This window comes from Arthrobacter sp. D3-16, from assembly GCF_054408515.1.
In genome coordinates this window covers 3,300,814-3,358,484 of record NZ_CP096437.1, presented here as the reverse complement: position 1 = coordinate 3,358,484, position 57,671 = coordinate 3,300,814, and the positions used below count along the sequence as shown (strand labels likewise).

The 57,671-nt window shown below is 63.9% G+C and carries 47 protein-coding genes, 2 tRNA genes and 3 rRNA genes (2 of these 52 only partly in view); 33 read left to right on the top strand and 19 right to left on the bottom strand.

Annotation, left to right across the window (positions count from 1 at the left end; all coding sequences use genetic code 11):
* A protein-coding gene (locus tag M1D32_RS15665) for a transglycosylase domain-containing protein (RefSeq protein ID WP_458779538.1) crosses the window boundary here: on the bottom strand, positions 1–460 show its 5' end (the start). It extends 1,871 nt beyond the left edge of the window; the window shows 460 of its 2,331 coding nt (coding positions 1–460); the start codon lies at positions 458–460; the stop codon falls past the left edge of the window.
* Between the two features lie 37 nt (positions 461–497).
* On the opposite strand from M1D32_RS15665, the gene M1D32_RS15660 reads away from it, so the two are divergent.
* Genes M1D32_RS15660 through M1D32_RS15650 form a run of 3 tightly spaced genes read left to right on the top strand, consistent with a single transcriptional unit; the run spans position 498 to position 2,115 of the window.
* Positions 498–653, top strand: coding sequence for a DUF4177 domain-containing protein (locus M1D32_RS15660; protein WP_003797879.1), 156 nt, complete (start codon positions 498–500; stop codon positions 651–653).
* Position 654: 1 nt separating this feature from the next.
* Complete coding sequence (locus tag M1D32_RS15655; protein WP_458779537.1) at positions 655–1,188, top strand: RidA family protein; 534 nt, start codon at positions 655–657, stop codon at positions 1,186–1,188.
* 15 nt (positions 1,189–1,203) lie between these two features.
* Positions 1,204–2,115, top strand: coding sequence for an NUDIX hydrolase (locus M1D32_RS15650; protein WP_458779536.1), 912 nt, complete (start codon positions 1,204–1,206; stop codon positions 2,113–2,115).
* On the opposite strand, the gene M1D32_RS15645 is transcribed toward M1D32_RS15650, so the two are convergent.
* Positions 2,112–2,294, bottom strand: a complete 183-nt coding sequence (locus M1D32_RS15645; protein WP_458779535.1) for a hypothetical protein — start codon at positions 2,292–2,294, stop codon at positions 2,112–2,114. The genes M1D32_RS15650 and M1D32_RS15645 overlap by 4 nt on opposite strands.
* Positions 2,295–2,743: 449 nt before the next feature.
* On the opposite strand from M1D32_RS15645, the gene M1D32_RS15640 reads away from it, so the two are divergent.
* Positions 2,744–3,067: a helix-turn-helix domain-containing protein gene (locus M1D32_RS15640; protein WP_458778638.1), complete on the top strand. Its 324-nt coding sequence runs from the start codon at positions 2,744–2,746 to the stop codon at positions 3,065–3,067.
* Positions 3,068–3,108: 41 nt separating this feature from the next.
* On the top strand, positions 3,109–3,918 hold the full coding sequence (locus M1D32_RS15635; RefSeq protein WP_458782209.1) for an IS3 family transposase: 810 nt from the start codon (positions 3,109–3,111) through the stop codon (positions 3,916–3,918).
* A gap of 124 nt (positions 3,919–4,042) precedes the next feature.
* Here the strand turns inward: M1D32_RS15635 and M1D32_RS15630 are convergent, their stop codons facing one another.
* Together M1D32_RS15630 and M1D32_RS15625 are read right to left on the bottom strand one after the other, a co-directional pair.
* Positions 4,043–8,602, bottom strand: a complete 4,560-nt coding sequence (locus M1D32_RS15630; protein ID WP_458779534.1) for an ExeM/NucH family extracellular endonuclease — start codon at positions 8,600–8,602, stop codon at positions 4,043–4,045.
* Between the two features lie 538 nt (positions 8,603–9,140).
* Positions 9,141–9,228: transfer RNA gene (locus M1D32_RS15625), tRNA-Ser, on the bottom strand.
* 107 nt (positions 9,229–9,335) lie between these two features.
* Between M1D32_RS15625 and M1D32_RS15620 the strand changes: the two genes are divergently transcribed.
* From M1D32_RS15620 to M1D32_RS15585, 8 genes are all read left to right on the top strand, one after another.
* The gene (locus tag M1D32_RS15620; protein ID WP_458779533.1) at positions 9,336–10,319 is read left to right on the top strand and encodes an NAD(P)H-quinone oxidoreductase; all 984 of its coding nucleotides are present in this window, start codon (positions 9,336–9,338) and stop codon (positions 10,317–10,319) included.
* A gap of 120 nt (positions 10,320–10,439) precedes the next feature.
* Positions 10,440–11,042 (top strand): PadR family transcriptional regulator, encoded by a 603-nt coding sequence (locus tag M1D32_RS15615; protein WP_458779532.1) that lies wholly within the window; start codon positions 10,440–10,442, stop codon positions 11,040–11,042.
* 162 nt (positions 11,043–11,204) lie between these two features.
* Positions 11,205–11,489, top strand: coding sequence for a DUF1540 domain-containing protein (locus M1D32_RS15610; protein ID WP_066273802.1), 285 nt, complete (start codon positions 11,205–11,207; stop codon positions 11,487–11,489).
* 241 nt (positions 11,490–11,730) lie between these two features.
* The gene (locus M1D32_RS15605; protein WP_458779531.1) at positions 11,731–14,028 is read left to right on the top strand and encodes a carbon starvation CstA family protein; all 2,298 of its coding nucleotides are present in this window, start codon (positions 11,731–11,733) and stop codon (positions 14,026–14,028) included.
* Positions 14,028–14,231: a YbdD/YjiX family protein gene (locus M1D32_RS15600; RefSeq protein WP_458779530.1), complete on the top strand. Its 204-nt coding sequence runs from the start codon at positions 14,028–14,030 to the stop codon at positions 14,229–14,231. Before M1D32_RS15605 ends, M1D32_RS15600 begins: the two co-directional genes overlap by 1 nt.
* A gap of 79 nt (positions 14,232–14,310) precedes the next feature.
* Positions 14,311–14,937, top strand: a complete 627-nt coding sequence (locus tag M1D32_RS15595) for a bacterial proteasome activator family protein (RefSeq protein ID WP_458779529.1) — start codon at positions 14,311–14,313, stop codon at positions 14,935–14,937.
* Between the two features lie 5 nt (positions 14,938–14,942).
* Positions 14,943–15,419 carry a hypothetical protein gene (locus M1D32_RS15590; protein ID WP_458779528.1) on the top strand — a complete coding sequence of 159 codons (477 nt, stop codon included), beginning with the start codon at positions 14,943–14,945 and terminating at the stop codon, positions 15,417–15,419.
* A gap of 63 nt (positions 15,420–15,482) precedes the next feature.
* Positions 15,483–16,328, top strand: coding sequence for an aldo/keto reductase (locus M1D32_RS15585; protein ID WP_458779527.1), 846 nt, complete (start codon positions 15,483–15,485; stop codon positions 16,326–16,328).
* Between the two features lie 113 nt (positions 16,329–16,441).
* Here the strand turns inward: M1D32_RS15585 and M1D32_RS15580 are convergent, their stop codons facing one another.
* From M1D32_RS15580 to tmk, 9 genes are all read right to left on the bottom strand, one after another.
* Positions 16,442–16,627, bottom strand: coding sequence for a hypothetical protein (locus M1D32_RS15580; protein ID WP_458779526.1), 186 nt, complete (start codon positions 16,625–16,627; stop codon positions 16,442–16,444).
* Between the two features lie 39 nt (positions 16,628–16,666).
* Positions 16,667–17,653 (bottom strand): hypothetical protein, encoded by a 987-nt coding sequence (locus M1D32_RS15575; protein WP_458779525.1) that lies wholly within the window; start codon positions 17,651–17,653, stop codon positions 16,667–16,669.
* Positions 17,654–17,715: 62 nt separating this feature from the next.
* On the bottom strand, positions 17,716–18,402 hold the full coding sequence (locus M1D32_RS15570) for a DNA alkylation repair protein (RefSeq protein WP_458779524.1): 687 nt from the start codon (positions 18,400–18,402) through the stop codon (positions 17,716–17,718).
* A 94-nt stretch (positions 18,403–18,496) separates the two neighbouring features.
* Positions 18,497–18,772, bottom strand: coding sequence for a hypothetical protein (locus M1D32_RS15565; RefSeq protein ID WP_458779523.1), 276 nt, complete (start codon positions 18,770–18,772; stop codon positions 18,497–18,499).
* 207 nt (positions 18,773–18,979) lie between these two features.
* Positions 18,980–19,855 (bottom strand): DNA/RNA non-specific endonuclease, encoded by an 876-nt coding sequence (locus M1D32_RS15560; protein WP_458779522.1) that lies wholly within the window; start codon positions 19,853–19,855, stop codon positions 18,980–18,982.
* 295 nt (positions 19,856–20,150) lie between these two features.
* Positions 20,151–20,223, bottom strand: a tRNA-Thr gene (locus tag M1D32_RS15555).
* 104 nt (positions 20,224–20,327) lie between these two features.
* Complete coding sequence (locus M1D32_RS15550) at positions 20,328–21,893, bottom strand: alpha/beta hydrolase (protein WP_458779521.1); 1,566 nt, start codon at positions 21,891–21,893, stop codon at positions 20,328–20,330.
* Positions 21,894–21,912: 19 nt separating this feature from the next.
* The gene (locus M1D32_RS15545; RefSeq protein WP_458779520.1) at positions 21,913–23,055 is read right to left on the bottom strand and encodes a DNA polymerase III subunit delta'; all 1,143 of its coding nucleotides are present in this window, start codon (positions 23,053–23,055) and stop codon (positions 21,913–21,915) included.
* Complete coding sequence (gene tmk, locus M1D32_RS15540) at positions 23,052–23,708, bottom strand: dTMP kinase (RefSeq protein ID WP_458779519.1); 657 nt, start codon at positions 23,706–23,708, stop codon at positions 23,052–23,054. The genes M1D32_RS15545 and tmk overlap by 4 nt, the downstream gene beginning before the upstream one ends.
* Before the next feature lie 120 nt (positions 23,709–23,828).
* On the opposite strand from tmk, the gene M1D32_RS15535 reads away from it, so the two are divergent.
* Together M1D32_RS15535 and M1D32_RS15530 are read left to right on the top strand one after the other, a co-directional pair.
* On the top strand, positions 23,829–25,019 hold the full coding sequence (locus M1D32_RS15535; protein WP_458779518.1) for a trans-sulfuration enzyme family protein: 1,191 nt from the start codon (positions 23,829–23,831) through the stop codon (positions 25,017–25,019).
* Positions 25,020–25,028: 9 nt separating this feature from the next.
* On the top strand, positions 25,029–25,382 hold the full coding sequence (locus M1D32_RS15530; protein ID WP_163167969.1) for a DUF2516 family protein: 354 nt from the start codon (positions 25,029–25,031) through the stop codon (positions 25,380–25,382).
* A 59-nt stretch (positions 25,383–25,441) separates the two neighbouring features.
* On the opposite strand, the gene M1D32_RS15525 is transcribed toward M1D32_RS15530, so the two are convergent.
* The gene (locus M1D32_RS15525; protein ID WP_458779517.1) at positions 25,442–26,287 is read right to left on the bottom strand and encodes a class I SAM-dependent methyltransferase; all 846 of its coding nucleotides are present in this window, start codon (positions 26,285–26,287) and stop codon (positions 25,442–25,444) included.
* 102 nt (positions 26,288–26,389) lie between these two features.
* On the opposite strand from M1D32_RS15525, the gene M1D32_RS15520 reads away from it, so the two are divergent.
* Positions 26,390–27,136 carry a phosphoglyceromutase gene (locus M1D32_RS15520; RefSeq protein WP_458779516.1) on the top strand — a complete coding sequence of 249 codons (747 nt, stop codon included), beginning with the start codon at positions 26,390–26,392 and terminating at the stop codon, positions 27,134–27,136.
* Positions 27,137–27,212: 76 nt separating this feature from the next.
* On the opposite strand, the gene phoU is transcribed toward M1D32_RS15520, so the two are convergent.
* Positions 27,213–27,875, bottom strand: a complete 663-nt coding sequence (gene phoU, locus M1D32_RS15515; protein WP_458779515.1) for a phosphate signaling complex protein PhoU — start codon at positions 27,873–27,875, stop codon at positions 27,213–27,215.
* Positions 27,876–28,081: 206 nt separating this feature from the next.
* Between phoU and M1D32_RS15510 the strand changes: the two genes are divergently transcribed.
* Together M1D32_RS15510 and M1D32_RS15505 are read left to right on the top strand one after the other, a co-directional pair.
* Positions 28,082–29,323, top strand: a complete 1,242-nt coding sequence (locus M1D32_RS15510) for a sensor histidine kinase (protein ID WP_458782208.1) — start codon at positions 28,082–28,084, stop codon at positions 29,321–29,323.
* Entirely contained in the window at positions 29,320–30,000 is a 681-nt protein-coding gene (locus M1D32_RS15505) for a response regulator transcription factor (RefSeq protein ID WP_104043086.1), read from the top strand. Before M1D32_RS15510 ends, M1D32_RS15505 begins: the two co-directional genes overlap by 4 nt.
* A 92-nt stretch (positions 30,001–30,092) precedes the next feature.
* Here the strand turns inward: M1D32_RS15505 and M1D32_RS15500 are convergent, their stop codons facing one another.
* Positions 30,093–30,647, bottom strand: a complete 555-nt coding sequence (locus M1D32_RS15500; RefSeq protein WP_458779514.1) for a hypothetical protein — start codon at positions 30,645–30,647, stop codon at positions 30,093–30,095.
* Between the two features lie 258 nt (positions 30,648–30,905).
* Here M1D32_RS15500 and M1D32_RS15495 point away from each other — a divergent pair, with 258 nt between their 5' ends.
* The 8 genes from M1D32_RS15495 to M1D32_RS15460 all read left to right on the top strand — a co-directional run bounded on the left by M1D32_RS15495 (position 30,906) and on the right by M1D32_RS15460 (position 38,481).
* Positions 30,906–31,388: a CarD family transcriptional regulator gene (locus M1D32_RS15495; RefSeq protein WP_011690592.1), complete on the top strand. Its 483-nt coding sequence runs from the start codon at positions 30,906–30,908 to the stop codon at positions 31,386–31,388.
* Between the two features lie 97 nt (positions 31,389–31,485).
* Positions 31,486–32,268: a 2-C-methyl-D-erythritol 4-phosphate cytidylyltransferase gene (gene ispD, locus M1D32_RS15490; RefSeq protein ID WP_458779513.1), complete on the top strand. Its 783-nt coding sequence runs from the start codon at positions 31,486–31,488 to the stop codon at positions 32,266–32,268.
* A 2-nt stretch (positions 32,269–32,270) separates the two neighbouring features.
* Entirely contained in the window at positions 32,271–32,786 is a 516-nt protein-coding gene (ispF, locus tag M1D32_RS15485) for a 2-C-methyl-D-erythritol 2,4-cyclodiphosphate synthase (RefSeq protein WP_458779512.1), read from the top strand.
* A 9-nt stretch (positions 32,787–32,795) separates the two neighbouring features.
* On the top strand, positions 32,796–34,262 hold the full coding sequence (cysS, locus tag M1D32_RS15480; protein ID WP_458779511.1) for a cysteine--tRNA ligase: 1,467 nt from the start codon (positions 32,796–32,798) through the stop codon (positions 34,260–34,262).
* Positions 34,263–34,364: 102 nt separating this feature from the next.
* Entirely contained in the window at positions 34,365–35,354 is a 990-nt protein-coding gene (rlmB, locus tag M1D32_RS15475) for a 23S rRNA (guanosine(2251)-2'-O)-methyltransferase RlmB (protein WP_458779510.1), read from the top strand.
* Between the two features lie 96 nt (positions 35,355–35,450).
* The gene (glgX, locus tag M1D32_RS15470; protein WP_458779509.1) at positions 35,451–37,577 is read left to right on the top strand and encodes a glycogen debranching protein GlgX; all 2,127 of its coding nucleotides are present in this window, start codon (positions 35,451–35,453) and stop codon (positions 37,575–37,577) included.
* Between the two features lie 19 nt (positions 37,578–37,596).
* The gene (locus M1D32_RS15465; protein ID WP_458779508.1) at positions 37,597–38,118 is read left to right on the top strand and encodes a guanyl-specific ribonuclease; all 522 of its coding nucleotides are present in this window, start codon (positions 37,597–37,599) and stop codon (positions 38,116–38,118) included.
* 6 nt (positions 38,119–38,124) lie between these two features.
* Positions 38,125–38,481 carry a barstar family protein gene (locus tag M1D32_RS15460; RefSeq protein ID WP_458779507.1) on the top strand — a complete coding sequence of 119 codons (357 nt, stop codon included), beginning with the start codon at positions 38,125–38,127 and terminating at the stop codon, positions 38,479–38,481.
* Here the strand turns inward: M1D32_RS15460 and M1D32_RS15455 are convergent.
* The gene (locus tag M1D32_RS15455; protein WP_458779506.1) at positions 38,478–40,259 is read right to left on the bottom strand and encodes a thiamine pyrophosphate-requiring protein; all 1,782 of its coding nucleotides are present in this window, start codon (positions 40,257–40,259) and stop codon (positions 38,478–38,480) included. The two genes, M1D32_RS15460 and M1D32_RS15455, sit on opposite strands and share 4 nt — an antisense overlap.
* Positions 40,260–40,293: 34 nt before the next feature.
* Positions 40,294–42,912, bottom strand: coding sequence for an alpha-glucan family phosphorylase (gene glgP, locus M1D32_RS15450; protein ID WP_458779505.1), 2,619 nt, complete (start codon positions 42,910–42,912; stop codon positions 40,294–40,296).
* A gap of 153 nt (positions 42,913–43,065) precedes the next feature.
* Here glgP and M1D32_RS15445 point away from each other — a divergent pair, with 153 nt between their 5' ends.
* The 7 genes from M1D32_RS15445 to M1D32_RS15415 all read left to right on the top strand — a co-directional run bounded on the left by M1D32_RS15445 (position 43,066) and on the right by M1D32_RS15415 (position 57,486).
* On the top strand, positions 43,066–45,147 hold the full coding sequence (locus M1D32_RS15445; protein ID WP_458779504.1) for an alpha-1,4-glucan--maltose-1-phosphate maltosyltransferase: 2,082 nt from the start codon (positions 43,066–43,068) through the stop codon (positions 45,145–45,147).
* Positions 45,144–46,940, top strand: a complete 1,797-nt coding sequence (treS, locus tag M1D32_RS15440) for a maltose alpha-D-glucosyltransferase (RefSeq protein ID WP_458779503.1) — start codon at positions 45,144–45,146, stop codon at positions 46,938–46,940. Before M1D32_RS15445 ends, treS begins: the two co-directional genes overlap by 4 nt.
* Before the next feature lies 1 nt (position 46,941).
* Positions 46,942–50,640 (top strand): 1,4-alpha-glucan branching enzyme, encoded by a 3,699-nt coding sequence (locus M1D32_RS15435; RefSeq protein ID WP_458779502.1) that lies wholly within the window; start codon positions 46,942–46,944, stop codon positions 50,638–50,640.
* A 473-nt stretch (positions 50,641–51,113) separates the two neighbouring features.
* Positions 51,114–52,638 (top strand): 16S ribosomal RNA (locus tag M1D32_RS15430).
* Between the two features lie 535 nt (positions 52,639–53,173).
* Positions 53,174–56,299: ribosomal RNA gene (locus M1D32_RS15425) — 23S ribosomal RNA — on the top strand.
* A gap of 239 nt (positions 56,300–56,538) precedes the next feature.
* A 5S ribosomal RNA gene (gene rrf / locus M1D32_RS15420) occupies positions 56,539–56,655 on the top strand.
* The 16S, 23S and 5S rRNA genes sit together here, the layout of an rRNA operon.
* Before the next feature lie 324 nt (positions 56,656–56,979).
* Positions 56,980–57,486 carry an SRPBCC family protein gene (locus M1D32_RS15415; RefSeq protein WP_458779501.1) on the top strand — a complete coding sequence of 169 codons (507 nt, stop codon included), beginning with the start codon at positions 56,980–56,982 and terminating at the stop codon, positions 57,484–57,486.
* Between the two features lie 61 nt (positions 57,487–57,547).
* On the opposite strand, the gene M1D32_RS15410 is transcribed toward M1D32_RS15415, so the two are convergent.
* A protein-coding gene (locus tag M1D32_RS15410; RefSeq protein WP_458779500.1) for a LacI family DNA-binding transcriptional regulator crosses the window boundary here: on the bottom strand, positions 57,548–57,671 show its final stretch. It continues 908 nt past the right edge of the window; the window shows 124 of its 1,032 coding nt (coding positions 909–1,032); its start codon lies beyond the right edge, outside the window; its stop codon occupies positions 57,548–57,550.

Here is a 57,671-nt window from a genome sequence, read left to right as displayed (position 1 = left end):
GATTGGAGTTGAGGACGTTGTTCACGTACTGCTGGGTGATGGTGGAGGCGCCCTGCCGGTTCCCGCGTGCAGTGCTGACCACTGCCCGCAGGATGCCCGTGGTGTCCACACCGCCGTGCTCATAAAAACGGCTGTCCTCGACGGCGATGACAGCTTCCTTCACGAACGGCGAAATCTGGTCCAAGGCAACCTTGGTCCGGTTCTCCTTGTAGACGCTGGCGATCTCGCTGCCGTCCGCTGCGAGGATCCGGGTGGTCTGGTTGGGCGGGTCAACCTTCAGCTCTGCCGGAAGGGTGTCGAAGAACTCGATCGAACCGCTGGCTGCGCTGCCTGAGACAGCTGCCGCAGGGACCAGCAGGCCTGCTACCAGGACACCGCAAATTGCACTCACGCCAAGGAAGACTAGGATCTTTCCGAGGGTGGTGGCAGTGTCGAATAATGGGTTCTTACGAGTCGCCATGTTTTCCACTTTACCGGCAAGGACTAGTCTTTCTCTCATGACCAAATGGGAGTACGCCACGATTCCGCTCATTATTCACGCCACAAAGCAGATTTTGGACCAGTGGGGAGACGACGGCTGGGAGCTCGTCCAGGTGGTCCCCGGACCCGACGGAAACGGTCTGGTTGCCTACCTGAAGCGGGAGAAGCAGTAGTATGAGCGCCTCCGCAGAAGCCCAGTCGGGCACCGCTGCCGCGCCGATGTCAGCTGTTGAGCAGCGGCTTGCCGAGTTGGGAATCTCACTTCCCGAGGTTGCCGCGCCGGTCGCCTCCTACGTTCCGGCAGTGATTTCCGGCAGCCACGTGTACACCTCCGGACAGCTGCCCTTCGTCAACGGCAAACTCGAAGCCACCGGCAAGGTTTCTGCCGGCACCGGAGGGTTTGCGGACGAGCCCACCGTTTCCCCCGAGGATGCACAGCGGTTCGCCGCAATCTGCGCCGTCAACGCCCTGGCCGCCGTCAAGAGCGTCATCGGGGACCTGGACCGCATCACCCGCATCGTCAAGGTTGTGGGATTCGTCTCATCCGACCCCTCCTTTACAGGACAGCCTGGCGTTATCAACGGTGCGTCGGAACTGCTGGGCCGCGTCCTTGGTGAGGCAGGCCAGCACGCACGTTCCGCCGTCGGCGTTTCTGTCCTTCCGCTCGACTCTCCGGTAGAGGTCGAACTGATCGCCGAATTCAGCTAGGACCGGTCGTTTCCTTTGCCTCAGCTCGCCCGACGCCTCTTTGCACTTCCCCAGGATCTTGAAGGGGCAGCGCAGAGCTGGCTCGAACACGGCGAACGGACCCCGCGGGCCGCGCGCCTCGCTTCATCCGTTGTCCTGCTGCGTGATTCTCCCACCGGCCTGGAAACGTGGTTGGCCTACCGGCCCGGTTCCTCGCCGCTGGGGGTCCTCGCGTTTCCCGGGGGGTCCCTGGACGCTGCCGACGACGACCCCGTCGGCTGGCTGGGCCCCTCGCCCCAGCATTGGGCTGAGCAGATGGGAACGGACGACGTCGGGCTGGCGCGACGCCACGTGCTGGGCGCCATCCGGGAACTCTTTGAGGAAACCGGCCTACTGCTTGCCGGCGCCGACATGGCGAGCACCGTCGAGGCCACGTCCACGCCGGAATTCATGCGCGCCCGCCTGGCCGTTGCCGAGCAGGAAAAGACCTTTCCGGAGGTCCTGGCCAAGCGCGGGCTGTCCGTCCGGACCGACCTGCTGAAGTCGCTCGTGAACTGGCGCAGCCCCGACTTCGCACACCGCAGGTTCGACACCCGCTACTTCGCAGCCACCGTGCCCCTGAACCAGCAGCCCACACTGCTGGAAGGCAGGGGGGTGTGGGGCAGGTGGGTGAACGCCGCCGATGTCATCGCCGCTCGTGACACCACAGCCCTCGGCGACGAGGTGGGCCAGGAAAACACCGTGGGCCGCACCCTCGGCGAACTCCTGGTACCGGGGTCCGAGATCATGCTCGAAAAGATGGCCGCTGCCAACGGCTGTATCGCCTACCTCAGCTACAAACGCAAGGCGCATGTGTACCAGCCGCACCTCGTGGAAGAAGACGGCAAGCTGCTGCTCGAAGTGGAAGCTGCGAAAACCGTCGCGGGGGACCCCCAGCGCGAACGCTAGATGCGGCGGAGCGTGGAATACGGGCGGCTTGGAAGGTTCCCTGCCGTCCACGGCCGAACGGACGGTTCCAGCGGAATCTGCCCCCGGCCGTCCTTGATCACCAGGACCACCGTGCCGATTACCGCGGCAAGGGAAGCCAGGCCCAACAGGATCAAAACAACAGCCATCGCCACGGTCATCGCTATGCACCTCTAGGCCTCATTTTACCGCTGTTCACCTGCGAGGAGCCGTGGTGAAGCCTGCTCTACGGTGCCCCACCACCCAGCCCGACGCCCCATCACTTTCCGTAGGTTCGGACGGACGCCCCATCACCTTCCGCCCGCCCCGAACCCTCTCTCACTTGATGTGCCTTTACCCCGAACCCTCTCTCACTCGATGTGCCTTAAAACCCAACGCTCTCCCACCCGTGAACTGCTCTCCGGAAGTTGGACTGAGAAATTCAGTTCCGACTTCCGGGGAGCAGTTTTATGGGTGCAAGTAGTTCATTATCTGAGGCGCAGCGTGAGGCGGCTGTAGCGTTGTTTGAGAGGGTATCGGGTATCGGGCGGTGGCTCGGTTGCTGGATGCGCCTTGGGTGCCGGTCAGGGCACTGTATGGGCGGTGGAGGATTCATGGGCAAGGAGTGCTGGTGAGCAGGCCGGTGAAGTCATACTCTTTCGAGTTCAAGCTGGCCTTGGTGCAGCGGTTCCTCGCGGGCAAGCCCGGTCCGGATCTGGCAGTGGAGGCTGGTTTGGCCTCCCGTGAGCTGCTGCAAAAGTGGGTCCGGGCGTATCGTCTGGAGGGTGAGGACGGGTTGCGGCCAAAGCCCAAAGGCAGACCGCGGAAACCTGATGCCCTGCCGCCTGCGGAACTGCCGGAGCTTGAGCGGTTGCGGCGGGAGAACGAGCGGCTGCGCGCCCAGGTGGCGTACCTGGGAAAACTGCGGGCCTTGAGGGAACAGGGACGACGGTAAGGTTCAGGCCGTCGTTGCCCTCAAGGTTGACTATCCGCTTGGTGTCCTGTTTGGACGTCGCCGGGCTGGCGAGATCCACGTTCTTCTATCACCAGCTCCGGCTCCATGGGCCCGATCCGAAAGAGAAGCTCAAAGCGGCGGTCACGGAGATCTTCGAAATGAACCATGGCCGGTACGGGCATCGGCGGGTCCATACGGAGCTACTCAAGCAAGGGTGGACGGTCGCGAAGAAGACCGTGCTGAAGCTGATGCAGGCACTCGGGTTGGCCTGCAAGGTCCGGCGCAGGAAGCGCTACAACTCCTACCAGGGCGACCAGGGCGCGGTAGCGCCCAACGTGCTGAACCGGGAATTCGAGGCTGATGCACCGAACCAGAAGTGGGTAACCGACGTGACGGAGTTTCGCGTCGGTGACCGGAAGCTTTACCTCTCACCGGTCATGGACCTCTTCGACCGGCAGATCATTTCTTACTCGCTGGGCTTGTCCCCGAACCTGGCGCTCACCAACGATTCACTGCGTGAGGCCCTGACCTGCCTGCAGCCGGGTCAGCAGCCGCTGGTGCACTCGGACCAAGGTTTCCAATACCGCCATGCCTCCTGGCGCACCCTCATCGAGAACGCCGGCGGGGTCCAATCCATGTCCCGCAAGGGCAATTGCTACGACAACGCCGTCATGGAGAACTTCTTCGGCCACCTGAAGGAAGAACTCTTCCACCGCGTCCGATTCCTCAACACCGACGCACTGGCAGCTGCAATAGAGGAATACATCCACTGGTACAACAACAAAAGAATCTCCACAAAGCTCAAGGGCCTGAGCCCGGCGCAATACCGGGCCCAGACCCTTGCAGCCTAGAATCCCATTTAGCCAGTCCAACTAACGGGGACCAGTTCACCCGGTTCACCCGGGTGGGAGAGCGTTGGGGGAAAGACCGCATTAAGTGAGAGAGCGTTGGCGACCGGCCGCCGGAACCAGCTCCTTAACCCCGCAGGCAGGCCCGGTAGGCGGCCATGGCCTGGCCGTAGCTGCCCTGCGCCGCCACGTCTGCAGGCCGCGCGGGTTTGACTGGCTTTGTGCACACCGGCCGGGCAGGATCCACTGCTGCCACCGTCACATCAACAGTGACCACAGTGCCCGATTCAGCTGCGGTGAGGACCAGGGCCCCGACACCTGCAGCGGCACCCGAGGGAACGGGCACGTTGACGTTTGCCGCGCCGGCTTCCACCGACACGGATCCGAGCTGGGTTACGGTGCCGGCAGAGTCTGTAAACACCGCTGTTAGTGCCTTGTTGACCGGGCTGCCGAGCGACGTCAGGTCCAGCTTCGACGCCGACAGGGTGATGGCCTCACCGGGCTTGACCTCGCCGGGGGTGGTGTTCGTGACGGACACGGAGCGACGGGCAAAGTCAGGCGAGACGGGGCTGCTCTTCTGCAGGTATCCGATCCAGGCATCCCGGTCCACCAGGCCTGAATCCCTGGTGTTGGACCCTTCAGTGAAAATCCGGAAGTTGTCACCGCCGGTGGCCAGGAAGCTGAACGTACCCACCCGGTAGGACTTGGCCGGATCGAGCATGGCCCCGTTCACCCGGACGGAGGTGATGCGGTCCCCGGCAGGCCGGGCTGCATCGTACGTGTAGTTGACGTTTTTGGACAGGCCAAGCTGGATATACGCCCGGCTGGGTACCGTGCCGTCCGGGTTGGTTTGCCACTGCTGTTCCAGCAGCGTCTTGAACTGGGCACCTGTCAGGGACGTGGTCCAGAGATTGTTCACGAACGGCAGCACCGCGTTCGCCTCGGCGTACGTGATGATACCGTCCGGGGCGTAGTAGAGCTCGTTCCGCAATCCACCCGCATTGACCACGCCGATTTCGGCGCCGCCCAGTTCCGCTGGTTGCAGTGACGCCAGCAGGGAATCGGCCACCAGGTTGCCCAGGGTTGATTCGCTGCCGCGGTCATCACGTTTGGCAACACCGGCGGCGTCCGTGGTGAAGGCGGTAGTGATGTCCGCCGTAACAGCGCCAACGGGCTGGTTGCCCACGACGGCGGCATCCGCGAGTGCCTTCTTGACGATGGCGTCGACGGCGGCGACGCGCGGGTAGGCGGCGATCAGGTCAGCGGCCGGATCGGTGGTCCGCTTGACGTTGCCGGCCTTGTACGCCGTCACTTCCCTGGTGGCGGTATCCACGGTGAGCTGGATCTGCCCCACGTTTTCGCCGTAGTTGCCCGTCTGGACGATCGGGCGGGTTTTGCCTTCGACGCCCGGGACCGGGGCGTCCCAGGAGTACTCCTTGTGGGTGTGCCCGGTGAAGATCGCGTCGACCGCCGACGAAGTCCCGGTGACCAGCTTCGCGAACGGTCCGCCGGCTGCCACTTCCTCCTCCAAGGTGGCGCCTTCCACCGTTCCCGAACCCGCGCCGTCGTGGTTTTCCACGATGATGACGTCGGCCAGTTTTTCCGCAGTGATCCGGGCAGCTGCCCGGTTGATCGCCTCCACCGGGTCGCCGAACTCAAGGTCCGCGACGCCGGCCGGCGTCACCAGGGAGGGGACTTCCTGCGTGACGGTGCCGATGACGGCCACCTTGATCCCGTTCATGTCCAGGACGGTGAACTCGGGAAGGACGGGCTCGGTGGTGCCCTTCCTGTACACGTTTGCTCCCAAATAGGGGAACTTCGCGTTGCCACCTCCGGCGATGACGCGGTCCCGGAGGTCCGGCCAGCCGCCGTCGAACTCGTGGTTCCCCACGGCAGATGCGCGAAGCTCCAATGCGTTCAGCACGTCGATGGTGGGCTGGTCCTTCGCGACGGCGGACGCAAACAGCGACGCGCCGATGTTGTCGCCGGCCGATAGCAAGGCCGTGGCGCCGGGCGCGGTTGCGGCCCGGAGCTTCTCAACGGTGCCGGCGAACTGGACCGTGTTGGCGTCGATCCTGCCGTGGAAGTCGTTGATGCCCAGGAAATTCAGGTCAACGGTGGCGGGTGCGGACTCCAGGTTCAATCCGACGATCACAGGGTCATGGTCGCTGGCGCGGTACTGGTCCGGTACGTAGTAATCGGTGACGTTGTTGTTGTAGCGGCTGTACTCCAGAGCTACGGATTCCACTGAGTTGATGTTCCAGATGTCGGCTCCGGCGACCGCGGCGTCCGCTGCCGGGGAAGCCAGGATGTGATCCAGGGAGCCCACCATTCCGCCGAACAGGTAGGAGTGCTTGGCGGTGCCGTCGGCGTTGCGTGCCTTCTCGTCCTGGTTGACGTAGCCCTCGGCCGTGAAGACGTTGATGGGGTCTTCCTTGGCGTACGCATTGAAGTCACCGATGAGGAAGACCTTGTCCGTGCCCTTGGACTGCTGCAAGGACTTGGTGAACTCAAGGAGGGACTTTGCCTGGGCTGTACGCGCCAGGTTCGATGCACCCTGTCCCTTGTCCGTATCCTCCGGAGTGGCAGCGGAGCCCTTGGACTTGAAGTGGTTGGCGATGGCGATGAATTCTGTCCCGGTGCCACCGCCCACTGGCTTGAAAACCTGGGCCAGTGGCTTGCGTGCGCTGGCGAATGCCACGGTGTCGTTGTGGATGACGGACTCACCCACAGGTTCGGCAACGGCCTTCTTGTAGATGAAGGCGGTGCGGATCATGTCCTCGTCGCTGAGCGGCGGCGCCTCGGCAGGCGAACGGACGTAATCCCAGATGCCCGGAGTCTGAACGTTCAACGCATCCACCAGTTTGGCCAGGGCATCATCCCGGTTCTTGCCGAACTGTGCGGAATTTTCGATCTCCATCAGCGTGACCACATCTGCGCCGGCCTTGGTGATGGCCGCGACAATCTTGTGCTGCTGCCGTTCGAAGTTCTCGGCGTTGGCGGCGCCGCGGGCATCACAGCCACCGCTGACCGTGATGGGGTTGCCGGCCCGGTCCTTGTAGAAAGTGCAACCCGGCAAGGTGTCGCCCGTGGTGGGGAAGTAGTTGAGGACGTTGAAGGAGGCCATCTTCAGGTTGCCTCCCACCGGGGCGGGAGCGTCAGTGCGGGTGGCGCCGAAGGTGGCCGGCTGTACCGTGGCCATGTTGCCCGGCGTCAGGTGGGTCAGCGGCTGGAGTTTCCAGGCATTGTTGGCATAGCCAAGGACCACGTTGGTGGTGAACGTGGCGGGGGAGCCCACCCGTATCGGGTCAACGGTGGTCAGGTACGGCAGGACCTGCGCCTTGGTTGCTGCGTCCTTGAGGAAGTTGGTGCTGGAGCCGTCGTCGAGCTTGATGCCCCGGACGGCGTTCTCAGCAACCGTTGCCGTGTATTCGGCTGAGCCGTAGGGGGCGACGGCGGTGGGCTGGACCAGCGGAGTTGTTCCGCCGGCGAGGCCGATCTCGCCGTACTGGTTCAGCGAGTAGTTGTCCGTCACCGTCAAGGGGCCCTGGGGTGCCAGGAGCATGCCTTCCAGGGATTCCCGGAAGGTCTCGTTGGCAGGCAGCGTGAAGGCGGTGGCCTTCACTTCGGGTGCAGCCTCCGTCAGCTTGGTGAGCCCTGCCGCTGCGGTGACGTTGAGCTGGGTCATGCCGAAGTACTCGGCCACCGTGCCCGTCACCTGAACGTGGTCTCCGATTTGAACTGAAGCCGCTGTAGCGGGGGAGTAGACGAAGATCCCGTCCGACACCACATGGTTTGTTGCCGTCAGATCCCCGCCTGTTCCCGGGGTCTGCACGTAGTAGCCGTTGAGCCCGCCAGTGGGGAAGACTGCAGTGACCTTGCCCGTGGTGGTCACCGTGGACCCGGTCAGCGGGCTTTGGGTGCCCGTGCCTTGGATTTCGGCGATGGTCCGGGTTGATGGGGTGGGCACGGGCTCAGGGTTCGGATCTGGCGTGGGATCCGGACCCGGCGTGGTGGTGCCACCCGACGCCGTCGGGGTAATGCCGGCACTGAGCGAGAAGTCCTCGGAGTTGCTGTTGCTGTCCCCGCCAGCTGCACGGTTAAGGCTCTTGACGTCGGTGTTGGCTGACGGTGCCGGGGCCGCCTTCGTTTCGAAAGTGTTGGAGGTGCCGTAGCCGAGGAGGTCCGCAACGCCGGCAGGCTCCACCTGGGAACCGGTGCCCAGCGTGACGGCGGTGCGCTGCTTTGCCAGGACGAGTGTCCCGGCGCTGCCGGAGGGGTTGATGTCGGTGGCCACCAGGTCCGGTGCCGGCAGGTCTGCGCCTGCAGCGCCACCGTTGTTGGTTCCTCCCTGGATGAGGTAGTGCCCCTTGGCCGGGATGGAACCGGTCAACACAGCGACGCTGGTGGGGGGTGCCGTGGCGGCTGCAGCACGGTACTGAACCGACCAGCCGTCCAAGGAAACCGGAGCGTCCGAGGAGTTGTACAGTTCAACGAATTTGTTCTTGTAGGCAGCGCCGGCGCTGCCACCGCTGAGATAGGCCTCATTGATGACAACGGGCGAGGTTCCCGCCGCGGCTGAGACCTCCGCGGCGGAGTCGGCAGCAGCAGGAAGCGCCGCGAAGGGAGCTATCAGCCCCGCCGACAGCGCTGTCCCCAGCGCCAGTTTCCAAGGTGTTTGATGCATCCGCTCTTACTTTCAGAAGGGTCTCCCCTGTAGGGGAGCCGATGGAAGGTGTTCAGGCTCATACCAATGGACAAGGGCCCGGATCCTGCTCCTGGTCAAGTGGTATCCGGCACATCACAACAGCGCTGAATGAACGCAAGGTTGATAGCGCGTGCATTCGGCGGGACGTTCCCCAGCGGAGCATCCCTCCCCACCGGCCGGTGCTCCAGTAGCCCGGTCCGGTGATGCTGTCAGCAGTGGTTCGTTGGGTAGCCGGAACCCGATGTGCCGGCCATCACAAAAGGATACCGGCCGGTAGCTTGAGGGGAAGCTCTGGCTGGCACTTCTTCTAATATTCTTGGTGTTCAATGCCAGGCAGGGGCGCCGGGTTCGGCGGCGATATCTCTCCGCCGTTGGAGGACGGCGGAGATGCGGGGGTCTGACACGTTCGATGATCCGCCCCGGCTGGTCCGGCCCGTTCCGGCACATTTGCCCGCAGTTGCAGGACAAACGAAGGACCCCTGCCGGCCAGCATGCTGGCGGACAGGGGTCCCAATCGCGGAAGGTAAGAGATTCGAACTCTTGGTACGGGGTTACCGCACACTAGTTTTCAAGACTAGCTCCTTCGGCCGCTCGGACAACCTTCCTCGACTAGTAGTGTTTCATAGGCACTTGCCTGCAACAAAACAGAGACCGGAAGCTGTCCGGTGCACACTGGTTGCAGCCAGTATTCAGTCAGAAACGGGAGTGTTCCATGAAAGCCGTCTACATATCCGAACCGGGCGGCCCGGAAGTGCTGGAGGTCCGCGAGACGGACGCTCCGGTACCCGGATCCGGGGAGGTGCTGATCGACGTCGTGGCCGCCGGCCTGAACCGCGCGGACGTGCAGCAGCGCAGGGGTTTTTACCCCCCGCCGCCCGGCGCGTCGGAAATTCCGGGGCTGGAGGTTTCCGGGCGGATCGCAGGCTTTGGCCCTGGCGTCAGCAAGCCCTTTTCCCTTGGTGACAAGGTGGTGGCACTGCTGGCCGGCGGCGGATATGCCCAGCAGGTGGCGGTACCGGCAGAGCAGGTCCTGCGGGTACCCGACGGTGTGGACCTGGTCACGGCGGCGTCCCTGCCGGAGGTGGCCGCCACGGTGTACTCAAATCTCGTCATGACAGCCCAGCTTCAGGCCGGCGAGACGGTCCTGATCCACGGCGCCACGGGCGGCATCGGCACCATGGCCATCCAGCTGGCTAAAGCGTTGGGCGCCAAAGTAGCAACGACGGCCGGCACGGATGAAAAGGTAGGGACGGCAAAAGCCTTCCTTGGTGCCGACATCGCGATCAACTACGTCGAAGAAAGTTTCCCTGTGAGCCTCCGCGAGCAGAATGGCGGGCGGGGAGCAGACGTGATCCTCGACGTCGTGGGTGCCAAGTACCTGGCGCAAAATGTGGACGCGCTCGCCGACTACGGGCGGCTGGTGGTGATTGGCCTGCAGGGTGGAACCAAAGGGGAGCTGGACCTGGGACAGCTCCTGAAGAAGCGGGCTGCGGTGGTGGCAACGGCGCTAAGGCCCCGACCAATTGAAGAAAAAGGTGCCATCATGAACGCCGTCCGGGATGCCGTCTGGCCACTGGTCACCGACGGCAGGATCCGGCCGCTGGTGGCCAAGACCTTCCCGCTGGACCAGGTCCAGGCTGCCCATGTGTACTTCGACAGCGGCGATCATGTGGGGAAGATCCTCCTGCTGATGTAGGTCCTCTTCTAAATACTGAGTATTGCCTACAAGGCCCTCCCGCGTTACGCTCCCACCTACGCGGTATGCACTGACCACCGGATGGTGGTGCACGCCGACGCTTCAAGCGCAAGGAGCGCCATGTCCATCCGCCACAGCCTCCTGGCCCTGCTGCAGGACCAGCCGCGCTACGGCTACCAGCTGCGGGCCGAGTTTGAAAACCGCACGGGAGCCACCTGGCCGCTGAACATCGGGCAGGTGTACACCACCCTGGACCGGTTGGAACGCGACGGCCTCGTCTCCAAGGACGGTGACGACGGCGAGGGCCACGTCGTCTACAGCATCACCGACGCCGGCGCAGCGGACGTGGGGAGCTGGTTCACGGCCCCGGTGGAGCGAAACGCCCCGCCCCGCAATGAGCTTGCCATCAAGCTGGCTCTCGCCGTCACCAGCCCGGAGGTGGACGTGCAAAGCATCATCCAGGCGCAGCGGGTGGCTTCCATCAGGGCCCTGCAGGTCTACACGAAGGCCCGCCGGGACACCGCCACGAACCAGCGCTCGGCAGATACCGCGTGGCTGCTGGTGCTTGATTCCCTGATCTTCCAGACTGAAGCGGAGGTCCGCTGGCTGGATCTTTGTGAAGCCAGGATGGTCCAGCAGGCGCAGTCCGCCGGGCCGGCACGCAAGACGTCCAACGGGGTTACGGAAGGCGCCGCTCCGCTTAACACTGACGGCCGACGGTGAGCGTCCAGGGCCGGCACACCTGACAGCGGGCCGCTATCGCACGCGGTCCCGGCACTCGGCAATTAGGTCACTTAATTGGGTCTTTTTGATTGTTCCCAACAGGCTTACCGTGGGGTTCAGGAGCCGCCCGGCCAGGGCGGCGGGAACCCAGGAGGACTTTCCATGACAACGCACGTCGCAGACTGCAGCGTAACGAACTGTTCCTTTAACGACCACACGAATTGCAATGCCGCCGCCATCACCGTGGGCGGGGCGGAGAACCACGCACACTGCGCCACGTTCATTGACACCGGAATGCACGGCGGGCTGCCCAAGGTGCTGGCCGACGTCGGAGCGTGCCAGCGCTCCGAATGCGTCCACAATGACCACCTGATGTGCAAGGCAGCTGAAGTGCATGTTGGGCCTGGGGCCGACAACGCTGACTGCCTCACCTATTCGCACGCCTAGCAACTCTTTCCGCCACTGGCGGGAGCCAGGGCCTCCGTCCGGAACACCGGATGGGGGCCCTCTTTGCTTGGGGCCGTGCGCCGGTCGGTGCCGCGGGCGGCAGCCGCAGCATGTCGCTTGGCGCCGGCTGTCAGCCGTTCGGCGCAGGGTCTTTCCTACAGCTGCAAAATCAGCCCCGATCCGCACCTGTCGTTGGTAGGGTGCCTGACAGCAGAAACGGAAAAAATCTCAAGGAGGAGACATGGCCGAAACGCCTGATCGATGGAGCGCAGCCCGGGGCGAAGGTGCGGTTGCCACCGACACCGATCTCCCGCCCTCTGCCCTGGACGAAAAGGTCCGCGAGGCGGAAGAGAAAAAATGGACACCGGGGAAGATCGCCCTCTGGGCAGCGATTGCCCTGCTGGGTGGCGTGGCGTGGTTCATGCTCGCGATCATCCGTGGCGAGACGGTGAACGCCATCTGGTTCGTGTTCGCCTCGGTCTGCACTTACCTCATCGGTTACCGCTTCTATTCCAAGGTCATCGAGCGATACATCACCCGGCCAGATGACCGCCGGGCCACCCCCGCAGAGTATAAGGCGGACGGCAAGGACTACGTCCGCACGGACCGCAACGTGCTGTTCGGCCACCACTTCGCTGCCATCGCCGGCGCCGGACCGCTCGTAGGCCCCGTCATTGCAGCCCAAATGGGGTACCTGCCCGGCACTATCTGGATCATCATCGGCGTCGTCCTGGCCGGCGCAGTGCAGGACTACCTGGTCATGTTCTTCTCCATGCGGCGCGGCGGGCGCTCGTTGGGACAGATGGCCCGGGAGGAACTGGGCGTCATCGGCGGCACCGCAGCCCTGATCGCCACGCTGCTGATCATGGTCATCATTGTGGCCATCCTGGCCCTGGTAGTGGTTAACGCCCTTGGGGAAAGCCCCTGGGGCGTCTTCTCCGTTGGCATGACCATCCCCATTGCGCTGTTCATGGGCGTGTACCTCCGCTACCTGCGGCCCGGCAAAATCATGGAAGTTTCCCTGATCGGCTTTGTCCTGCTGATGGCGGCAATCATCGGCGGCGGCATTGTTGCTGAGACCCCCTGGGGCGCCGACATCTTCACCCTCGACAAGGTCACCATTGCCTGGGGACTCATCATCTACGGCTTCATCGCAGCCATCCTGCCGGTGTGGCTGCTCCTGGCCCCCCGGGACTACCTGTCCACGTTTATGAAGATCGGCGTGATCGTTATGCTGGCGCTGGCCATCATCGTGGTCCGGCCCGAAATCACCGTCCCGGCCTTCAGCGAGTTTGCCAGCAGGGACAACGGCCCGGTCTTCCCCGGCGCACTGTTCCCCTTCCTGTTCGTCACCATCGCGTGCGGCGCCCTCTCCGGGTTCCACGCCCTGATTTCCTCCGGCACCACGCCGAAGCTCGTCGAAAAGGAACGGCAGACCCGTTTCATCGGCTACGGCGGAATGCTGATGGAGTCGTTCGTGGCCATCATGGCCCTGGTCGCTGCAATCTCGATCGACCGCGGCCTCTACTTCGCCATGAACGCGCCTGCCGCCCTCACCGGCGGAACTGTTGAGACGGCCGCCACCTGGGTCAACAGCCTGGGCCTGGCCGGCGTCAACATAACCCCGGACTTCCTCGCGCAGACCGCCGCGAACGTTGGTGAGGAAAGCATTGTTTCGCGCACCGGTGGTGCGCCGACCCTCGCCGTCGGTCTCGCACACATCATGCAGCAGTTCATCGGCGGCACAGCGATGATGGCGTTCTGGTACCACTTCGCCATCATGTTCGAGGCCCTCTTCATCCTCACGGCAGTGGACGCCGGCACCCGCGTGGCCAGGTTCATGCTGCAGGACTCCATTGGCAACTTCGTCCCCAAGTTCAAGGAGCACTCCTGGCGGCCCGGCGCCTGGCTCTGCACCGCCATCATGGTGGGCGCCTGGGGAGCCGTGCTGCTGATGGGCGTGACCGATCCGCTGGGCGGCATCAACACGCTGTTCCCGCTGTTCGGCATCGCCAACCAGCTGCTCGCCGCCATCGCGTTGTCCGTCTGCCTGGCCATCGTCGCCAAGCAAGGAACCTTCAAGTACCTGTGGATCGTGGCGCTTCCCCTGGCCTTCGCCGCTGTGGTCACCATCACGGCGAGCTACCAGAAGATCTTCTCGTCCACCCCGGCAGTGGGTTACTTCGCCAACAACGCAGCCTTCAGCAAGGCACTGGCGGAAGGGAAGACGGAGTTCGGCACCGCGAAGTCCGTGGCAGCCATGGAGGCCGTGGTGCGTAATACCGCCATCCAGGGCTGGCTGTCGGTGGTCTTCGTGGTGCTGAGCATCATCGTGATCGCGACGGCGCTGCTCGCCACTGTCAGGGCGTTCCGCAACCGGGCGGACGCCACAGCTGCCAGGGGCAATGAGGACCCTGCCAGGCCTTCGCGGGTCTTCGCACCGGCCGGGCTCATTCCGACGCCGGCCGAGCGGGAGCTGATGGCTGAGTGGGACAAGGTCCCGGCCGAGCTGAGGTTCGAGAGGGCAGGGCACCACTGATGAGTTCCGGACTCGCCGCGGTTGCCAGGGGCTTCCAGGGGTTCGCGCGCTATTTCGGCCGCGTGCTGGGAGCGGATGCCTACGCGAAGTACCTGGAGCACCACCGGGCTGCAGGCCATAGCACTCCGCCCCTGGGCGAACGCGAGTTTTGGCGGGACCGGACGGACCGCCAGGACTCCAATCCCCAGGGCCGGTGCTGCTGATTGAGCCTGCAGCGGACAAACCGCCCAGCGTGCTTCATGGAGTGGACTGCGGGCGGATTGCTCGTGAGAGTATGAACGCATGAGCGATCCGAAAGACACTCAGGCACCTGAGGACCTCCCGGTAGAGGGCACCACCATTGACGACGGACAGCCGGCACCTGCACCGGCTGTCTCGGACAACGGTGGCAAGAGAGGCAGCAACCTGCAGGATTTGGTGGATGAACCAGCCAAGGTGATGCGGATCGGAACCATGATCAGGCAGCTGCTGGAAGAGGTGAAGTCCGCACCGCTGGACGACGCCGCCCGGGGCAGGCTCGCCGAAATCCACGAGCGCTCCATCAAGGAGCTCGAGGACGGGCTTGCCCCTGAGCTGGTGGAGGAACTGGACCGGATAAGCCTCCCCTTTTCGGACGAGGCCACACCCTCGGACGCTGAGCTTCGCATCGCCCAAGCCCAGCTGGTGGGTTGGCTGGAGGGCTTGTTCCACGGCATCCAAACGGCCATTGCCGCCCAGCACGCCGCCCGCGAGCATGCGGCCGCGCAACTGCAGCTCCGCCAGCTCCCTCCCGGCACCGTGATTGCGCCCGGCGTCGTAATCGGGGAGAACGGAGAGCCCCAGCGTGCGTCAGCCGGCCACCGGCCGGGTGCTCCGGCGCGACCAGGGCAGCCCAATGAGCCGGACCACGGTCCGGGACAGTACCTCTAGGGTCGTTGGGCTTTTTCAGCGCCGCCAGGCAGGGGCGCAAGGACGACGCGGAGCTTGGGAAGGGATTGTGGCGCCGGGCCCACGACCGCTTCCACCGTGGGCTGGACCGTTTTCACCAGGTCCTCGAAGGGGTCGAGGACGACCAGCTCTACGGGGAACTGGTGGACATTGCCAACGAGCTGGCCGCACTGCTGGACCGCGTCAGGGCAGTTTGTGTGGCGGCTCAGCAGCGGTCACCCAGCGATGGCTTGGACATCCCGGTTGCCCTCGCGGCTGTCCACCGCTCGCTGTCCAAGGCGGGCAACTCCCTCGCCACCACCGCCGAGGCCGCTGCCATGCTCCGTCTTGCCGTAGGTCCCGTCCCAGTGGGAGCAGCCTCCGTGCGGCGCCGCGCGGAGGCAGTGTTCCAGCAGGTGGCCGACGCCGAGAGGCAGCTGCGGGAGGAAAGCCTGGGCTCCAGGCAAGAGGATATTCCTGGTTAAGCGTGTGGCTTACTCGGCCCCGATCGTCCTGTTCCGGGCAGCTGGTTTGGCAAGATGTGAAGCATGACTTCTTCACCGACACTGACTTTCAACGACGGTAACCAGATCCCCCAGCTCGGCTATGGCGTATGGCAGGTTGAGGACGGAGTGGCGGAAAAGGTTGTCCGCCAGGCCTTCGAGGCGGGCTACCGCCACATCGACACCGCCAAGATCTACGGCAATGAGGCGGGCGTTGGCCGGGCCATCGCCAGCTCAGGCCTGTCGCCGGAGCAGCTGTTCATTACCACCAAGCTGTGGAACTCCGACCAGGGCTACGAGTCCACCCTTGCCGCTTTCGAGGACTCGATGGACCGGCTGGGCCTTGAGACCCTGGACCTTTACCTGATCCACTGGATGACGCCCAAGCGGGACAAGTACGTGGATACTTGGAAGGCCCTGATCGAGCTGCAGAAGCGCGGGCGCGTCAAGTCGATCGGTGTTTCGAACTTCACCGTGGAAGGCCTGGAGCGGCTCATTGATGAAACGGGCGTGGTCCCGGCCATCCACCAGATCGAGCTTCACCCGTACTTCAGCCAGCGCGAACTGCGCGAGTACGGCGCATCCAAGGGGATCCTGACGCAGGCCTGGTCACCGCTGGGCCAGGGTGGGGAGCTCCTCGAGGATGCAACGGTGGCGTCCATCGCCGCCAAGCACGGTGCAACGCCTGCACAGGTTGTTATTGCCTGGCACCTTGCCCTCGGCATCGTGGTTATCCCCAAGTCCGTCACCGAGTCCCGGATCCGTGAAAACTTCGCGGCACTGGATGTTTCCCTGGACGCGGACGACGTCGAGGCCATCAACGCACTGGACCGGAGCGCCAAGGGTGAAGGCCGTATCGGCGCCGATCCTGCAGTTGCCGATTTCGCTTAAGCTGAACCGCACGCCGGCCTAAGCCGGCCCGTTGACCCGCGTTGCCTGGGTGTTCCCCCGGGCAACGCGGGTCACTGCTTTTTGTAAGGCCTGGTTTTTTCGCCGGCCTCGGGTCAGGCGGCCATACGGACGTGCTGCACCGGGACGGCATCCACGATGGCCCAGCTGTCTTCGCCGGCACAGTGGCGGCTGGCGAACCGCTCGGCTTCCGCCAAGCTGTCAAAGACTTCCGCGCGGGCGCGGCCGCAGTCGGCATCGAAGTAGGTGACGTGAAATTCCTGTACTGATTGGTTTTCCATAAATCCAGTGTGCAACCGGGGTCTGACATTCCCCGGGTATCACCCGCGCGTGTTGCCCAGCCGGAGGACCCGTTCCTGCGCGAGCATCGCCGAGCGCGCTGCTTTATCCGCGGCCCGCACCGCCTGTTTAGCCTCGGCGGTGGCACCTGCCAGCCTTTTGCGGCACCGCTCCAACTGGTCTTCGGCCGCTCTAAGTCGGGTCCGAAGGTCCGTTGTTTCCTCTTGCAGCCGGGCAATTTCAGACCGTGTTTCATCGGCCTGGATTTCCAGGTCCCGGGCCAATTGTGCGGTCTCGGCTTCTGCCGCCTGCGCCTCGGCCAGGGCGGCTTTCGCTTTCTCCAGCGCGGGTGGTGACGTTGGCCGCGGTGCCTGCCGGACTGCCTCAAGCCTCGGCCTGTCCGGCGTGGGCCGGACGGCGCCTTCCGCCGTCGTACTCTTTGCCTGTTCCTTGCGCGCCTGTTCCTTCCGCGGGGCCGCCTTCGGGGGAGCGGGAGCTGTCCTGGGTGCGGGGAGTGCGGAGGGGACCGCGACTGAGCCCTCGAGCTCCACGGCATTCACGCCGTCGGCCGAAAGTGTCTTCAGGAGCCGTCCGCTCTGGACAGCAGCGGCTGCGCCTTCATCCGCGGTCAGGGCCCGCAACGTCTCCTCGACGTCGGTCGCCATGGCATCGCTAAGGGAGCGGCCCTGTTGCCGGGCAACAGAGCGGGCGGTGTCGACGGCGGCCGCCAGCATGGTGCGGCGCTCCCGTCCCAGCTCCCGAAGCGCCGCCGCGTCCAGTGACGTTTGCGCCCCGCGCATCCTGCCGCCGAGGTCTGCCAGGCCGGCGAGGACGTCCGGTTGGTGCAGGGCCAGCATGTTCACCGCCCAGGCGGCAACCGATGGCTTTGGCAGGGCCCGTACTGCTGCTCCAAGTTCCTTGTCCGAACCGGCCGCTTCCTTCGCTGCGGAAGCGCGTGCTGCCACAAAGTCTTCCATGGGCTTGGCATAAAGCTCGTTCGCGATCTCTGCCAGGGCCTCGTCTTCCATGCACGCCATCTTAGGTCCCGGTGGAGCCGGGACAGGACACTCCACAGGAACGCGGGCTTTTGTTAGTTGTCGTGGTGCCGGCGGACGATTTCGTTGATCCAGATGGGCGCAAACGGGGACGTGCAGCCCGGCGGGGTTGGGTAGTCCTTCAGCACTTCGAGCCGCTCGCCGATGGCGATGGCCCGATCCCTGTGTTGGGCGTGCCCGATGCCGATCTGGGCCAGGCACGTATTCATCGCCCACTGCAGGCGTTCCGGCGCACCCTTCATCTCTGCCTCGATGATGTCCAGCAACCGGGCAAGGTCAAGGCCTTGGGGCTGCTTCGCCACACGGTCGCTCGTTAATGCCCAGCCGGCGCTGGCCACGACGGGATCGAGGTCGGCGGACCAGGCAAGGCGCAGCTCCTCTGAATGCGGGTTCTTTTTCACCACGTAGTTCACCAGCCAGTCCTGCACCTTTGGCGCGCGGGCCTCGCGGAGCATGGTGTCCAACTCGTCGCGCCCGAACGCCTTCGGACGGCAGACCAGGAGGGCCAGCAGCCTCGCCGCGGTATCGCCGGTGTCCCAGAGGCCGCGGGCAAGTTCGTGCTGCGTCTTCAGCCGCTTGGCAACGGCCCGCAGCTTGCCGAGGTTTACGCCATGATCGTCGCCGTGCTTTTCATTCACCTCGCGTGCCCGCGGGTCCTCAAGGCCGGCAAGCTCTGCCCTCAGCTCAGCCACGCTCGTCCCGGTCAATGCAGTTCCGGCCATCACAGCCACCTCTCCGTCGTGTGCGAAGTTCAGCCTATGACGAAGCCCGGGGTCCAGTACACGCCATGCCGCTCCGGCGCGGCATCCGGCGCCGTCAGAGCCGGCGCACCAACCAGCTGGCAACCCATCGGGCATCGTGATTGCCGTCGTCGTCCCACTCCACCAACACATGGGTGACCGTGTAGGCCATGGCGAGCCCAATGCTGGAACCCACCTTCACCCGGGCAGGCCGGAGCATCAGCACCGGCCGGCCGGGGGCTTGCTGCAAGGCTTCCTGGCGGAGGGTTGACTGTGACGGGACGGCGGGCAGTTGCCGGGGGAGCGTGTCCGGAAGTGTCTGCTGTTCGGCTGGAGCTGGGGTTAGCGGCATGCGAAGTCCTGGAGGGATTGGAACATGTGCGCCAGTACCGTTTTCTTAGGCTGGGAGCACTATCACCGGCCAACCCGGGTGGCCGGCAGCAGCCGTGGCCGGCCTGCTGCCGTACCAACAAGACTAGGAGCCGGCCCCCCGCTATTCATGAGTAGGAAGTACTCGACTCTTGGAGTGGCCTACTACCTGCGGGGGCCTGGCCAGGACCTACGAGTCCTGGTCTTTGGTGAGTTCGAAGTCCAGATCCAGGTCCTCCGGCGACGAGAGCTTCCGCCACGTGGACGCCACACGGGCAGTAGGCAGTTGTGCCGCTATGGGCATTCGGTCTACTTCGACAAGCTGTTGGAGATCCAGGCCTGTCAGCGTGGCGATGTCCCTGATGGGGACCTGAAAGGTCCGGAACGGGCCCAGCGGCGGAGCTTCGTCGACAGCCTTTTGCGGCGCGGGGTCCTCCAGGTCGCCCAACTGCGCCGTCTGGTCAACGACGTAGCCCGTCGCTGAAAGCTCTCCGTCCTGCAGGAAGGCGGCGACTTTGAAGAACAGCAGAGGGATGTCCACGCCACGGTACACCGGGTCGTTCTCGCCGAAGATGGGTCCTGTGAAAACGATGAGCCTGCGGCCGTAGTCCGCGGCATGCTGGAGCAGGTAGGACTCGAGGCCGAGCCACAGGTCCAGGCCTTGGTTGAACTTCGCCGCCTGCGGAGCAGCGTTGGTGTAGTGGAAAGTGTCCTCATTGGCCTGGGCTGCCTCGGTGCGGGAATCGCCCCAGACAGCCGAGGCGCGGCGCACCAGGTGGCCCCGGTCGATATCGTTGCGTGCGTAGAGCCGTTCCCCGGTCTGCTGGTCCTCAGCCAGCCTGGGGTCCAGCCGCCACCGGATGCCGGACCTGTCCAGGTCCATCAGCTTCTCTCCGTTGATACCGACAGCGGTGACAGCTGCCAGGCGCTTGTCGAGCCGCATGAGCAGTGAGAAGTGCGTGTAACGCAGCAGTACCGTTTCAGCATCGGCGAGGTCCGGTACCGGAACGGGAAGCCCCAGGAAGTGAGCGTCGAACCCGGCCCGGCCGGTCAGATCATGCGCCACAGTGGAATTTGATGACAACCAGACTTCATTCATGGGCCGGACACTAGCAGCAGGAGGTGACAACGGCGTGACAACCCGGCGCTGGACCCGTTTATTTCCGAAGGCTCGAGTTCCTGGAACAGTGTCACCTGCAGACCTGCGGGTACTGGCGGGGTGAAGGCCAGCAGAGCGGCGTTCCCGTAAGCCAAGGCAACCTGTGGCCGACTCATTCGATGACCTCGAATTGTGGTCAGGGCTTAACCAGCGAAAAACCCCGCATCATCGCCGAACAAGCGACAACACGGGGTTTATCCCGAGCTTCCTATCAGAATCGAACTGATGACCTTTTCATTACGAGTGAAACGCTCTACCGACTGAGCTAAGGAAGCACCGCATGCTTTACCCGGAAGAACCGGGCGCTTCATGCAAGAGTCAACTGTAATAGAGTCCCCGCGCCCGGGTCAAAATGGGCGGGACCAAAGGGCTGAGGCCTTCAACACACCGTGTTGTCGGCGGGAACCGTACCGCTGACGAGGTAGGTGTCTACGGGGTCCTCGATGCAGCTGTTGGACCGGCCGTAGGCGGTGTGGCCCTCGCCTTCCCAGGTCAGCAAAGCAGCGTTTCCCAGCTGCTTGCGGAGCGAAGCGGCCCACTCAACAGGTGTGGCAGGGTCGCCGGTGGTGCCGATAACCACGATGGGGGACTCTCCGGTGTATTCGACCGGCGCCGGTGTGCGGACGTTCTTGTACGGCCAGTCGGCACAGTTGGTCCCGCCGTAGGCAAAGAAATACCCGAACGTGGGGGAACCCTGCATCAGGCGCTGCTGTTCAGCCCGCATAGCGGCAGTATCGGACTCCATGGGGTAGTCCAGGCAGTTGATGGCATTGAACGCAAACGTCGAATTGGAGGTGTAGGTGCCGTTGGAAGCACGGTCGGCACCAAGGTCGGCCAGCCGGAGCATCAGGCTTACATCCCCGGTCATCGCCGCTTCCAGGGCCTGCGTCAGGGCCGGCCAGCTCTGGTCGTTGTACAGCGGGGTGATGAGGCCGCTGACGAACATCGTGGCGTTCACCAAACGGCCGTCCTTTGCGGTACGGGGGGTCTGCTGGACGGCGGCGATAAGGTCGCGGACCTGCTGCACTCCTGTATCAACGTTTCCGCTCAGTGGGCACCCGTCCTGCTCCAGGCAGTTGGCAACATAGGCCCGGATGGCCTTTTCGAAGGCGCGGGCCTGGCCCCGGGTCAGCTCCTCGTTGCTGATGGACGGATCCAGGGCTCCGTCGAGCACCATGCGGCCCACGTTGTCCGGGAACAGTGAAGCGTAGGTTGATCCCAGGAAGGTGCCGTAGGAGTACCCGAGGTAGTTGAGCTTCTGGTCATTGACCACTGCGCGGAGGATGTCCATGTCCTTCGCGGAGCTCATGGTGTCGATGTGGGCCAGTACCGGTCCGGTTTGTTCAGCACATTGCGCGGCGATCGCCTTGTTGTCCGCCCGGGCGGCTTCCAGGCCGGCGTCCGTTTCCAGTTCGTAGATCTTGGCCCGCGCGGCGTCACGCTCGGCGTCGGTCAGACAGCTGACCGGCGCGGAGCGCTTCACGCCCCGGGGATCGAAACCCACCAGGTCGTAGGCGTTCCGCACGGTCTGCGAAAAGTGTGTTCCCGAGGCATCTTTGACGAAGTCGTATCCGGAGGCCCCCGGCCCTCCCGGGTTAACCAGCAGGCTGCCCGTCTTGTTGCCCGTGCTCGATGCCCTCAACGCAGCCAGTTCAATGGTGTCACCGTCGGGTTTGCCGTAGTCCATCGGCACCTTCACCTTGGCGCACTGGAATTCCCTTTCGCATGGCTCCCACACCACTTCCTGCGAGTAGAACTCCTCCAGCCCGGCCGGAGCGGAGGCCACAATTGCGGGATCCGCCTTTGCGGTGGACGCCTCCTGGCTGCGGTCTTCGCCGCCAAGGAGGGTGCAGGAGGCCAGAACCATGGCAAGCACCATGGCCCCGGCGGCACGCACTCCAATCACCCAGGATCGGGGGCGTGCTGGCAGGGGGCGGGCAGTCATCGGGTCTCCTTGGAGGGGGCTAGATCAGGCTGGCTGCCATGGACTCAATGGTCAACAGCGGGGCAACGTTGGTGGTGGTAATGCGTTCACGGGCTTTGTTGATGGCGTCCATCCGGGCGAGGGTGGCTTCAGGAGTGGAGCGGGTGGCAAACTCCTCCAATTCACCCTCCAACTCAACGTTTACCAGCTCCACAGCATTCCCGAGCTGGATAATCAGCACATCGCGGTAGAAGGACAGCAGATCGGTGAGCGTCCGGTCCAGGGAATCGGTGATGGACCGCTTGGCCCGGCGCTTCTGGTCCTCCTCAAGCTGCTTCACCTGGCTGCGCATTGCCGGAGGAAGCGCTCCGGATTCGGGCGCACCGAGGGTTGCCAGCAGGGCGGCCTTCTCGGCAGCGTCGCGTTCCTCGTTGGAACTGTTGGCCTCCGCAGTGGCAATTTTAACCAGCTTCTCCGCCATCATCACCGCGGCAGTAACACCGCGCAGGCCCAGGGGAAACCGGACGGTTTCCAGCCTGCGCTCCCTGGCTGCGGGATCGCGGGCCAGCCTGCGGGCAATCCCCACGTGGCTTTGGGCCGCCCGGGCCGCGCGCTCCGCCAGCGCCGGCTCCACGCCGTCGCGCTTCACCAGCAGGGCAGCCACATCGGCAGCGGGCGGCAGCCGCAAGGCCACGCTCCGGCAGCGCGAGCGGATGGTGACCAGTACATCGGCAGGGGAAGGCGCGCACAGCATCCACACCGTCCGGGGAGTCGGCTCTTCGATGGCCTTGAGCAGGACGTTGGTGGTGCGCTCGGCCATCCGGTCTGCGTCTTCCACCACGATGATCCGCCAGCGTCCGGAGGACGGCCGGTTCCCCGCGGTTGCTACCAGGTCCCGCGCCTCATCAATGGTGATGGTGACCTTTTCGGTCCGGACGAAGGTGACGTCCGAGTGGGTTTCCCCCAGGATGGTCAGGCAGGCAGGGCATTGCCCGCACCCGCGCCGGGCTACATCCTCCTGGTCGCAGTTCAACGCCGCGGCGAACGCCTTGGCGGCATTTGAGCGGCCCGATCCGGGCGGCCCGGTAAAAAGCCAGGCGTGCGTGAGGTTTTCGCCGCTTGCGGCCTGGCGCAGTTGTTCGACGACGGCGGCCTGGCCCTGCAGGTCGTCCCACACCGTCATGGGCTGTCTCCCTCCGCGGTCGCCAACAGGGCGTCCACACGCTGGAGGATCTGCGCGGCAAGGTCTCCCACGGGGAGATGGGCGGGCAGCACAAGGTAGGAACCGGCGCGGCTGGCAGCCAATTCCAGGAATGCATCCCGAATCCGGACGTGGAACTCGTCAGCTTCGGACTCCAAGCGGTCCTCCGCTGCATCACCGGCGGTCCGGCGCTGGCGGCCCGCTGCCGGGTCAACATCCAGCAGGACGGTGAGGTGGGGCTCCAGGCCCGAGGTGGCCCACGCATTGATAGAGCGGACTGCATCCTTGCCGAGGTCCCGTCCGGCTCCCTGGTAGGCGACGGACGAGTCAATGTACCGGTCCGTCAAAACGATCTCGCCGCGCTCAAGTGCCGGCCGGATGACCTGGCTGGCGTGGGCAGCCCTGGACGCCGCGAAAATCAGGGCTTCGGTATGCGCGTCAATGTGGCCGTGCCCATGGTCAAGGACCAGGGAGCGAAGTTTCTCGCCGATGGGCGTTCCCCCGGGTTCCCGGGTCCGCAGGACGGTGAGGCCGCGCGCTTCAAGGGCATCTGCAAGCCGGGCTGCCTGGGTGGACTTGCCGGCACCATCCCCGCCCTCAAATGCGATGAAAAGGCCCGCCCGTTGTTTACTCACCGGTCAAGCCTACCGATCCTCACCCGCAATCGCAGACTGCCCGGGGCGATATGTGGACAGTATCAGCGCACCAGGTAACGCCTTTCCCGGCTGCCCGGGGCGGACAGTAGGCTTTCCCGCATGAGCCTTTCCGAACAGCAAGCGGCTTCCCTGGCAGCCGAAACGGTCGTGGTGGCGGCCGGGCGTCCGCCCCGGGAAAGGGACCAGCCGGTCAACCCGCCCATCGTCCTGTCTTCCACATTCTTCGGTATTGGTGCCCTTGCGGACGGGGACCGCGGCTACGGCCGGTACTCGAACCCCACCTGGGATCCCTTCGAGGAAGCGCTGGGGCAACTCGAAGGGGCGGGGCTGCCCGGTCTGCTTTATGCATCCGGCCTCGCTGCGGTCAGTTCCGCCCTGTCCCTCATTCCCTCCGGTGGAGTGCTGGTCATGCCCACGCTGTGCTATTCGGGCTCGCTGGTGATGGCCGCCGAGCTGGCGCAGAAGGGCTTCATTGAACTCCGCACCGTGGACATCGCGGATACCGACGCCGTCAAGGAGGCACTCGCGCCCAGCGGCCCCGCCGGCCGCTCCGCTTCCATGCTGTGGCTTGAGAGCCCAACGAACCCCATGCTGAGCATCGCGGACATGCCGGCTGTCACCGCCGCGGCCCACGCCGCCGGAGCCATCGTGGTCACGGACAACACCTTTTCCACCCCCTTGGTCCAGCAACCCCTGCGCCTGGGCTCCGACGTCGTCCTGCATTCGGTGACCAAGTACCTGGCGGGCCACTCCGACGTCGTCCTTGGCGCCCTGGTGACGTCCAACCCTGATATCCGTTCGGCGCTGCTCCATCACCGGACCATCCATGGCGGCATTGCCGGGCCCTTCGAATCCTGGCTGGCACTGCGAGGGCTGCGCACACTGGCGCTCCGCATTGAACGGTCCCAAGCCACTGCGATGGTGCTGGCGGAACGGCTTGGGGCCCATCCGCGGCTCGAGTCGGTCCGGTTCCCGGGCCTTTCCGCCGATCCGGGCCATGAACGGGCCAAGGCGCAGATGAAGGGCTTCGGTTCAATCGTCTGCATCCAGGCAGCGCCTGTGGGCGGGATGAGCGGCGCCGACGCCGCGGACGCGGTGGTGCGTGCAGTGAAGCTGTGGCTGCCCGCAACGTCGCTGGGCGGGGTTGAATCGCTGATCGAACGCCGGCGCCGGCACGCCGCCGAACCTGCAGACGTGCCCGAAAATTTGATCCGCCTCAGCGTGGGCATCGAAAATGTTGAAGACCTCTGGGCGGACTTGAAGCAGGCGCTGGACGCGCTGGACGGCTAGGCTGGGCTTGTGGACGGTGAACTCATTATTCGGCCTGTAGAGCAGGCAGTGTTCTTTATTCTTGCCCTGGTGGCCCTGGGACTTGAATTGTGGGCTGTGGTGGACTGCGCCCGGCACCGCGCCAATGCCTTCGAGGCAACCGGGAAGAGGACCAAGACCTTTTGGATGGCCCTGACAGGTGGAGCCGCCTTCGTCGGCGTCATCTCGTTCTTCGGCAGCGGCGGCGGATTCTTCGGCACCCTCGGCCTGTTCGGGCTCGCGGCCGTAGTGGCGGCATCCGTCTACCTGGCAGACGTGCGGCCGGCCGTGAAGGATGCCGGACGCGGCGGCAGCCGCAACACGGGTCCCTACGGCCCCTGGTGACGGGGCTGCGCTGGCCTGGCCCCCAGCTGACTTAACCCTGCTGACCTAACCCTGCCGGCTCAACCCAGCGGGGCCACCGCTTCCCAGTCCACCGTCAACTCGCCCAGCCGCCATCTGGCCGGACCATCCTGAACCGGCCAGCCGGCGTCGCGCAGCATCCGGGCCATGGACTGCCAGCGCTGCCTGTTGCCAAAGGCGGCCAGCGGCGCGGATTCCAGCCAGGCCCTGTCCATGGCCTGCATCAGGGTGTGCACCGGTTCGCCCGGGACATTGCGGTGGATCAAGGCCTTCGGGAGCCGCTCCGCAACTTCCGAAGGCAGCTCAAAACTCCCAAACCGGACCGAAATACTGAGTGAGAGCGGACGTTCGGCATCCAGCGCCACCCACGTCACCCGCCGCCCGATCTCGTCGCACGTGCCGTCGATAAACAGGCCGTCCGCAGACAGGCGGTCCTGCACCAGCCGCCAGATCCCTGCCACGTCGGCTTCCTCGTACTGCCGCAGGACGTTGAACGCCCGCACCAGTACGGGCCGTCCGGCAACGGGGATTTCGAAGCCGCCCACGTGGAAGCTCAGACCTGGCCGCTGCAATGGCAAGGCGGCCCGGACCCGGTCCGGTTCAATTTCGATGCCGCACACCTGGACATCCGGACGCACGCCGGACAACCTGTCAAAGAGCTCGACGGCGGTGGCCGGGGTGGCGCCGTAGCCCAGATCCACCACCAGGGGGTTTGCAGCGGATCTAAGACGCCAGCCCTGGGGTCCGGTCAACCAGCGGTCCACCCGCCGCATACGGTTGGGATTGGTGGTGCCGCGGGTTACGTTGCCTACCGGCCGGCCCTGCCTGCCGCCAGGGTTCCTGCCACTTATCTGCGGGGCAACCACCCGTTCAGCTTTTTGCACCACCGCCCAACCTTATCCCCGCGCAGCCCCTGCCATATCCCTGCGCCGGTGGTGTCCTTTGTAACGCTGGGCGGGTGGCAGCGGCGCTCAGCTAGGATGAAAATCATGACTTACAAGCTGATTCTGCTGCGCCACGGCCACAGCGAATGGAACGCCAAAAACCTGTTCACCGGCTGGGTGGACGTAGACCTTAACGATCAGGGCCGGACGGAAGCAGCAAGGGGTGGTGAGCTCCTGGTTGAGAACAATGTTCTCCCGGACATCCTTTACACCTCCCTGTTGAAGCGGGCCATCAACACCGCAAACATCTCGCTGGACAAGGCGGACCGCGGCTGGATTCCGGTCAAGCGCGACTGGCGCCTGAACGAACGCCACTACGGCGCACTGCAGGGCAAGGACAAGGCCCAGACCCTCGCCGAATACGGCGAAAAGCAGTTCATGGAGTGGCGCCGTTCCTACGACACGCCGCCGCCGCCCCTGGACGACAACTCCGAGTTCTCCCAGGTGGGGGACCCCCGTTACGCGGACCTTGGGAACGCCATTCCCCGCACGGAATGCCTGAAGGACGTCCTGGTCCGGCTGCTGCCGTACTGGGAATCGGACATCAAGGCAGACCTGAAGTCAGGAAAGACTGTCCTGGTGACGGCCCACGGCAACTCGCTCCGTGCCCTGGTCAAGCACCTTGACGGCATCAGCGATGAAGCCATCGCCGGCCTGAACATCCCCACGGGCATCCCGCTGGTCTACGACCTCGACGAGGACTTCCAGCCGGTCAAGCCGGGCGGCACCTACCTGGATCCCGAAGCAGCCGCAGAAGCCATCATGGCAGTGGCCAACCAGGGCAAAAAGTGAGCCTTTAAACGCCCGACGGCGGGCCGGTCACTTTTGGTGACCGGCCCGCCGTCTTCTGTTCAGGAGCCCGCTGCAGTTAGCTGTGCTCGATGCCGTTCGGCTGCCACGCACCGGTCACCAGGTAGGTAACCTTCTGCGCGACGGAGACACCGTGGTCCGCAAAGCGCTCGAAGTACCGGCTGGCCAGGGCCACGTCCACGGTGGTGGCGGGGGACTCGGCCCACTCCGGCGCGGCGATGGCCTTGAAGACGCTGAGGTGCAGATCGTTGATGGCGGTGTTTGCCTTCAGGATGTCCCGGGCCACCTCAAGGTCGCGGGTCTCCAGCAGTACGGTGAGCTTGTCCGCGATTTCCTGGTCCAGCTCCGCCATGCTCTTGAACGTTCCGGTCATCGATTCCGGAATGACGACGGAGGGGAAACGGAGGCGGGCCAGCTGCGCGATATGCCGGGCAAGGTCGCCCATCCGCTCGAGCGAGGCGCTCATCCGCAGGGACCCTACGATCATCCGCAGGTCGCTGGCAACCGGGCCCTGCAGCGCCAGGATGTCGATGGCCCGTTCATCCAGGCTGTTCTGCAGGAAGTCGATGCGGGCATCCGCGGCGATGACGTCCTGGGCGAGGTCGACGTCCGCCACCTCGAAGGATGTTGTGGCCTTATCCATGGCTTCGCTGACCAGCCGGGAGATCTCCACCAGCTGGTCACCGACCTGGGTGAGCTCTTCCTGAAAAACCTTACGCACTTAGGCGTCCTTTCCTTGGAACTCCGTCCCGCCCGCTCCAGGGCAGCAGGAATTCGTGTCGCCGTTCGGCAGTCCAACTCGTTACTCTGCCAGTATCCGGTAAACGGTTAAGTCCTTGAAGATGAACGTTAGTTGAACCGTCGGTGCGGCAGTCCCGGACGCGCCGACGGCCACCTGCCAGCGCATAAGGTGGAGCTGTGGATCCTATGCTCATCGGTCTGGTCGCCGGCCTCATCGGCCTGGCGCTCGGCACCTTCGGCGTGCTGGCCTACAGGGTCAGCGAAAAGCAGCGGCACCTGCTGGACGTCGACGCCGATGACATCGCGCTGCCGGCCGGCGCCGCCGAGGTGCTGGCCGTCGTCGGACGCGCCTTTGTGGTGGTGGACGCCGTGGACGGCGTGGTCCGGGCAAGCCCCGCGGCCTACGCCTATGGCCTGGTGCGCGGCCACACCGTGGTCCACAAGGAACTGCTGGACATGACGGCAGGAGTCCGCCGGGACGGCGTCATCCTGGAGAAGCAGCTGGAGCTTCCGCGCGGCCCGTTGGGGCAGGGCACCATCATTGTCCAGGTGCGGGCAGCCATGCTGGGGGAGGAGTACATCCTCCTGCTCGCGGACGACCGTACGGAGATCACCCGGACGGAAGAGATCCGGAACGACTTCGTGGCCAACGTCTCCCACGAACTCAAAACCCCTGTGGGCGCGATTTCCCTGCTCGCCGAGGCCCTGGAGTCCTCCGCCGACGACGAACAGGCAGTGCGCCGCTTCGCCAAGCGCATGCACAAGGAATCCGGCCGGCTCGCTGCCTTGGTGCAGGACATCATTGAGCTCTCCCGGCTTCAGGGTGCCAGCGTGGCGCAGGAGGGCCGCCCTGTTGACGTGAACGCCGTCATCGCCGAGGCCGTGGACCGGTCCCAGCTGCCCGCCGAGAGCAAGAACATCCGCATTGTTGTTGGCGGCCGGATAGAGGGCAAGGTCTTTGGTGACCAGGACCTCCTGGTCACGGCACTGCGCAACTTGATTGACAACGCCATCCGCTACTCGCCGGCCAACACCCGGGTGGGCATCGGGGTCCGCTCGCGGGACGGGCTCGTCTCAATCTCCGTGACGGACCAGGGCGAGGGGCTCAGCCCCGAGGATCAGGAACGCGTCTTCGAGCGCTTCTACCGTGTGGATTCCGCCCGTTCCCGCCATACCGGCGGCACCGGCCTCGGACTGAGCATCGTCAAACACGTCGCCTCCAACCATGGCGGGGAGGTGACCCTCTGGTCCCAGCCGGGCCAAGGGTCCACCTTCACACTCCGCCTGCCGGAAATGGAAGGGCCGGACGGCGAGGACGACGTACCGCACGCCGCCGCCCCCGGACTGACGGGACAGGCACACCGGAAGTCAATCGCCATCCAAGAACCCCGCGCCGCAGGCGCAAAAGAACGAGGAGCTAACGCTTGAGCAGGATTTTGATTGTGGAGGACGAGGAATCGTTCAGCGATCCCTTGTCCTATTTGCTGGGCAAGGAAGGGTTCGAGGTGGAGGTCGTGGACAACGGCCTGGACGCCATCACCGAGTTCGACCGGAACGGGGCGGACCTGGTGCTGCTGGACCTCCAGCTTCCCGGGCTCTCCGGGACCGAGGTATGCCGCCAGTTGCGCCAGCGCTCCAGCGTCCCGGTGATCATGCTGACGGCCAAGGACTCTGAGATCGACAAAGTGGTGGGCCTGGAACTGGGCGCCGACGACTACGTCACCAAGCCATACTCCTCCCGGGAACTGGTGGCCAGGGTCCGGGCGGTACTGCGCCGCCAGGGTGAACCCGAGGAGCTGATTTCCTCCACCGTGCAGGCCGGGCCCGTCCGGATGGATATTGAACGCCATGTGGTCAGCGTGGGCGGCGAACAAGTGCTGCTCCCCTTGAAGGAGTTCGAACTCCTGGAGATGCTCCTGCGCAACTCCGGCCGCGTGCTCACCCGCGGCCAGCTCATTGACCGCGTGTGGGGATCGGACTATGTCGGCGATACGAAAACCCTCGATGTCCACGTCAAGCGGCTGCGCGGAAAGATCGAACCCGATCCTTCAGCGCCGCGATTCCTTGTAACCGTCCGGGGCCTCGGCTACAAGTTCGAGCCGTAAGCTGCTAAGCCCAAGGACCAAGGACACAAGAAAAGGGAGGGGCCGCCTGGCCCCTCCCTTTTCTTGTACCTAAGCTTCTTGGAGCCTGTGGCTTAGTGGTTGCTGCCGCCGAGTTCGGAAGCCGTGGGGGAGGGGGTGGGCGACGGCGACGGCGTGCTGCCCGCAGGCAGGTATTCCTTGTATTCGGGCAGCGTGGCGTCCAGCACCGGAACCTTCACGGTGTTGCTCACGTTGGTGCCGTTTTCGCTGATCTTGACGTCCACCAGGGATCCGGGGATGCCCCCGGTGGTGCTCAGGATGGCTTCGTCCGAGGTGTCGTTCAGCCTGGTGTAGGAGCTGGCCTTGACCGGCACTTCCGTCTGTGAGCCTTCGGCGCCGTTCAGCGTCAGCGTCACGTCCTGGGAGGACGAGTTGTAGACCGCACCGATGACGCGGCCGGGCTGGTCTTCCCCGTTCGAGACGATGAGCATGTTGCGCAGCTCAAGCGGGCCGAGGTCTGCGTTGATGCCATCGGACTGCTGGTACTGCTGGCTTGTCTGCTGGGAATTGGTGTACCCGCAGCCCGACGTCAGCAGTCCGACGCCGAGGGCGGCAGCCGTCAGTGCCACTTTGGCGCGCTGGGCCCGGTTCATCGCAGTGAAACGCACGTCACGTACTCCTCGAGAGGTTTGAAAGATTATTCAGGGCCTAGCCTATCCGCAAAGGCCCTTAAACGAGGATTCGGCCCCGTCATATCCTCCCTTGGCAGGGCCAGTGAGATGCACTAATATCCGCATTCGTCAAGGGGTCCAAGGGGGTGGATTGTGCCGTTTTCCCGCGTATTTTCGCGGTTCGGGGCCCTTTTGCCGGCCGGTCATATGCCTGAATCGTGATAAACTGGTCTGCGGGAAAGGGGAAATGTCCACATGGTATTTGAGGTCGGCGAGACAGTAGTTTACCCTCACCACGGTGCTGCGAAAATTGAAGAAATCAAGATGCGCACCATCAAGGGCGAAGAGAAGATGTATCTCAAGCTCAAGGTGGCTCAGGGTGATCTGACCATTGAAGTTCCAGCAGAGAATGTAGATCTTGTTGGCGTTCGGGACGTAGTGGGCAAGGAAGGCTTGGAGCACGTGTTCGATGTGCTTCGTGCCGAGTTCACCGAAGAACCCACCAACTGGTCACGCAGGTACAAGGCAAATCTGGAGAAGCTTGCTTCCGGTGACGTCATCAAGGTGGCAGAGGTCGTCCGCGACCTGTGGCGCCGCGATCACGACCGGGGCCTTTCCGCAGGCGAAAAGCGTATGCTGGCCAAAGCCCGGCAGATTCTGATTTCAGAACTGGCCCTGGCTGAAAAGACCGACGAGGAGAAGGCTGCAAGCGTTCTCGACGAGGTTCTGGCTTCCTAAGAATTGAACCCCGGTGGCACCCACGTGCCGCCGGGGCTTCTTTTTGCCCGAATTCACGTCCCGGCGTGGCCAGCCGCGGGGACGTAGGCTAGTCCGCATGAGTGAAACTCCCACGCGCCCCGTCACCGCCGTGATCCTGGTGGCCGCCGGCTCCGGGCAACGGCTTGGCTACGGCATGCCCAAGGCGGCGGTGCCGCTGGGTGGCGAACCTATCCTGATGCACGCACTCCGGGGCATCGTCGCGTCCGGTGTCAGCAGCCAGGTATGCATCGCACTTCCGGCCGGCGATACCGGCCTGCGGCGGCTGTGTGATGACTTCCGGGAAGAACTGGCCGACGGCGGCCCCCTCCTGTCCCTTGTCGACGGCGGCGCCACCCGGGCCGATTCCGTCCGGGCGGGCATCGCTGCCCTTATGGAAGGGATCGAGGCCGTGCTGGTGCACGATGCTGCCCGGGCCCTGACGCCGGAATCGGTTTTCCACCGGGTGGTGAACGCCCTTGCTGCCGGAGCCGTTGCCGTTATCCCCACCGTTCCCGTGGTGGACACGGTCAAGACCGTCGCCGCGACTACCGGCGGGGACAGTGCACTGGCTCCGGAAGTTGTTACCGGGACCGCACCACGTGAGGACCTGCGCGCCGTCCAGACGCCGCAGGGATTCCAGCTCAAAACCCTCCTGCAAGCGCATGAAGCGGCCCGCACCCTGGACCAGCATCAGTCCGCCGCCGTAACTGATGACGCGATGCTCGTCGAGATGCTGGGCACTCCGGTCCACGCTGTCCGGGGCTCCAGCCAGTCACTGAAGATCACCACTCCACTGGATCTGATCCTCGCCGAGGGACTTTTGGAAGGGCCCCTGGGCGCCCGCTGGGTGGAGGGCTGACCATGGCAGACGTCCACGTGGTCCTGCCCCGGACCGGCATCGGCATCGACGTGCATGCGTACGCTCCTGAGGACGCGGCACGCCCGCTGTGGCTCGGCGGGCTCCACTGGGAAGGTGAACGTGGCCTCGCCGGGCACTCGGACGGTGACCCGGTGGCCCACGCAGCTGCGGACGCCCTTTTCTCAGCCGCCGGAATTGGTGACCTCGGCACCCACTTCGGGACCAGCCGTCCTGAGTTCGCCGGTGCATCCGGGGTCACCCTCCTCACGGAAGCAGCCAGGATCGTGAGGGCAGCCGGCTTCGAAATCGGCAACGTCGCAGTCCAGTTCGTGGCCAACCGGCCCAAATTCGGTCCCCGCCGGGAAGAATCGCAGCAGGTCCTCAGCGAAGCAGCCGGCGCACCCATCAGCGTTACGGCAACCACCAGCGACGGCCTGGGGTTCGCGGGGCGCGGCGAAGGTATCTCCGCGGTGGCCACTGCCCTGGTGTATCCGAAGCCCTCCGCCGCCATCGGCTAATCTGGAGCGGTGACCCTGCGCTTCTATGACACTGCCTCCGCCGAAGTCCGGAACTTCGTCCCCCTCGTCGAGGGCAAGGCCAGCCTCTACTACTGTGGGGCCACGGTGCAGGGCATGCCCCACGTTGGCCACATCCGCTCCGCCATCGCCTTCGACCAGCTCACCCGCTGGCTGACCTATCGCGGCTTCCGGGTGACGGTGGTCAGGAACGTCACCGACATCGACGACAAGATCCTCGCCAAGTCGGAAGCATCCTTCGCGCCGGAGTTCACTCCGGAGTCTGGTGAAGTGCCCCAGGAAGAGTGGTGGGCCCTCGCATACCGCTACGAACAGGAATTCCTGAAGGCGTACGACGCCCTTGGCGTCTCGCGGCCGACGTACGAACCCCGTGCCACCGGCCATATCCCGGAAATGCATGCCCTGATCCAGCAATTGATGGACCGCGGGCACGCCTATGCCGCCCTGGACGAATCCGGCGACGTGTACTTTGACGTCCGTTCCTGGAGTAAATACGGGTCCCTGACGCGGCAGAACATCGACGACATGCAGGCAGCCCCCGACGCCGACCCTCGCGGGAAGAAGGACCCCCGCGATTTCGCGCTGTGGAAGGGTTCCAAGGACGGAGAGCCCACCACCGCGAGCTGGGCTTCACCCTGGGGCACCGGCCGCCCGGGCTGGCACCTGGAATGCTCCGCCATGGTCACCAAATACCTGGGCACGGAATTCGATATCCATGGCGGAGGCCTGGACCTGAGGTTTCCGCACCACGAAAACGAGCTGGCACAGTCCCAGGCCGCCGGCCACCCGTTCGCCAGCTTCTGGATGCACAACGGCATGGTGACGTACCAGGGCGAGAAGATGTCCAAGTCCATCGGGAACACCATCAGCCCGGCCGAGATGCTGGAACTGGCCCCGCCCCGGGTGGTCCGCTACTACCTCGGCCAGGCGCATTACCGCTCCATCCTGGACTACCGGCCCACATCCCTGCAGGAAGCCGCCGCCGCCGTCGAGCGCATTGATGGATTCCTCGCCAAGGCTTCAGCCCGCTTCGGCAACGACGTCAGTTTCGAGGCCGGCAACTTCGGCTCATCCACCGACGCTGTCCGCACTTTTTCTGATGCCATGGACGACGACCTCAATGTACCGCGTGCGCTGGCGGCGCTCCACGAGAGCGTACGCGCCGGGAACACATCCCTCGCCGAGGGGGATGACGACGCCGTCCGGCACGCGCTGAACGCAGTCATGGTGATGACTGAGGTCCTTGGGCTGAATGCTGTAGCCGGCGCCGATGCCGGCGGCAGCAAGGAAGCCGCCGCCCTCGACGTCCTGGTCCGGGCGCAACTGGAAGCCCGGGCCGCGGCGCGGGCCGAAAAAAACTGGGCCGCCTCCGACGCCATCCGGGACACCCTTGCCGCCGCCGGCGTCGTCGTAGAGGACGGTCCGGACGGCGCCACCTGGAGCCTGAAGCGGGACTGAGGGGGCAGTCACCCTTAAGCCATCCCTGCCGGGTCAGGCGATTTTACTTGGTTCAGTAGACTGGTAAGCAGACTCAGTCAACACAATCAAGGGTGGAACACAATGGCCAACAATGGTCGCCGATCGGTTAAAGCGAAGAAGGGCCCAACCATCGGAACCGGTGGTCACGGCCGCAAGGCCCTCGAAGGCAAGGGCCCTACGCCCAAGGCGGAGGACCGCCCCTACCACAAGGCGCACAAATCCAAGCAGCTGGCAGAGCGCTCGGCCGCCAAGCGCGGTACGGGCGCCCGCAGCGCCGGCGCCGCCAAGTCCGGCCCCAAGGGACGGGCTACCGAGGAAGTGGTCACCGGCCGCAACTCCGTGGTTGAAGCGCTCCGCGCGGGCATTCCCGCCAAGGCCCTGCACATCGCCATCCGCATCGAAATGGATGACCGGGTCAAGGAATCCCTGAAGCTCGCGGCCGAACGCGGCATCCCGCTGCTGGAGACCGGCAAGCCCGAACTGGACCGGATGACTGACGACGCCATCCACCAGGGCCTGGTCCTGCAGATCCCGCCCTACGAGTACCAGGACGCCTACGAACTCGCCGAGGAGACGGTGGAGAAGTGGAAAAAGGGCCACGTCCCCAATGCGCCGCTCTTCGTTGCCCTCGACGGCATCACCGACCCCCGGAACCTCGGTGCCATCATCCGGTCGGTTTCCGCCTTCAGCGGCCATGGCGTGATCGTCCCCGAACGCCGCTCCGTGGGCGTCACCGCCTCTGCCTGGAAAACCAGCGCCGGGGCAGCAGTCCGGGTACCGGTGGCGCGTGCGTCCAACCTCAACAGCGCGCTGAAGCAGTTCAAGAACATGGGCATCTTTGTCCTGGGCCTTGACGGCGATGGCGACGTTTCGCTTCCCGACCTCACCCTCGCCACGGAACCCGTCTGTATCGTGGTGGGCTCGGAAGGCAAGGGCCTCAGCCGCCTGGTCAGGGAGAACTGCGACCAGATCGTTTCGATCCCGATCGACTCGGCCATGGAATCCCTGAACGCCTCCATGGCAGTGGGGATCTCGCTGTACGAGGTATCCCGCCAGCGCGCCGCAAAGTAACCGCGGCCCAGTTTAAGGTCCGTTTTCCCGGCCTGCCTATGCGCCGTTGCGACGCGTAGGCAGGCGAAGTGCCCCTGGCGGCTAATATTTTAGGTGATGGTCATGCCGCTCTTCGACACTGCTTCCACCACGGACGCCTCAACGGCTCTTCCACTCGGTGTGACTGTCCCGCGCGCGGATTTGGCGGTGTCCGGTCCAGCCGGAAACGGCACCCGGCCGGGTGCCAGGGCTAACGTGGCCTGCTACGCCCCGGGCGTGCGGAACCTGGAAATCGTCTACATAGCCCCGGGCGGAGACTGGCGCGTACAGGCGCTGCCCAACGTAAGCCACGGCGTCCACCACGGAATTGTGGACAACCTGCCGTACGGCTCGCGCTACGGGTTCCGCGCAGCATCCGCTGAACAGTCCCTGCCGCTAGCCGTGCCCACCCAGGACGTTGACGACGACGGCGGCCAGCCGCTGCTGCTCGACCCGTACGGGCGCGCCGTGGACCAGCGTGACGGATTCCTGACGAGCGTCCGGATGGCCAGCGACTTTGACTGGGGATCGGACTCCAGGCTCCGCCTGGAGTGGCGCGACACCATCATCTATGAGGCCCACGTCCGCGGCCAGAGCATGCTCCACCCGGACGTGCCCGAGGAACTCCGCGGCACCTACGCCGGCCTGGCGCACCCGGCCATTATTGAGCACCTCAAGAGCCTCGGAATCACGGCAGTGCAGTTGCTGCCCGTCCATTTCCACCTGGATGAACCGCATCTGCAGGACCTGGGACTGACCAACTACTGGGGATACAACACCGCAGCCTTCTTTGCCCCCCACCCCGGCTACGCCACCAAGGCGGCCCAACAGGCGGGCCCCCAGGCCGTCCAGGACGAGTTCAAGGGAATGGTAAAGGCGCTCCATGCCGCAGACCTGGAAGTCATCCTGGACGTTGTCTACAACCACACAGCCGAAGGCGGGCCGGACGGACAGACCTTGAGCTTCCGGGGGCTGGGGGAGGACACGTACTACCGGACTGACGGGAACGGCAAGTACGAGGACACCACTGGCTGCGGCAACAGCCTGAATTTTGCTGAACCACGGGTAGTCCAGCTGGTGCTGGATTCGCTGCGCCACTGGGTGGACGAGTTCCACATTGACGGTTTCCGGTTCGACCTTGCCGTGACGCTCTGCCGGAATGCAGCCAATGAGTTCGATCCCCGGCACCCGTTCCTCGTTGCCATTGCGGCGGATCCCGTCCTGTCCGACGTAAAGCTGATCGCCGAGCCTTGGGATGTGGGCTACGGCGGCTGGCAGACCGGACGGTTCCCGGCCGGCTGGGCAGACTGGAACGACCACTTCCGGGACGCCGTGCGCTCATTCTGGCTGGCGGACCGTGCTGCGCTCGAATCCGGCGGGCAGGGCGGATCGGTGGCCAAGCTCGCGGACGTGATGTCGGGTTCCGCAGCCCTCTTTGCGGCGTCCGGCCGCTCCCGGCTGGCGTCGGTCAACTACGTCACCGCCCATGATGGCTTCACCCTGAACGACGTCGTCTCCTACGACCGGAAACACAACGAGGCCAACGGTGAGCAGAACCGGGACGGCCACGGCGACAACCGCAGCTACAACCACGGTTTCGAAGGCCCCACCGAGGACGGCGCCATCCTGGCCAGGCGCGCCCAGTCCCGCCGTAACCTCATGGCCACGCTGCTGATCTCCATCGGCGTGCCCATGATCACGGCCGGAGACGAACTGGCGCGGACCCAGCAGGGCAACAACAACGCGTACTGCCAGGACAACGCCATCGCCTGGCTGGACTGGACCAGGACTCCGGAGTCCCACGAGATGCTCCGCAGCACCAAGCGGTACATCCGCCTCCGCAAGGAGTTCCTGGCGGCGCAGCCCCACGACTTTCCGGTCCGGGATGAGCAGTCCTACCTGTACTGGTTCGACCACGCCGGGCAACCCATGTCCATGGAACGCTGGAACGATCCGCAGCACCGCGTGATGCAACTCCTGCTGGGTTCCGACGACGGCACGCTCGCCGGCCTGGTGGTGGTGAACGGCAGCAACTCCGACGTCCAGATCACGCTGCCCCGCATCACCGCGGAGGGCACACCCCACAGGATGTTCGAGCTTCGGCTGACCACCTCACCGCTGCACGAGCTCCGCCAGGGCAGCAGGGTGGCTTCGGGGGAGAAGGACCTCCTGGAGGCCAACTCCATCAACATCTACCGCAGCTGATGCACCGGGGAACAACGTGATGCGCAACCGCAATGTCCTGCCCTTGCTGCTGACTGTGCTTGTGGTGCTGGGATTGCTCACCTTCGGTGGTACCGCGATCCTGGGCCAGTTGACGGACAGTACGACGCCGGAGGGCGGGGTCAGTGCCACGGCCGCCCCGGGGGCCGCCTCACGTCCTTCCGCCCAGGGTTCCCCCGCTGCCGGCGCCGGCCCAGGGAACGCCGCTCCCAAACCCCAGGCGCAGGAGAACCCGTCCCGCCTGCCGGAGGTGCGGGAGTCTGCGCTGCCAGCCGAAGGCCGCCGGACGCTCGCCCTCATCCGCGCCGGGGGACCCTACAGTTACCGCCAGGACGACCAGACCTTCGGGAACTTCGAGCGGATCCTGCCCCGGCGGGACAGAGGTTACTACCGTGAATACACGGTGCCAACACCGGGGGAATCAGACCGGGGAGCGCGGCGCATCGTGGCCGGCGATGGCGGCGAGAAGTACTACACAGATGACCACTACGGGACGTTCCGATTCATAGTAGAAGGCAGCTAGGCAACCATGAAGATTTACTCCGGAGACTCCTGGACCCTGGAAGAACTGCAGGAACAGGTGGCTGACGCCGGACGCCGCAGCCTGGTGGTTCCCGCCGCCGACAGCAAGAAGGCAGTCCTGGAAACCTTCGGCGAGGTCCTCAACTTCCCCGAACACTACGGCGTGAACCTGGATGCCCTGAACGACTCCCTGCATGACTTCGCGGACAGCATCACGGACAACGGCAACCCGCCGGTCACCGTGTTGTGGCAGGTGGCGGCGCCTTTCCGCGGCGACCGGTCCTTCGGTGTCATCTGCGAAATCCTCCAGGACGCCGAGCGCTACGCCGGCAAGGACCTCGCCGTCACAGCAGTCATGCTCTAAGGGCGTTCTTCCTGCCCGGCGTAGGTCTCCAGCAAGTCCAAGGCACGGCTGCCGCCCTCCTCCACGGCAAGGGCCTTGCGCATGGTGTCTGCCTTTTCACGGCCTCCCGGGAAGGGCGGCAGGAGGGGAACCTCGGGATCGGTCAGCACTTCGATCAGCACAGGGCGGTCGGCCGCGAATGCCCGCTCCCAGGCGTCGCCGAGAAGCTCGGGATCGTCCACGCGGATTCCCGTGAGGCCCAGCAGCTCGGCGTAACCTGCGAAGGGGAAGTCGGGGAGTTCCTGGCTGTCCCGGAACCGCGGCTCGCCCTCGGACTCGCGCTGCTCCCACGTCACTTCCGTGAGCTCCCGGTTGTTGAAGACGCAAACCACGAACCGGGGGTCCTGCCACTGCTGCCAGCGGTGGGCCACGGTCACCAGTTCGGCGATCCCTGCCATTTGCATGGCGCCGTCCCCGGACAGTGCCACCAACGGCCGGTCGGGGTGGGCAAGCTTGGCGGCGATGCCGTACGGGATGGAGCAGCCCATGCTTGCCAGCGTGCCTGAAAGGTGGGCCGGCACGCCCCGCGGAAGGATCAGCTGGCGGGCGTACCAGTAAACGCAACTGCCGACGTCGATACTCACTTGGGCGTTGGCAGGAAGCCTGCCGTTGAGCTCCCGCACCACCCTCTCCGGGTTGACGGGCATGGCAGGTACTGCGGCGCGTTCTTCGGACAGTGCCCGCCAGCGCGTGACTTCCTGCTCGACGTCGGCCCGCCACTGCCCGCCTGGCCGCTGATCGAGCCGGGAACCAAGGGCCTTCAGGGCCGTTGCCGCGTCGCCGGCCAGCCCAACCTCCACAGGGTAGCGGTTGCCGATCTTCCGCTCGTCGATATCAATCTGGACAGCCCGTGCCGCTCCGGGCGGTGGATAGAACTCGGTCCACGGATCATTCGAGCCGACAATCAGCAGCGCATCGCAGTTGCCCAGCAGGTGGGCGCTGGCGGTGGTGCCCAGGTGTCCCATGGTGCCCACGGCGAAAGGCAGGGTCTCGTCCACGTACGGCTTCCCCAGGAGGCTGGTGGCGATGCCGGCACCCAGCTGTTCGGCCACGGCCACCACTTCTGCGGCGGCGTGCCGGGCACCCTGGCCCACGAGAAGCGCCACCCTCTGCGCATTGTTGAGGATCGCAGCAGCGGCGTCCAGGTCCTCACCGCGGGGCGACTTCGCTGACGTGCTCCAGGACGGCGCGGTGACCACAACGCCATGTTCCTGTTCCAGCTGCGGTGCGGGCGCGGACTGGATGTCGTGCGGCAGGATCACCACGCACGGCGAAGACGTGGCCTTGGCCGTGCGGAAGGCGCGGTCCAGGACCATGGGAAGCTGCTCAGGGGCGTTGACCTGCTGCACGAACTGGGCTGCAACGTCCTTGAACAGGACGGTCAGCTCGATTTCCTGCATGTAGGCCGAGCCCAGCACGGTTCGGCTTTGCTGTCCCACAATCGCCACCACGGGCACGCCGTCGAGCTTGGCGTCGTAAAGGCCGTTGAGGAGGTGGACGGCGCCCGGTCCCTGCGTGGACGTCACCACTCCCACGCCGCCGGTGTACTTCGCGTGCCCTACCGCCATGAACGCAGCGGTTTCCTCGTGCCGTGCCTGCACGAATTCAACCCGGCCCTCCGCCCGGCGGAGGGCACCCATAAAGCCGTTGATCCCGTCCCCGCTGTACCCGAACACGCGCTTGACGCCCCACGTTGTGAGCCGTTCCACGATCAGGTCAGCCACGGTCCGGTCGTTCATAGGATCCTCCTGCAGCGGTTTCGTGCCCTGCCTCTTACGCGTTGACGATCAGGCCCAGCTCAGCCTTCGAGGCCAGTGCGTCGTGCCGGGGCAGCACCCGGACGGTGTACCCGAAGGACCCGGAGCGGTCGATGACCAGCGAGCCGCTGAACAGGTGCCGGCCGCTGCCCAGGTCTTCCTGGACCTTCAGTTCCATGACTGTGATGTCCGCGAGGGCGTCGCTTTCCTCCGCCCTGCCGTAGGCCACCTCCACGCTGACGTCGTCCGGGGTGAGGCTGTTCAGCGCCACGTAGGCATTCACCTGGAGAGTGTCACCGATCTGCGGGTCCTCCGAAACCCCTACGGAGTCCACGTGCTCCACGTGCACCTGGGGCCAGGCGGCTCGCACCTTTGCGGTCCAGGCTGCCAAGGTGCGGGCCTGGGAATAGGAGTTGGCGCCGGCGTTCCTGCCGGCCTCCGCTGCGGGGCGGTAAAGGATGTTCACGTAGTCGCGCAGCATGCGCTCGGCGGAAACGGCCGGGCCAAGGTGCGAGAGGGTGTGCTTGATCATCGACACCCAGTGCGTGGGCACCTTCTCCGTGCCCGACGTCGACGGCCCCGCAGCACCTGCGGCTTCGGACACCGTGCTGCCGTAGAAGCGCGGGGCAACCTGCGTCTCAAGCAGCTCGTAAAGTGCGGCGGCTTCGATATCGTCGCGTTCCTCCGGCGATGCGTCGTTATTGGCCGTGGGAATCGCCCAGCCGTTTTCGCCGTCGTACATCTCATCCCACCAGCCGTCGAGGACTGAAAGGTTCAGCGAGCCATTCAGCGCGGCCTTCATGCCGGACGTTCCGCAGGCCTCGAGCGGCCGGAGCGGGTTGTTCAGCCAGACGTCGCAGCCCGGGAACAGCGTCCGTGCCATCGCGATGTCGTAGTTGGGCAGGAAGACGATGCGGTGGCGGACCTCCGGGTCATCGGTGAACCGGACCAGGTCCTGGATCATCTTCTTTCCGGCGTCGTCCGCGGGGTGGGATTTGCCGGCAATCACCAGCTGGATGGGATGTTCCCTGTGCAGGAGGAGTGCCTTCAGCCGGTCCGGTTCGCGCAGCATCAGGGTGAGGCGCTTGTAGGTGGGCACGCGGCGGGCGAACCCGATCGTGAGGACGTCGGGGTCCAGCACCTTGTCCGTCCAGCGCAGTTCCGCGTCGGCGGCGCCGCGATTCTTCCACGCGGCCCGCAGCCGGCGGCGGACATCCTCAACCAGGGCGGTCCTCATCTCGCGGCGGAGCTTCCATACGTCGGCGTCGCTGACGTTATAGGCGAGGTCCCAGCGGCCCAGCGCTTCAGCTTCGCTGCCAAACTGGTCCCGGGCAAGCTTGGAGATGCGGCTGTCCACCCAGGTGGGCACATGCACGCCGTTGGTCACGGAGGTGATGGGCACCTCCGAGTGGTCGAAGCCGGGCCACAGGGCGGAAAACATTCCGCGGGACACTTCGCCGTGCAGCTTGGCCACACCGTTTGCCCGCTGCGCCAGCCGCAGACCCATCACGGCCATGTTGAAAACGGACGGGGTGCCGTTCGCGTAATTTTCGCGGCCAAGCTCCAGGATCCGGTCCACGGGCACAGCCGGCGCAAGTCCCGCCTGGAAGAAGTGGTGGATCTGGGAGATTTCAAACCTGTCGATGCCGGCGGGCACCGGGGTGTGCGTGGTGAAAACAGTCGAGGCGCGGCCCGCAGCCAGGGCCTCATCAAACGTCAGCGCCTCGTCCCCGGACATCAGTTCCTGGATGCGCTCGATGCCCAGGAATCCTGCGTGGCCCTCATTGGTGTGGAACACTTCCGGAGCACGGGTTCCTGTGAGTTTCTGGAAGGCGCGGAGCGCTTTGACCCCGCCCATGCCCAGCAGCAGTTCCTGTTGCAGCCGGTGGTCGCCACCGCCGCCGTAGAGACGGTCAGTGATGCTGCGGGCGGCTTCGTCGTTGCCCGGAACGTTCGAGTCCAGGAGCAGCAGGGGGACGCGTCCGACGTCGGCACGCCAGATGTGGGCCAGCAGGCGGCGGTTGTTGGGGAGCGGCAGGGAGATTTGCAGCGGCCGCCCGTTCCCGTCGCCGGAAGGTTCACGCAGGAGGGTAAGCGGCAGGCCGTCCGGATCCAGGACGGGGTAGGTTTCCTGCTGCCACGCATCCCGGGACAGGGACTGCTTGAAGTATCCGGCCTGGTACAGCAGGCCAACGCCGATCAGGGGGACGCCCAGGTCCGAGGCCGCCTTGAGGTGGTCGCCGGCCAGGATGCCCAGGCCGCCGGAGTACTGGGGGAGGACTTCGGTGATACCGAATTCGGGGGAGAAGTAGGCAATCGACGCCGGCGCGTCCGGGCCCAGGCCCTGGTACCAGCGCGGCTCCTCGAGGTACCGGTCAAGATCCTTCTCGGCGGCGCGCACACGCTCCACTACCGACTGGTCTGCGGCAAGCTGCTGGAACTCTTCGCGGCTCACCAGGCCCAGGAAACCGACGGGGTCCTCACCGCTTTCCACCCAGAGCCGCCGGTTCAGCCCGGCGAAGAGTTCCCGCGTGGGGCGGTGCCAGGACCAGCGCAAATTACTCGCCAGCCCGGCCAGCGGCCGGATTGGTTCAGGGAGGACTGTACGGACCGTAAATCTGCGGATTGCCTTCACCTGCGTCACACTAACCGACAACATGCACGGCCGGAACCAACCCCGCGTTTCTTTTGGATAAATGACTCATTGCGTGGAGGAAATGACACGGGCGGCAACGAAAATAGTGCGCAGGCTTAGCATTCCGGCTCATTTCTCGCTAACGTCGAGCCTGTGACGACTAACTCAGGAACCATTGCCGCATCGAAGGAAAAGCCGCAGGGCCGCATCACGGACGGCCTGCGGTTTGGACGTTTCCCCATCACGGCTGTGCAGCCCGTGGTGGAGGGTGGAAAGTTCCCTGCCAAGGCCCTGCCTGGCGAGGGAATCGTGGTGGGCGCCACCGCGTTCCGGGAGGGGCACGACCAGCTTGGGGTCAGTGCAGTGCTCCTGGATCCGGCAGGCCAGGAACGGCAGCGCGTCAGGCTCGCGCCGCCCCGCGGGGAACGCGGCATGGGGACGGACCGGTGGGAAGGCGTCCTCACGCCGTCGGAACCGGGCAACTGGTCCTTCGTCATCGAAGCCTGGCACGACCGCTACGGCACGTGGCACCACAACGCGGAAGTAAAGGTGGAAGCCGGCATCGACGTCGAGCTGATGCTCGCCGAGGGTGCCGCGTTGCTCCACGAAGCTGCCGGCGACGACTCCCGCAGCGAGTGGGACAGGGGCGTCCTCCGGGACGCCGCCGACAAGCTGGCCGACCCTTCCCTCAGCACGGAGGAGCGCCTGGGCGCCGGATTCAGCCACGCGGTCACCGGCGTTGTCGCGCACCAGCCGATCCGGGAACTGGTCACCGTCTCCGAGCAGTACCCTTTGCTGGTTGAGCGGGATCTGGCCGGCCGGGGAGCCTGGTACGAGTTCTTCCCCCGCTCCGAAGGCGCAGTCAAGGACCACAACACGGGCGCCTGGACTTCGGGCAACTTCCGCACCGCCGCGCAACGGCTCGACGCTGTTGCCGCCATGGGTTTCGACGTTCTGTACATGCCCCCCATCCATCCGATCGGCGTCCAGCACCGCAAGGGGCCCAACAACACACTCATCGCGGGCCCGAACGATCCCGGCTCCCCCTGGGCAATCGGCGCTAAGGAGGGCGGCCACGACGCCATCCACCCCGATCTTGGGACCTTTGAGGACTTTGACGCCTTCGTGGCGCGGGCTAATGAACTTGGCTTGGAAGTTGCCCTTGACCTGGCCCTGCAGGCCGCCCCGGACCATCCGTGGGTGGAGTCACATCCCGAATGGTTTACCACCCGGGTGGATGGCAGTATCGCTTATGCGGAAAACCCGCCCAAGAAGTACCAGGACATATATCCGCTGAATTTCGATAATGACCCGGAGGGGCTCTCCAACGAAATTCTACGTATTGTCCTGCTCTGGGTCAGCCACGGCGTAAAGATTTTCCGCGTGGACAACCCGCACACCAAACCAGTGTGGTTCTGGGAGTGGCTTATTGCCCAAGTCAATAAGCAGGTTCCGGGGGTTGTGTTCCTCGCAGAGGCCTTCACCCGTCCCGCCATGATGCACGCACTGGGCCGCGCCGGCTTCCAGCAGTCCTACACCTACTTCACCTGGCGCAACACCAAGAAGGAGATCGAGCAGTACTTCAACGAGGTCAGCCACGAGTCGTCGGCTTTCTTCCGGCCCAACTTCTTTGTGAACACGCCGGACATCCTCACCGAATACCTCCAGTTCGGCGGGCCCGCGGCGTTCAAGATCAGGGCGGCCCTGGCGTCCACGGCAAGCCCGCTGTGGGGTGTCTACGCGGGGTATGAGCTGTACGAGCATGTCGCCCGGCCAGGGGCCGAGGAGTACATCGACAACGAGAAGTTCGAGTACAAGGCACGGGACTGGGATGCGGCCGCCCAGTCGGGGAGGACTCTTGCTCCGTACATCACGCGGTTGAATGAGTTGCGGCACACGCATCCGGCGCTGCAGGACCTGCAGAACCTGACGGTGCACCACAGCACTGACGATTCAACAGTGGTGTACTCCAAGCACAAGACCCTCGCCGACGGATCCAAGGACACCATCATCGTGGTGGTCAACGTGGATCCCCACGTCACCAAGGAATGCAGTGTCTCGCTGGACCTTGCGGCCCTGGAGCTGGACCCGCAGGACCTCACCCCGAACGGCGGCTTCCACGTGGACGACCTCATCTCCGGTGAAAGCTGGGAATGGGGCGAGTACAACTACGTACGCCTGGACCCGCATGTTGAGCCGGCGCACATCCTCAGCGTGAGGAGAATGCATCAGTGAGTTTTAACCCGCAAAGTTCGGGCCAGCATTTCACGCCGAAGAGCACCTTCGAACTGAATGCGCCGGGCCTGCAGCACGATCCGCTGTGGTACCGGAAAGCCGTTTTTTACGAGGTCCTCGTGAGAGCTTTTGCGGATGCCAACGGTGACGGTTCCGGGGATTTCTCCGGCCTCATCGACAGGCTTGACTACCTGCAGTGGCTGGGCGTGGACTGTCTCTGGCTGCCGCCGTTCTTCCAGTCGCCGCTGCGTGACGGCGGCTACGACATTTCGGACTACAACTCTGTCCTGGACGAGTTCGGCACCATCACGGACTTCAAGCGGCTGGTTGCCGAGGCACATGCCAGGGGAGTGCGGGTCATCATCGACCTGCCCCTTAACCACACCTCCGACCAGCACCCCTGGTTCCAGGAATCGCGGAAGGACCCGGACGGACCGTTCGGCGACTTCTACGTCTGGAGCGATACGGACGAGAAGTACCAGGACGCCCGGATCATCTTCGTGGACACCGAGGAATCGAACTGGACCTTCGACCCCATCCGCCGGCAGTTCTTCTGGCATCGGTTTTTCAGCCACCAGCCGGACCTGAACTTTGAGAACCCCAAGGTCATTGACGCACTCTTCGATGTAGTCCGGTTCTGGCTGGACCAGGGCATCGACGGGTTCCGCGCCGACGCCATCCCCTACCTCTTCGAGGAAGAGGGGACCAACTGCGAGAACCTGCCAGCCACCCATGAGTTCCTCCGCAAACTCCGGGCCATGGTGGACGAAAGCTACCCCGGACGCGTCATTATTGCCGAGGCGAACCAGCCGCCCAACGAAGTGGTGGAGTATTTCGGAACGGAAACCGAACCCGAGTGCCACATGGCGTTCCACTTCCCGATCATGCCGCGGCTGTACTACGCGCTCCGGGATCAGAAGGCCGCCCCCATCATCGAGACGATGCAGGACACGCCCGACATTCCCGAGGGCGCCCAGTGGGGCACCTTCCTGCGCAACCACGACGAGTTGACCCTTGAAATGGTCACCGCCGATGAGCGCGCAGCGATGCTCGGTTGGTATGCGCCGGACCCCCGGATGCGTGCCAACATCGGCATCCGCCGCCGGCTCGCACCCCTGCTGGACAACTCCCGGGCGGAGATCGAGCTGATCCACGCCCTGCTGCTGTCGCTGCCCGGCAGCCCGTTCCTGTACTACGGGGACGAGATCGGCATGGGGGACAACATCTGGCTGGAGGACCGGGACGCCGTCCGGACTCCCATGCAGTGGAACCCCGACCGGAATGCGGGCTTCTCCAACGCGGACCCGGGCAAACTCTACCTGCCGGTCATCCAGTCGCTGGTCTACAACTACAACATGGCAAACGTTGAGGCCGAGGCCGCCCACTCGGGGTCCCTGCTTCGCTGGACGCGCCAGATCCTCAGCGTCCGCAAGAACCATCCTGCCTTCGGCCTGGGCTCCTTCAAGCACGTCGAGGCCGATCATGACGCCGTGCTGGCCTACCTCCGTGAGTTGCCCAACGGCAACGCCGCCGGGGTGGACGGCGAATCCATTCTGTGTGCTTTCAACCTGTCCCAGCATCCAGTGGCCGCAAGGCTGCGTATCCCCGATTACGGCGGACGCGGCCTTCGTGATGTATTTGGCGGCCAGCCATTTCCTGGCATCAACGAGGACGGGACGCTGACGCTGACTCTCGGCAGCCACGATTTCTTCTGGCTGCGGATCCGGTCAGCGGCGTCCAATCCTTCGTCCCCCTATACGCAGGCAATGCCGATCCTCTCGATTGAGAACTGACATGAACCAGCCCATCCTTACCCCCGCCCTCACCGCGTTGCTTCAGGAATGGCTTCCAAGGCAGCGCTGGTTCCCCGTAAAGACGCCCGGCTTCGAGCTGTCCCAGGCGGGCAGCCTGGGGCTGGACGATCCCTCCGGCCACGCAGGGCTCGCCGTGTTCCTCCTGAAGGTGACCACCAGAGGAGCCGACGGCGGCCGCCGCACTGACGTGGTCCAGGTCCCCTTGAGTTTCCGGCCGGCGCCGGCGGCGGGGATGGAGCGCGCGCTGGTCGGGGAGGCCGCCGGGACGGATCCGTCCAGGCCATGGGTTTACGACGCTGTCCATGATCCGGATTTCGTGGGCGGCTGGCTGGACCTGATGCGCACCGAGGACAAGGCCCCCAGCGGTACCGCCTCAGGGTTCCGCGCGCCAGGGAACCACCGGCTTCCCACCGCGCGCGGCGTGGTGAAGGTCCTCTCCGGGGAGCAGTCCAACAGTTCAGTGATTGTGGACGACGGCGAATCGGCCGCCATCGTGAAGTTCTTCCGCGTCCTGTCGGAGGGGACAAACCCCGAGGTTGAGGTGGGTGCTGCCCTCACGTCTGCAGGGACCACTGAGGTTCCGGCGACGCTGGGCTGGGTCCGTGGCGAGTGGCTGGCGCAGGGCACGCCGCCTTCCGACGGCCCGGGCTCCGGTTCCCGTTACGTCCAGGGCGAGCTGGCGGTGGCGCATGAATTCCTGGCGGGCGGACGTGATGCATGGCGGCTGGCAGTTGACGCGGCCAGGTCCGGAACCGACTTTACTGCTGAGGCGCGTGCACTGGGAGCAGCCACGGCAACGGTCCATCGCCGCCTTGCAGAGGCACTTGGGCAGTCGGCAGAGGCTGAACCCGGCAAGGTGATTGCCCCTGCAGTAGCCCAGCGCGTCCGGCAGGCATGGGCGGAAGCCGCCTCCGCCGTCGGCCCCTATGACGACGCGCTGGATGAGCTCCTCCGTGGGCTGGATGGAGTCGCCGCAGGTCCGCTCCAGCGGATCCACGGCGACCTCCACCTTGGCCAGATCCTCCAGGTCCCCGGACAAGCCGGAAATCCGGCCCGATGGGCCATCCTCGACTTCGAAGGCGAACCGCTGCGCCCCATTGCGGAGCGAAACGTTCCCGACGTTCCCCTGCGGGATGTCGTGGGGATGCTGCGGTCTTTCGACTATGCGGCGGGAGCTGCCCATCGAGAACAGGAAGGCGCCAAAGTGCCGGCCTCCTGGGTCGACGACTGCGCCGAGGCCTTCCTTGCCGGGTATGCGGGTGTCACGCCCGGCACCGTGGACATGGACTCGCCCCTGTTTGTGGCATTGTGGCTGGACAAGGCACTGTACGAAGTAGTTTATGAAATGCGTAACAGGCCCGACTGGCTGGCGATCCCTGTGAACGCCTCCAGGCGGCTCCTCAGCGGTAACGGCGCCGGCGACCAGGCCGGGGCAGCATCGGAAGGTAACGAAATGACAGGCTCAGCACGAACGGACCGTCCGGGGGTGCCGCTGCACGTGGATGCGGGCACCCTGGGCAAGCTCGCGAACGGTGAACACCACGCCCCCCATTCCATCCTGGGCGCGCACCTGGACGACTACGGCCACGTCACCATCCGTACCGTGAAGCATCTGGCGGAAGCCGTTACGGTTATCACTGCAGCCGGCGAGATCCCGATGGAGCATGAAGCCCACGGCGTGTGGGTGGCCGTTATGGAGCCGCTGCAGCACGGGCACGTCCCGGATTACCGCCTGGCCGTAACCTACCCCGGCGTTGAGCCGGTCACCGTCGACGAACCCTACCGCTACCTGCCCACCGTGGGTGAAGTTGACCTGCACCTCATTGGTGAAGGCCGGCACGAGAAACTCTGGGAAGTCCTGGGCGCCCACGTCCAGCACTACAAGTCGTCGCTCGGAGACGTGGACGGTGTGTCCTTTGCCGTCTGGGCCCCCAACGCACAGGCTGTGCGCGTTATTGGTGACTTCAACGCCTGGGACGGGCGCGAAAACTCGCTCCGCTCCCTTGGTTCCTCCGGCGTGTGGGAAATTTTCGTTCCGGGTGTTGCAGCAGGGGCGTGCTACAAATTCCAGATCCGGACCAAGGCCGGCCACTGGGTTGAGAAAGCTGACCCGCTTGCCTTCGGCACCGAGGTTCCCCCGCTGACGGCCTCACGGGTGGTGGAGCCCTCGTACGCCTTCAAGGACGACGAGTGGATGGAGGCCCGGGCCAAGCGGGATCCGCACAACTCGGCCATGAGCGTCTACGAAGTCCACCTCGGTTCCTGGAAGCTTGGGCTCGGCTACCGGGAACTGGCCAAGGAACTGGTGGACTACGTCAAGTGGCTTGGCTTCACCCACGTGGAGTTCATGCCGGTGGCCGAACACCCCTTCGGCGGATCGTGGGGCTACCAGGTCACCTCGTACTTTGCCCCCACCTCCAGGTTCGGGCACCCTGACGAATTCCGGTACCTGGTGGACGCACTCCACCAGGCCGGCATCGGGGTTTTGCTGGACTGGGTGCCCGCGCACTTTCCCAAGGACGCCTGGGCCCTGGCGCAGTTCGACGGCGAGCCCCTGTACGAGCACGCTGATCCCTCACTGGGTGAGCACCCTGACTGGGGCACGCTGATCTTCGACTTCGGCCGCACCGAGGTCCGCAACTTCCTCGTAGCCAATGCCCTGTACTGGCTGGACGAGTTCCACATTGACGGCCTGCGTGTCGACGCTGTGGCCTCCATGCTCTACCTGGACTACTCCCGTGAGGAGGGCCAGTGGCGGCCCAACCGGTTCGGCGGCCGGGAAAACCTCGAAGCCATCTCGTTCCTGCAGGAAGTCAACGCCACGGTATACAAGACGCACCCTGGTGCTGTCATGATCGCTGAGGAATCCACAGCCTTCCCTGGCGTTACGGCTCCGACCAGCCACGGCGGCCTGGGCTTTGGCCTCAAATGGAACATGGGCTGGATGCACGACTCGCTCAAGTACGCGTCCGAGGACCCGGTAAACCGCAAGTGGCACCACGGCACGGTCACCTTTTCCCTGGTCTACGCCTTCACGGAAAACTTCCTGCTCCCCATCAGCCACGATGAGGTAGTCCACGGCAAGGGCTCCATGCTCCGCAAGATGCCGGGCGACCGTTGGCAGCAGCTGGCAAACCTTCGTGCCTTCCTGGCGTACCAGTGGGCCCACCCGGGCAAGCAGCTCATCTTTATGGGCACCGAATTCGGCCAGGAAGCGGAATGGTCCGAACAGCACGGGCTCGACTGGTGGCTCGCGGACATTCCCGCCCACAAGGGGGTCCAGCTGCTGACCAAGGACCTCAATGAGCTGTACGCTTCCACCCCCGCGCTGTACACCCGGGACAACGAGCCCGGCGGCTTCCAATGGATCAACGGAGGAGACGCGGACCGCAACGTGCTCTCCTTCATCCGCTGGGACAAAGAGGGCAACCCCCTGGTCTGCGCCATCAACTTCTCGGGCGCGCCGCACGCCGGCTACACCCTGGGAGTACCTGAGCCGGGTGCCTGGACAGAGGTGCTGAATACCGATGCCACCACCTATGGCGGATCAGGTGTGCTGAACGCAGGGGAGCTGAAGGCAACGGACGAGGGGCAGGACGGGCAACCGGCCACCTTGAGCGTTACCCTCCCGCCGCTCGGCGCTGCATACTTCAAGCCGGGATCAGCAGCGTCCGCCTGATCCTGCTTGAACTTTCGAAAAGGCCCGGAATCCTTATGGTTCCGGGCCTTTTCGCTGCTCTGGCCGCCTACCCCGGGGAGGTCGAAGGCGCCGGGTTGGCTATCTCCGGAGAGTGGTGGTAGAGTTTATTTCCGCGCTGCTCCACGAAGTCAGACGGAAAAACCGACAACAAAGCCTCAGGCTGAAGGATGTCGCGGACGCCGGTTTGACAAGAGAGAGTCCAGCGGGTAAGTTTGAAAAGTTGCTCCGGAGCGATCCTGAACCGTTTGGTTGGGTGGTGCCGGGTGTGTCTGTTGTTTGAGAACTCAATAGTGTGCCAAGTTTGTTGATACCGATTTGTTTTATGAATTGGTTGAATTTGCCGGGCTGCCCGCCCCTGTGGGTGGTCTGGTTTTTACAGCTGGTTTCAAATTTTGTGCGGCCTTTTGGTCCCGTTTTCCCGGGGCTGGGGGTTGTGTCTGTTTTGTTTTACTTCAACGGAGAGTTTGATCCTGGCTCAGGATGAACGCTGGCGGCGTGCTTAACACATGCAAGTCGAACGATGATCCCCAGCTTGCTGGGGGGATTAGTGGCGAACGGGTGAGTAACACGTGAGTAACCTGCCCTTAACTCTGGGATAAGCCTGGGAAACTGGGTCTAATACCGGATATGACTCCTCATCGCATGGTGGGGGGTGGAAAGCTTTTTGTGGTTTTGGATGGACTCGCGGCCTATCAGCTTGTTGGTGAGGTAATGGCTTACCAAGGCGACGACGGGTAGCCGGCCTGAGAGGGTGACCGGCCACACTGGGACTGAGACACGGCCCAGACTCCTACGGGAGGCAGCAGTGGGGAATATTGCACAATGGGCGCAAGCCTGATGCAGCGACGCCGCGTGAGGGATGACGGCCTTCGGGTTGTAAACCTCTTTCAGTAGGGAAGAAGCGAAAGTGACGGTACCTGCAGAAGAAGCGCCGGCTAACTACGTGCCAGCAGCCGCGGTAATACGTAGGGCGCAAGCGTTATCCGGAATTATTGGGCGTAAAGAGCTCGTAGGCGGTTTGTCGCGTCTGCCGTGAAAGTCCGGGGCTCAACTCCGGATCTGCGGTGGGTACGGGCAGACTAGAGTGATGTAGGGGAGACTGGAATTCCTGGTGTAGCGGTGAAATGCGCAGATATCAGGAGGAACACCGATGGCGAAGGCAGGTCTCTGGGCATTAACTGACGCTGAGGAGCGAAAGCATGGGGAGCGAACAGGATTAGATACCCTGGTAGTCCATGCCGTAAACGTTGGGCACTAGGTGTGGGGGACATTCCACGTTTTCCGCGCCGTAGCTAACGCATTAAGTGCCCCGCCTGGGGAGTACGGCCGCAAGGCTAAAACTCAAAGGAATTGACGGGGGCCCGCACAAGCGGCGGAGCATGCGGATTAATTCGATGCAACGCGAAGAACCTTACCAAGGCTTGACATGAACCGGTAAGACCTGGAAACAGGTCCCCCGCTTGCGGTCGGTTTACAGGTGGTGCATGGTTGTCGTCAGCTCGTGTCGTGAGATGTTGGGTTAAGTCCCGCAACGAGCGCAACCCTCGTTCTATGTTGCCAGCACGTGATGGTGGGGACTCATAGGAGACTGCCGGGGTCAACTCGGAGGAAGGTGGGGACGACGTCAAATCATCATGCCCCTTATGTCTTGGGCTTCACGCATGCTACAATGGCCGGTACAAAGGGTTGCGATACTGTGAGGTGGAGCTAATCCCAAAAAGCCGGTCTCAGTTCGGATTGGGGTCTGCAACTCGACCCCATGAAGTCGGAGTCGCTAGTAATCGCAGATCAGCAACGCTGCGGTGAATACGTTCCCGGGCCTTGTACACACCGCCCGTCAAGTCACGAAAGTTGGTAACACCCGAAGCCGGTGGCCTAACCCCTTGTGGGAGGGAGCTGTCGAAGGTGGGACTGGCGATTGGGACTAAGTCGTAACAAGGTAGCCGTACCGGAAGGTGCGGCTGGATCACCTCCTTTCTAAGGAGCACCTACAGACCTGTTCATGCCGCGTATGTGGTGGTGGGGGTTTGTCAGGAGTATATGCCCGTTGCGCAGACGCAAGTTCTGCGGCGGGTGCTCATGGGTGGAATATCAACGAATAGGTGCCTGGTGGCATGGACCGGCTTGTTAGTACGGACGCTCGTGAGTGTCCAGGAAAGCTTGCCGGATCGTTTCTGCCGGGTAGTGTTTGGCACACTGTTGGGTCCTGAGGCAACAGGGCTGTGGACTGGTCCCCGTGTGGGGTTGGTTTGCGGGTTTGTTTGTTTCTGGTTTCCTGGCTGCACCGATTACACGGTTGTTCTTCGCTTTTGGCGGGGGTTGTGTGGGGTGTGTGGTTTGGGGTTGTTGTTTGAGAACTACATAGTGGACGCGAGCATCTTTTATAAGAAGCAATTTCCAAGAATATGAACCTGGATCTGGCTGCGCGTGATGATGGCCCTCTTTTTGGGGGTGGTTGTTGGGTGTGGTTGGTTTTCGTGGTTCTCTCGAAAATTACTGATTGATCTTTTGTGGTCAAGTTTTTAAGAGCACACGGTGGATGCCTTGGCATTAGGAGCCGACGAAGGACGTAGGAATCTGCGATAAGCCTGGGGGAGTCGATAACCGGACTGTGATCCCAGGGTGTCCGAATGGGGAAACCCCGCCAGACGCGCGAGTGATCTGGTGACCCGCATCTGAACACATAGGGTGCGTGGAGGGAACGCGGGGAAGTGAAACATCTCAGTACCCGCAGGAAGAGAAAACAATAGTGATTCCGTTAGTAGTGGCGAGCGAACGCGGATCAGGCTAAACCGTTCCATGTGTGATAGCCGGCGGGCGTTGCATGGTCGGGGTTGTGGGACTTTCCATACCAATTCTGCCGGGTTGGTGGGGTGTGATGTGCAGGCATAGGTGAACGGTCTTGAAAGGCCGGCCAGAGAGGGTGTGAGCCCCGTAACCGAAATGTTGTGTACCGCCCGGATGAGTATCCCAAGTAGCACGGGGCCCGAGAAATCCCGTGTGAATCTGTCAGGACCACCTGATAAGCCTAAATACTCCCTAATGACCGATAGCGGACCAGTACCGTGAGGGAAAGGTGAAAAGTACCCCGGGAGGGGAGTGAAACAGTACCTGAAACCGTGTGCTTACAATCCGTCGGAGCAGCCTTGTAGTTGTGACGGCGTGCCTTTTGAAGAATGAGCCTGCGAGTTAGTGTTACGTCGCGAGGTTAACCCGTGTGGGGAAGCCGTAGCGAAAGCGAGTCTGAATAGGGCGTTGCAGTGGCGTGATCTAGACCCGAAGCGAAGTGATCTACCCATGGCCAGGTTGAAGCGACGGTAAGACGTCGTGGAGGACCGAACCCACTTCAGTTGAAAATGGAGGGGATGAGCTGTGGGTAGGGGTGAAAGGCCAATCAAACTTCGTGATAGCTGGTTCTCCCCGAAATGCATTTAGGTGCAGCGTTGCGTGTTTCTTACCGGAGGTAGAGCTACTGGATGGCTAATGGGCCCTACAAGGTTACTGACGTCAGCCAAACTCCGAATGCCGGTAAGTGAGAGCGCAGCAGTGAGACTGTGGGGGATAAGCTTCATAGTCGAGAGGGAAACAGCCCAGACCACCAACTAAGGCCCCTAAGCGTGTGCTAAGTGGGAAAGGATGTGGAGTTGCGAAGACAACCAGGAGGTTGGCTTAGAAGCAGCCATCCTTAAAAGAGTGCGTAATAGCTCACTGGTCAAGTGATTCCGCGCCGACAATGTAGCGGGGCTCAAGTACACCGCCGAAGTTGTGGCATTCAGATATTAGCTAAGCCCTTGTGGTTCAGGCGTCTGGATGGGTAGGGGAGCGTCGTGTGGGCAGTGAAGTCGCGGTGTAAACCAGCGGTGGAGCCTACACGAGTGAGAATGCAGGCATGAGTAGCGAAAGACGGGTGAGAAACCCGTCCGCCGAATGATCAAGGGTTCCAGGGTCAAGCTAATCTGCCCTGGGTAAGTCGGGACCTAAGGCGAGGCCGACAGGCGTAGTCGATGGACAACGGGTTGATATTCCCGTACCGGCGAAAAACCGCCCATGCTGAACAGGGGATACTAACTGCCCGAGACCTGCCTGACACCCCTTGTGGGTGAAGGGTTTTGGTGGAGCGCAGGACCTGATCCTGGGAGGCAAGCGTATTAACAGGTGTGACGCAGGAAGGTAGCCAAGCCGGGCGATGGTTGTCCCGGTCTAAGGATGTAGGGCGAACGGTAGGCAAATCCGCTGTTCATGATGCCTGAGATCTGATGGGACCCCCGTTTGGGGGGATTTGGTGATCCTATGCTGCCGAGAAAAGCATCGACGCGAGGTTTTAGCCGCCCGTACCCCAAACCGACACAGGTGATCAGGTAGAGAATACTAAGGCGATCGAGAGAATTATGGTTAAGGAACTCGGCAAAATGCCCCCGTAACTTCGGGAGAAGGGGGGCCCCAACCTTGATGGAACCATGCGTTCCGGAGGGGATCGGGGCCGCAGAGACCAGGGGGAAGCGACTGTTTACTAAAAACACAGGTCCGTGCGAAGTCGCAAGACGATGTATACGGACTGACTCCTGCCCGGTGCTGGAAGGTTAAGAGGACCGGTTAGCCGCAAGGCGAAGCTGAGAATTTAAGCCCCAGTAAACGGCGGTGGTAACTATAACCATCCTAAGGTAGCGAAATTCCTTGTCGGGTAAGTTCCGACCTGCACGAATGGAGTAACGACTTCCCCGCTGTCTCAACCATAAACTCGGCGAAATTGCAGTACGAGTAAAGATGCTCGTTACGCGCAGCAGGACGGAAAGACCCCGAGACCTTTACTATAGTTTGGTATTGGTGTTCGGAGTGGCTTGTGTAGGATAGGTGGGAGACGTTGAAGCCCGGACGCCAGTTCGGGTGGAGTCATCGTTGAAATACCACTCTGGTCACTTTGGACATCTAACTTCGGCCCGTAATCCGGGTCAGGGACAGTGCCTGATGGGTAGTTTAACTGGGGCGGTTGCCTCCTAAAAAGTAACGGAGGCGCCCAAAGGTTCCCTCAGCCTGGTTGGCAATCAGGTGTCGAGTGTAAGTGCACAAGGGAGCTTGACTGTGAGAGAGACATCTCGAGCAGGGACGAAAGTCGGGACTAGTGATCCGGCGGTACATTGTGGAATGGCCGTCGCTCAACGGATAAAAGGTACCTCGGGGATAACAGGCTGATCTTGCCCAAGAGTCCATATCGACGGCATGGTTTGGCACCTCGATGTCGGCTCGTCGCATCCTGGGGCTGGAGTAGGTCCCAAGGGTTGGGCTGTTCGCCCATTAAAGCGGTACGCGAGCTGGGTTTAGAACGTCGTGAGACAGTTCGGTCCCTATCCGCTGCGCGCGCAGGAAATTTGAGAAGGGCTGTCCTTAGTACGAGAGGACCGGGACGGACGAACCTCTGGTGTGTCAGTTGTACTGCCAAGTGCACCGCTGATTAGCTACGTTCGGATGGGATAACCGCTGAAAGCATCTAAGCGGGAAGCTCGCTTCAAGATGAGATTTCCATACACCTTGTGTGTGAGAGGCCCCCAGCCAGACCACTGGGTTGATAGGCCGGATGTGGAAGCGAGGACTAACGACTCGTGAAGCTGACCGGTACTAATAGGCCGATAACTTACACCACACACCCTCTTCGTGAACGATTCAAAAGACGTTCACACCATGAAGCAGGGTAAAAAGATAACAAGACTGCTTGCGTCCACTATGTGGTTCCCGAACAACAAACCAAACCGGTACGTTGTCCAGGGAACAAACCACAATTGAATAACAACACCACACTGCCCTGATACGGCAGAAGCAAATGTTGTAACCACACGAGATTTCCCACACCACCCCCAAGGGGCTGGTGCCGGGTAAAAGGGTTACGGCGGTCATAGCGTGGGGGAAACGCCCGGTCCCATTCCGAACCCGGAAGCTAAGACCCACAGCGCCGATGGTACTGCACCCGGGAGGGTGTGGGAGAGTAGGTCACCGCCGGACATACATTAGAGCAGGGCCCTGACAAACGACGTCAGGGCCCTGCCGCACTTAACCAACAAACACCACCATCAAGGTATCCGGGTCGAAGGCTCTGGCCCCACCCCTGGCGCACACTCCGGAATGCAACCCGCCATCACCGCCTGCGGGGTACGGCGCGACCCGCCGTCACCTCCCCGCGGCAGCAGCGCCGTCGAACGCACTCCAAACCGCCGGCCAGTCACGCCAAAACTGCAGAAGAAGCTGATAGAGCTGGGGCGTCCCCCGGCAGGGGGCAGGAGCTGATGGGGCGTCGCGGGAGGGGCGGCGCGGGTAAAGTTGAACACCATGGATAGCCTCTTCAGCCACGGCAGCGAACAATTCGGAAGCGATGACAAGAGCGCCATCGAGCTGCTCGAACCTGTGGTCTATACAGTCGTAGTGCCGGGAAGCGTGTCCCACGCCTTCGCCGGCTTCACTGACCACACACACCTCTGGTGGCCGCTGGATACTTTCGGCGTGTACGGTGCGGGATCCTATGTAGAGTTCGAGGAAAACCTCATCCTTGAAACAGCTGACGACGGCCGGACCAGCATCTGGGGCACCCTCGACGACTGGCAACCACCGCTGTCCTTCCACGCCACGTGGCACCCCGGCTCCAGCGCTCTGTGGTCCACGGAACTGATGGTGGTCTTCCGGGCAGTGGAGGGCGGCACGGAAGTAAGGGTGTTCCATGAGGGCTGGGAAGGTGCCGAAAACCCGGCCACAGCGCGCGCACAGTACGTTGCCGCCTGGCCGCTGATTCTTGCCAAGTATTGCCGCTTTATGGGCGTCCCGGATGCCGGCGGGGCGTAAGCCTGACCGCGTCCCGTGATTCCAGGTCAGGCCCGCAGTGTGGAGAAGGCAACTGCTTCGGTCAGGCCGGCGGCACCGCGGTGCTGGTCCTGATAACGAACTGCGTCGGGAACTCCTGGTCAGCCTCCGGCGCTGCCCGCCCGTCCTCGGGGTCCCCCTTGGGCTCGAGCAACTGCAGTGCGGTC

Coding starts and splice junctions, on each gene's coding strand:
- ispD (WP_458779513.1), top strand. CDS start 31,486: ATGAGTGAAACTCCCACGCGCCCCGTCACCGCCGTGATCCTGGTGGCC.
- M1D32_RS15550 (WP_458779521.1), bottom strand. CDS start 21,893: ATGACTGCCCGCCCCCTGCCAGCACGCCCCCGATCCTGGGTGATTGGA.
- M1D32_RS15565 (WP_458779523.1), bottom strand. CDS start 18,772: ATGCCGCTAACCCCAGCTCCAGCCGAACAGCAGACACTTCCGGACACG.
- M1D32_RS15415 (WP_458779501.1), top strand. CDS start 56,980: ATGGATAGCCTCTTCAGCCACGGCAGCGAACAATTCGGAAGCGATGAC.
- M1D32_RS15645 (WP_458779535.1), bottom strand. CDS start 2,294: ATGACCGTGGCGATGGCTGTTGTTTTGATCCTGTTGGGCCTGGCTTCC.
- M1D32_RS15455 (WP_458779506.1), bottom strand. CDS start 40,259: ATGAACGACCGGACCGTGGCTGACCTGATCGTGGAACGGCTCACAACG.
- M1D32_RS15570 (WP_458779524.1), bottom strand. CDS start 18,402: ATGGCCGGAACTGCATTGACCGGGACGAGCGTGGCTGAGCTGAGGGCA.
- M1D32_RS15600 (WP_458779530.1), top strand. CDS start 14,028: ATGAGTTCCGGACTCGCCGCGGTTGCCAGGGGCTTCCAGGGGTTCGCG.
- M1D32_RS15535 (WP_458779518.1), top strand. CDS start 23,829: ATGAGCCTTTCCGAACAGCAAGCGGCTTCCCTGGCAGCCGAAACGGTC.
- M1D32_RS15520 (WP_458779516.1), top strand. CDS start 26,390: ATGACTTACAAGCTGATTCTGCTGCGCCACGGCCACAGCGAATGGAAC.
- M1D32_RS15655 (WP_458779537.1), top strand. CDS start 655: ATGAGCGCCTCCGCAGAAGCCCAGTCGGGCACCGCTGCCGCGCCGATG.
- M1D32_RS15585 (WP_458779527.1), top strand. CDS start 15,483: ATGACTTCTTCACCGACACTGACTTTCAACGACGGTAACCAGATCCCC.
- ispF (WP_458779512.1), top strand. CDS start 32,271: ATGGCAGACGTCCACGTGGTCCTGCCCCGGACCGGCATCGGCATCGAC.
- rlmB (WP_458779510.1), top strand. CDS start 34,365: ATGGCCAACAATGGTCGCCGATCGGTTAAAGCGAAGAAGGGCCCAACC.
- M1D32_RS15660 (WP_003797879.1), top strand. CDS start 498: ATGACCAAATGGGAGTACGCCACGATTCCGCTCATTATTCACGCCACA.
- M1D32_RS15460 (WP_458779507.1), top strand. CDS start 38,125: ATGAAGATTTACTCCGGAGACTCCTGGACCCTGGAAGAACTGCAGGAA.
- M1D32_RS15580 (WP_458779526.1), bottom strand. CDS start 16,627: ATGGAAAACCAATCAGTACAGGAATTTCACGTCACCTACTTCGATGCC.
- M1D32_RS15605 (WP_458779531.1), top strand. CDS start 11,731: ATGGCCGAAACGCCTGATCGATGGAGCGCAGCCCGGGGCGAAGGTGCG.
- M1D32_RS15610 (WP_066273802.1), top strand. CDS start 11,205: ATGACAACGCACGTCGCAGACTGCAGCGTAACGAACTGTTCCTTTAAC.
- M1D32_RS15435 (WP_458779502.1), top strand. CDS start 46,942: ATGAACCAGCCCATCCTTACCCCCGCCCTCACCGCGTTGCTTCAGGAA.
- M1D32_RS15495 (WP_011690592.1), top strand. CDS start 30,906: ATGGTATTTGAGGTCGGCGAGACAGTAGTTTACCCTCACCACGGTGCT.
- M1D32_RS15510 (WP_458782208.1), top strand. CDS start 28,082: ATGCTCATCGGTCTGGTCGCCGGCCTCATCGGCCTGGCGCTCGGCACC.
- M1D32_RS15545 (WP_458779520.1), bottom strand. CDS start 23,055: ATGACGGTGTGGGACGACCTGCAGGGCCAGGCCGCCGTCGTCGAACAA.
- M1D32_RS15620 (WP_458779533.1), top strand. CDS start 9,336: ATGAAAGCCGTCTACATATCCGAACCGGGCGGCCCGGAAGTGCTGGAG.
- M1D32_RS15575 (WP_458779525.1), bottom strand. CDS start 17,653: ATGGAAGACGAGGCCCTGGCAGAGATCGCGAACGAGCTTTATGCCAAG.
- glgX (WP_458779509.1), top strand. CDS start 35,451: ATGGTCATGCCGCTCTTCGACACTGCTTCCACCACGGACGCCTCAACG.
- M1D32_RS15630 (WP_458779534.1), bottom strand. CDS start 8,602: ATGCATCAAACACCTTGGAAACTGGCGCTGGGGACAGCGCTGTCGGCG.
- M1D32_RS15595 (WP_458779529.1), top strand. CDS start 14,311: ATGAGCGATCCGAAAGACACTCAGGCACCTGAGGACCTCCCGGTAGAG.
- M1D32_RS15465 (WP_458779508.1), top strand. CDS start 37,597: ATGCGCAACCGCAATGTCCTGCCCTTGCTGCTGACTGTGCTTGTGGTG.
- M1D32_RS15615 (WP_458779532.1), top strand. CDS start 10,440: ATGTCCATCCGCCACAGCCTCCTGGCCCTGCTGCAGGACCAGCCGCGC.